This is a genomic window from Altererythrobacter sp. CAU 1644 (assembly GCF_029623755.1).
GTDB classification, from domain to species: Bacteria; Pseudomonadota; Alphaproteobacteria; order Sphingomonadales; family Sphingomonadaceae; genus Erythrobacter; species Erythrobacter arenosus.
In genome coordinates this window covers 2,049,870-2,107,540 of record NZ_CP121106.1, presented here as the reverse complement: position 1 = coordinate 2,107,540, position 57,671 = coordinate 2,049,870, and the positions used below count along the sequence as shown (strand labels likewise).

Annotated in this window: 45 protein-coding genes (2 of these 45 cut by a window edge); 16 read left to right on the top strand and 29 right to left on the bottom strand. The window is 63.4% G+C overall.

Going from position 1 to position 57,671, the window contains the following annotated elements; all coding sequences use genetic code 11:
* A protein-coding gene (locus P7228_RS10460; protein WP_278015186.1) for an HlyD family type I secretion periplasmic adaptor subunit crosses the window boundary here: on the top strand, window positions 1–1,172 show its 3' portion. It extends 136 nt beyond the left edge of the window; only the last 1,172 of its 1,308 coding nucleotides appear in the window; its start codon lies beyond the left edge, outside the window; its stop codon occupies window positions 1,170–1,172.
* 18 nt (window positions 1,173–1,190) lie between these two features.
* Here P7228_RS10460 and P7228_RS10455 read toward each other — a convergent pair whose 3' ends face one another.
* Window positions 1,191–3,071: a CapA family protein gene (locus P7228_RS10455; protein ID WP_278015185.1), complete on the bottom strand. Its 1,881-nt coding sequence runs from the start codon at window positions 3,069–3,071 to the stop codon at window positions 1,191–1,193.
* Window positions 3,072–3,230: 159 nt separating this feature from the next.
* Between P7228_RS10455 and P7228_RS10450 the strand changes: the two genes are divergently transcribed.
* On the top strand, window positions 3,231–4,448 hold the full coding sequence (locus tag P7228_RS10450) for an FAD-dependent oxidoreductase (protein ID WP_278015184.1): 1,218 nt from the start codon (window positions 3,231–3,233) through the stop codon (window positions 4,446–4,448).
* Window positions 4,449–4,551: 103 nt separating this feature from the next.
* Here the strand turns inward: P7228_RS10450 and P7228_RS10445 are convergent, their stop codons facing one another.
* From P7228_RS10445 to hutI, 9 genes are all read right to left on the bottom strand, one after another.
* Entirely contained in the window at window positions 4,552–6,150 is a 1,599-nt protein-coding gene (locus P7228_RS10445; RefSeq protein ID WP_278015183.1) for an N-acyl-D-amino-acid deacylase family protein, read from the bottom strand.
* A complete protein-coding gene (locus P7228_RS10440) occupies window positions 6,147–7,394 on the bottom strand; it encodes a M14 family metallopeptidase (RefSeq protein WP_278015182.1) in 1,248 nt (415 codons plus the stop codon). The genes P7228_RS10445 and P7228_RS10440 overlap by 4 nt, the downstream gene beginning before the upstream one ends.
* A gap of 216 nt (window positions 7,395–7,610) precedes the next feature.
* Window positions 7,611–8,525, bottom strand: coding sequence for a LysR family transcriptional regulator (locus P7228_RS10435; RefSeq protein WP_278015181.1), 915 nt, complete (start codon window positions 8,523–8,525; stop codon window positions 7,611–7,613).
* Between the two features lie 46 nt (window positions 8,526–8,571).
* Entirely contained in the window at window positions 8,572–9,816 is a 1,245-nt protein-coding gene (locus P7228_RS10430) for an Nramp family divalent metal transporter (RefSeq protein ID WP_278015180.1), read from the bottom strand.
* Complete coding sequence (locus tag P7228_RS10425) at window positions 9,809–13,462, bottom strand: hydantoinase B/oxoprolinase family protein (protein ID WP_278015179.1); 3,654 nt, start codon at window positions 13,460–13,462, stop codon at window positions 9,809–9,811. Before P7228_RS10425 ends, P7228_RS10430 begins: the two co-directional genes overlap by 8 nt.
* Window positions 13,463–13,542: 80 nt before the next feature.
* Window positions 13,543–15,216, bottom strand: a complete 1,674-nt coding sequence (gene hutU / locus P7228_RS10420) for a urocanate hydratase (RefSeq protein ID WP_278015178.1) — start codon at window positions 15,214–15,216, stop codon at window positions 13,543–13,545.
* The gene (gene hutG, locus P7228_RS10415; protein ID WP_278015177.1) at window positions 15,213–16,001 is read right to left on the bottom strand and encodes an N-formylglutamate deformylase; all 789 of its coding nucleotides are present in this window, start codon (window positions 15,999–16,001) and stop codon (window positions 15,213–15,215) included. Before hutG ends, hutU begins: the two co-directional genes overlap by 4 nt.
* Complete coding sequence (gene hutH, locus P7228_RS10410; RefSeq protein ID WP_278015176.1) at window positions 15,998–17,530, bottom strand: histidine ammonia-lyase; 1,533 nt, start codon at window positions 17,528–17,530, stop codon at window positions 15,998–16,000. The genes hutG and hutH overlap by 4 nt, the downstream gene beginning before the upstream one ends.
* Window positions 17,523–18,740: an imidazolonepropionase gene (gene hutI, locus P7228_RS10405; RefSeq protein WP_278015175.1), complete on the bottom strand. Its 1,218-nt coding sequence runs from the start codon at window positions 18,738–18,740 to the stop codon at window positions 17,523–17,525. The genes hutH and hutI overlap by 8 nt, the downstream gene beginning before the upstream one ends.
* Before the next feature lie 62 nt (window positions 18,741–18,802).
* Between hutI and P7228_RS10400 the strand changes: the two genes are divergently transcribed.
* Both P7228_RS10400 and hutC read left to right on the top strand, forming a co-directional pair.
* Window positions 18,803–20,173 carry a formimidoylglutamate deiminase gene (locus P7228_RS10400; protein ID WP_278015174.1) on the top strand — a complete coding sequence of 457 codons (1,371 nt, stop codon included), beginning with the start codon at window positions 18,803–18,805 and terminating at the stop codon, window positions 20,171–20,173.
* Window positions 20,170–20,862, top strand: coding sequence for a histidine utilization transcriptional repressor HutC (gene hutC, locus P7228_RS10395; RefSeq protein WP_278015173.1), 693 nt, complete (start codon window positions 20,170–20,172; stop codon window positions 20,860–20,862). The genes P7228_RS10400 and hutC overlap by 4 nt, the downstream gene beginning before the upstream one ends.
* Before the next feature lie 16 nt (window positions 20,863–20,878).
* Here hutC and P7228_RS10390 read toward each other — a convergent pair whose 3' ends face one another.
* From P7228_RS10390 to P7228_RS10365, 6 genes are all read right to left on the bottom strand, one after another.
* On the bottom strand, window positions 20,879–22,363 hold the full coding sequence (locus P7228_RS10390) for a tryptophan halogenase family protein (protein WP_278015172.1): 1,485 nt from the start codon (window positions 22,361–22,363) through the stop codon (window positions 20,879–20,881).
* 10 nt (window positions 22,364–22,373) lie between these two features.
* Complete coding sequence (locus P7228_RS10385; protein WP_278015171.1) at window positions 22,374–24,431, bottom strand: glycoside hydrolase family 97 protein; 2,058 nt, start codon at window positions 24,429–24,431, stop codon at window positions 22,374–22,376.
* A complete protein-coding gene (locus tag P7228_RS10380; RefSeq protein ID WP_278015170.1) occupies window positions 24,428–26,053 on the bottom strand; it encodes an alpha-amylase family glycosyl hydrolase in 1,626 nt (541 codons plus the stop codon). The genes P7228_RS10385 and P7228_RS10380 overlap by 4 nt, the downstream gene beginning before the upstream one ends.
* Window positions 26,050–27,894 (bottom strand): alpha-amylase family glycosyl hydrolase, encoded by a 1,845-nt coding sequence (locus tag P7228_RS10375; RefSeq protein ID WP_278015169.1) that lies wholly within the window; start codon window positions 27,892–27,894, stop codon window positions 26,050–26,052. Before P7228_RS10375 ends, P7228_RS10380 begins: the two co-directional genes overlap by 4 nt.
* Window positions 27,891–29,414, bottom strand: coding sequence for a tryptophan halogenase family protein (locus P7228_RS10370; RefSeq protein WP_278015168.1), 1,524 nt, complete (start codon window positions 29,412–29,414; stop codon window positions 27,891–27,893). Before P7228_RS10370 ends, P7228_RS10375 begins: the two co-directional genes overlap by 4 nt.
* A gap of 116 nt (window positions 29,415–29,530) precedes the next feature.
* Window positions 29,531–32,272: a TonB-dependent receptor gene (locus P7228_RS10365; RefSeq protein WP_278015167.1), complete on the bottom strand. Its 2,742-nt coding sequence runs from the start codon at window positions 32,270–32,272 to the stop codon at window positions 29,531–29,533.
* 296 nt (window positions 32,273–32,568) lie between these two features.
* Between P7228_RS10365 and P7228_RS10360 the strand changes: the two genes are divergently transcribed.
* The 3 genes from P7228_RS10360 to P7228_RS10350 all read left to right on the top strand — a co-directional run bounded on the left by P7228_RS10360 (window position 32,569) and on the right by P7228_RS10350 (window position 36,633).
* Window positions 32,569–33,603 (top strand): LacI family DNA-binding transcriptional regulator, encoded by a 1,035-nt coding sequence (locus P7228_RS10360; RefSeq protein WP_278015166.1) that lies wholly within the window; start codon window positions 32,569–32,571, stop codon window positions 33,601–33,603.
* A 106-nt stretch (window positions 33,604–33,709) separates the two neighbouring features.
* Window positions 33,710–35,233 (top strand): MFS transporter, encoded by a 1,524-nt coding sequence (locus tag P7228_RS10355; RefSeq protein ID WP_278015165.1) that lies wholly within the window; start codon window positions 33,710–33,712, stop codon window positions 35,231–35,233.
* A gap of 5 nt (window positions 35,234–35,238) precedes the next feature.
* Window positions 35,239–36,633, top strand: coding sequence for an alpha-amylase family glycosyl hydrolase (locus tag P7228_RS10350; protein WP_278015164.1), 1,395 nt, complete (start codon window positions 35,239–35,241; stop codon window positions 36,631–36,633).
* A gap of 70 nt (window positions 36,634–36,703) precedes the next feature.
* Here P7228_RS10350 and P7228_RS10345 read toward each other — a convergent pair whose 3' ends face one another.
* The 4 genes from P7228_RS10345 to P7228_RS10330 are packed head-to-tail and all read right to left on the bottom strand — an operon-like array spanning window position 36,704 to window position 40,866.
* On the bottom strand, window positions 36,704–39,226 hold the full coding sequence (locus tag P7228_RS10345) for a TonB-dependent receptor (RefSeq protein ID WP_278015163.1): 2,523 nt from the start codon (window positions 39,224–39,226) through the stop codon (window positions 36,704–36,706).
* Between the two features lie 43 nt (window positions 39,227–39,269).
* Window positions 39,270–39,680: a nuclear transport factor 2 family protein gene (locus P7228_RS10340; RefSeq protein WP_278015162.1), complete on the bottom strand. Its 411-nt coding sequence runs from the start codon at window positions 39,678–39,680 to the stop codon at window positions 39,270–39,272.
* Window positions 39,680–40,111 carry a nuclear transport factor 2 family protein gene (locus tag P7228_RS10335; RefSeq protein ID WP_278015161.1) on the bottom strand — a complete coding sequence of 144 codons (432 nt, stop codon included), beginning with the start codon at window positions 40,109–40,111 and terminating at the stop codon, window positions 39,680–39,682. The genes P7228_RS10340 and P7228_RS10335 overlap by 1 nt, the downstream gene beginning before the upstream one ends.
* Window positions 40,108–40,866: an aspartate/glutamate racemase family protein gene (locus P7228_RS10330; protein ID WP_278015160.1), complete on the bottom strand. Its 759-nt coding sequence runs from the start codon at window positions 40,864–40,866 to the stop codon at window positions 40,108–40,110. Before P7228_RS10330 ends, P7228_RS10335 begins: the two co-directional genes overlap by 4 nt.
* A gap of 101 nt (window positions 40,867–40,967) precedes the next feature.
* On the opposite strand from P7228_RS10330, the gene P7228_RS10325 reads away from it, so the two are divergent.
* The 9 genes from P7228_RS10325 to P7228_RS10285 all read left to right on the top strand — a co-directional run bounded on the left by P7228_RS10325 (window position 40,968) and on the right by P7228_RS10285 (window position 50,967).
* On the top strand, window positions 40,968–41,636 hold the full coding sequence (locus tag P7228_RS10325; protein ID WP_278015159.1) for a GntR family transcriptional regulator: 669 nt from the start codon (window positions 40,968–40,970) through the stop codon (window positions 41,634–41,636).
* Between the two features lie 6 nt (window positions 41,637–41,642).
* Complete coding sequence (locus P7228_RS10320) at window positions 41,643–42,560, top strand: hydroxymethylglutaryl-CoA lyase (protein WP_278015158.1); 918 nt, start codon at window positions 41,643–41,645, stop codon at window positions 42,558–42,560.
* Between the two features lie 23 nt (window positions 42,561–42,583).
* A complete protein-coding gene (locus P7228_RS10315; protein ID WP_278015157.1) occupies window positions 42,584–44,641 on the top strand; it encodes a hydantoinase/oxoprolinase family protein in 2,058 nt (685 codons plus the stop codon).
* A gap of 4 nt (window positions 44,642–44,645) precedes the next feature.
* On the top strand, window positions 44,646–46,544 hold the full coding sequence (locus P7228_RS10310) for a hydantoinase B/oxoprolinase family protein (RefSeq protein WP_278015156.1): 1,899 nt from the start codon (window positions 44,646–44,648) through the stop codon (window positions 46,542–46,544).
* Entirely contained in the window at window positions 46,541–47,740 is a 1,200-nt protein-coding gene (locus P7228_RS10305; RefSeq protein ID WP_278015155.1) for a CaiB/BaiF CoA transferase family protein, read from the top strand. The genes P7228_RS10310 and P7228_RS10305 overlap by 4 nt, the downstream gene beginning before the upstream one ends.
* Window positions 47,740–48,372: an isochorismatase family protein gene (locus P7228_RS10300; protein ID WP_278015154.1), complete on the top strand. Its 633-nt coding sequence runs from the start codon at window positions 47,740–47,742 to the stop codon at window positions 48,370–48,372. The genes P7228_RS10305 and P7228_RS10300 overlap by 1 nt, the downstream gene beginning before the upstream one ends.
* 110 nt (window positions 48,373–48,482) lie before the next feature.
* Window positions 48,483–49,121, top strand: coding sequence for a hypothetical protein (locus P7228_RS10295; protein ID WP_278015153.1), 639 nt, complete (start codon window positions 48,483–48,485; stop codon window positions 49,119–49,121).
* Window positions 49,122–49,125: 4 nt separating this feature from the next.
* Entirely contained in the window at window positions 49,126–50,103 is a 978-nt protein-coding gene (locus P7228_RS10290; protein WP_278015152.1) for a quinone oxidoreductase family protein, read from the top strand.
* 6 nt (window positions 50,104–50,109) lie between these two features.
* A complete protein-coding gene (locus P7228_RS10285) occupies window positions 50,110–50,967 on the top strand; it encodes a cupin domain-containing protein (protein WP_278015151.1) in 858 nt (285 codons plus the stop codon).
* Window positions 50,968–50,976: 9 nt separating this feature from the next.
* Here P7228_RS10285 and P7228_RS10280 read toward each other — a convergent pair whose 3' ends face one another.
* The 9 genes in view from P7228_RS10280 to P7228_RS10240 are tightly spaced (at most 3 nt apart) and all read right to left on the bottom strand, a layout consistent with a single transcriptional unit that may run on beyond the window.
* Window positions 50,977–51,288 carry a YciI family protein gene (locus tag P7228_RS10280; RefSeq protein ID WP_278015150.1) on the bottom strand — a complete coding sequence of 104 codons (312 nt, stop codon included), beginning with the start codon at window positions 51,286–51,288 and terminating at the stop codon, window positions 50,977–50,979.
* On the bottom strand, window positions 51,285–52,040 hold the full coding sequence (locus P7228_RS10275) for a hypothetical protein (protein ID WP_278015149.1): 756 nt from the start codon (window positions 52,038–52,040) through the stop codon (window positions 51,285–51,287). The genes P7228_RS10280 and P7228_RS10275 overlap by 4 nt, the downstream gene beginning before the upstream one ends.
* Window positions 52,040–52,939, bottom strand: coding sequence for a VOC family protein (locus P7228_RS10270; protein ID WP_278015148.1), 900 nt, complete (start codon window positions 52,937–52,939; stop codon window positions 52,040–52,042). The genes P7228_RS10275 and P7228_RS10270 overlap by 1 nt, the downstream gene beginning before the upstream one ends.
* The gene (locus tag P7228_RS10265) at window positions 52,936–53,694 is read right to left on the bottom strand and encodes an enoyl-CoA hydratase/isomerase family protein (RefSeq protein WP_278015147.1); all 759 of its coding nucleotides are present in this window, start codon (window positions 53,692–53,694) and stop codon (window positions 52,936–52,938) included. The genes P7228_RS10270 and P7228_RS10265 overlap by 4 nt, the downstream gene beginning before the upstream one ends.
* Entirely contained in the window at window positions 53,691–54,563 is an 873-nt protein-coding gene (locus P7228_RS10260) for a polysaccharide deacetylase family protein (protein ID WP_278015146.1), read from the bottom strand. The genes P7228_RS10265 and P7228_RS10260 overlap by 4 nt, the downstream gene beginning before the upstream one ends.
* Complete coding sequence (locus tag P7228_RS10255) at window positions 54,563–55,363, bottom strand: SDR family NAD(P)-dependent oxidoreductase (RefSeq protein ID WP_278015145.1); 801 nt, start codon at window positions 55,361–55,363, stop codon at window positions 54,563–54,565. Before P7228_RS10255 ends, P7228_RS10260 begins: the two co-directional genes overlap by 1 nt.
* 2 nt (window positions 55,364–55,365) lie before the next feature.
* Window positions 55,366–55,674, bottom strand: coding sequence for an REDY-like protein HapK (locus tag P7228_RS10250; RefSeq protein ID WP_278015144.1), 309 nt, complete (start codon window positions 55,672–55,674; stop codon window positions 55,366–55,368).
* 3 nt (window positions 55,675–55,677) lie between these two features.
* A complete protein-coding gene (locus P7228_RS10245) occupies window positions 55,678–56,823 on the bottom strand; it encodes an amidase (protein ID WP_278015143.1) in 1,146 nt (381 codons plus the stop codon).
* A protein-coding gene (locus P7228_RS10240) for a phenylacetate--CoA ligase family protein (protein ID WP_278015142.1) crosses the window boundary here: on the bottom strand, window positions 56,820–57,671 show its 3' portion. The gene runs 516 nt beyond the window's last position; only the last 852 of its 1,368 coding nucleotides appear in the window; the start codon falls outside the window, past its right edge; the stop codon is at window positions 56,820–56,822. The genes P7228_RS10245 and P7228_RS10240 overlap by 4 nt, the downstream gene beginning before the upstream one ends.

Here is a 57,671-nt window from a genome sequence, read left to right as displayed (position 1 = left end):
TGACGGAAATCGACCGCAGCGTTCGAGGATTGGGCAATGTCGTTCCCAGTTCGAAGCTTCAGATCGTGTCCAATCTCGAAGGCGGAGTCGTAGAAGAAATTCTCGTCAAGCCGGGCGCGACGGTCAAGAAAGGCGACATCATCGTTCGACTTTCGCCGACGCTTTCCAGCGCGGCCTTCGGCAGCTCGACCGCCGAAGTCAGCGCACTACAGGCCAAGATCGCCCGACTGGACGCCGAAGTTCGCGGCGTTACGCCGCAATACGGGGTCGCTCCTGAAAACCAGGTGGCGATCGAACAATCGCTTCACGCTGCCCGCCGGGCCGAGTTGCAGAGCGCGATGGCGGCTGGGTCGGCACGCGTCAATCAGGCCGAACGCGCTGTAATCGAAGCGCAATCGATGCTCGACGCGCGCAGATCGACACTTTCCGCGCTGGAACAGGAACTCGACATGATCCGGCCCTTGGTCGAAACCAAGGTCATCCCTCGGGTCGACCTCATCAAGACCGAGAACGATGTCCTGGTCGCCCGCAAGGAAGTCGATTCGGGCGTCGCCGCGCTCGCCCGTGCACGCGCGGGAGTCGCCGAAGCCAAGGCGCAAAGCGCGCAGATGCGCAGCGATTGGCTCAGCCGCACGGCGGGCGAATTGAGCATGGCCCAAGCCGAGCTGAGTTCGAAGCAGTTGCAGCTCCCGGCGCTGTCCGATCGGGTCGATCGCACCGTCATTCGCAGCCCGGTGACAGGCATCGTCAACCGGGTGCTGGTGACGACGGTCGGGGGAACGGTCGCGGCTGGCAGCCCGATCGCGGAGATCGTGCCGTCGAAGGATGCGCTCTACATCGAGGCGATGATCCGCCCGCAAGATATAGCGAACGTCAGCCTCGGTCAGACCGCTCGCCTCGAGATCACGGCCTACAACCAGGCGATCTATGGCACGCTGGAGGGAACAGTGACCTCGATTTCGCCCGACGCGGTGAAGGACGAGCGGACCGGAGAAACCTTTTACACCGTCGAAGTTCAGACGACCGAGCAGTTGCACGACCAAAGGGGAAAACCGCTCAAGATCGGCCCGGGCATGATGGCGAACGTCAATCTTCTCGGCGAAAAGCGTTCGATCCTGTCCTATGTCTTCACGCCGATCACACGGCTCAGCCAGACGGCATTTCGCGACTGATGCGACTTGGAGAAGCTGTCAGTCGCGCATCAGGATGCGCAGGTTGTCCAACGCCACTTGCGGCAGTAGCGAACCATCGGTCGCGGCGATGGTCAGCATCGGCCTCAGGGGCTTGCCGCGATCGCTGCTGTCGATCTGGAACGTGATCGAGAAATCGTGCCAGGCACCGCCGCTGACCTGCGTGTCCTTGCCGGCGGGGCTCACCGGATTGCCCTCCAGCGCATCGAACCGCCCTTGCCCATCCTGTCGCATCTGGTGACCAAGTGAGAGCCTGACGTCGGCAGGAGCGAAAACCGACCCGCAAACCTCGAACTGCGTGCCGCCCGTGTTGCGGAAGAACGTCGATGGTGAAACCGTCATCCTGGCCGAATTGCTCGCTGGTGTGAGTTGGAGGACGTGTCCGCCCGAACCAATCATCGGGAATGCGATTTTGCCGCCCTCGGCCTTCAGCGAGCGATCATTGGCATCTCCATAAGTGGCGTTCTCGAAGTCCCCGCTGCGCAGCAGGTCCTCTCCGGAACCGCATCCCCTCATGCGCGCCAGCGGCGCTTCGGCCCGACTTGCCCGTGGCACAATTACCCCATGCCCGCCGTTACGATCAATTCGCGTACCGCGCGCGGCCGAGAGTCGTTCGAGCCGATCGAGAATTGCTTCGCGCATCGACCCTACCGCCGGGACCGGTCGGTAATCGAGGATGCGGATCGGAATGACCTCCGCCCGCGCAACCTTTCCATCGTCGAGCCATGCCCGAAGCACGAAACTGCCATGCGTTTCCAGAAAGTACTGATCGAACAGGAAATTTCCGCTCGAATACGCGATCAGCCCATCGTTGTAGAGCTCAATCCCCTGCGGCACATGCGGGTGATGCGACGCGACCAACGCGGCTCCGCGATCGACCGCAAGTTTCATTCTGCGTTCGCTCTCTTCCGTGGGACCGTCGCTGTACTCGCGGCTGCCGTGGTATTGGGCGATGATGTTGCGACCGAGCGCGGCCTCCCGCGCCACGCTGGCAGCGATGTTCTTGTCGGAGCCGTGTGCCGCCCCGCCCTTGCCCGCTTCAGCCACCTGGTTGGGCTCGACCGAGCCCTTCCACCCGACATAGCCGAGCAGCGAAAGCGCTTGTCCTCCAACATCGAGGCGCGAGGCACGCAGCGCCTGCTCCTCGTTCAATCCTGCGCCCGACCAAGCGAGCCCCGCCCTCTCCACCGCATCGATCGTTGAGACCACGCCTTCCTCGAGAAGGTCGTAGCTGTGGTTGTTGCCCAGCGAAACATGATCGAAGCCCGCGTCCGCCAGCGCGTGCGCCAGCGCCGGAGAGGCGTAGAAGGTCACGCTCTTGGGCGGCGAATTGCCGAAATCGCGATCGGACAGGACGATCTCGAGGTTTACCGACGCAAGGTCCGCGGTTTCGACATAGGGCCGCATCGGTTCGAGGAGTGCCTTGATGTCGGGAAGAGGATCCGCGGGATCGATCAGTTGCCGTTCGCCCCAGATGGGCTCGACATAGCGTCGCCCCGCCATAGCATCGCCGGCGAACAACAGTTCGATCCGGCCTGCTTTTCGCGCAACAACTTCGATCGCAGGTATCTGCAGGCAGTCGCAGATCGCGCGGTAGATTTCGTTATGGCCGAATGTCTGCACCGTCGGGTGGATCAATCCGCCCTCGACAACGATCTGATAATAGGGCGCTATTGGCACTTGTACCGCATAGGCGCCCTCACCGTGGACGGTTGCTGCCTGGCCATTGATCTTTGCGGTCAATCCGTTCGCGGAAACGCGATCAAAGGCGGTATCGATCACACCGCTCGCCTGGAACTGCTGTGGCTCTTTGGCGAGCGCGAAAGTGGCGGGAACCGTCATCCCTGCAAGTGCCGCGAGCGCCATTTTCCCCAACGTCACTGCGCGCGCTCTCCCCTTGGCGACCTTCACTTCTGCGCACCTTCCTAGGATTAGCTCCCCGAGCCAAGCCTTTACTGCGAAATCGGTCATAGATTGAAGCTATGAGACCATCTCCGAATAGTCCTATTCGCTCCACGGTCGCACGCGCAATGTCAGCCGATGGGACAACCACGGACGGCCCTGATCATCGGGGGTGGAATCATCGGAGTGACAAGCGCTTACACGCTTGCCCGCGATGGCTGGCAGGTCCGGTTGGTGGAACGCGAAGCCGAAATTGCGCTCGGCGCCTCGTGGGGCAACGGTCGTCAACTCAGCTATAGCCATACCAATGCTCTCGCGAACCCCGGCATTCTCTCGCAATTACCCGGTCTGTTGCTTGGCTGCGACGACGCATTCCGATTGAGCCTGCGGCCCGAACCACACTACCTGCTCTGGCTGCTGCGCTTGCTGGGCAACTCGTCCGGATCCGCCTATCGCCAGAACACGCTGGAAACTCTTGCCCTGGCCGAGCAGTCGCGAAGCGCGATGAATGCCTTGCTCGCGCGTCATCCGATCGAGTTTGACCGCCGCAAGGTTGGCAAGCTGGTCTTGCTGCGCGGCGAGAAGGAAGTCCGCGCAGCACGAGAAATCATGGAGCTGAAACGCGCGGCCGGCCTGAGGCAATTTCTACTCAGCGCTGATGAAGCCCGCGCGATCGAGCCTGCCCTTGCCCAGTCGACCGATCCGATAACTGCGGCGCTCCACGCCCCTGATGACGAAACGGGTGACTGCAATGCTTTTGCGCGCGCTCTGTGGAAGCTGACGGCGCGCGAGTTTGGTGCCAAGCTAGCCTTGCGTCGCCAGGTGCTGGCCATAGGACGGGGCAAGACCGAATCCCGCGTGCACCTCGACAATGGTGATGTTCTGTCCGCGCAGCAGGTGGTGGTCGCAAACGGCCACTGCGCAGCTCGCCTTCTTCGGCCGCTGGGTTACAATCTCCCGATCGAGCCCATGAAGGGGTATTCCTTCACCGCGCCGATAGGAAATGCACCCCCCTGCGTTTCAATCACGGACAGCAAGCGAAGGATCGTGTTCACCAACATCGGCACCCGAATGCTGGTGGCTGGAATAGCCGAGCTGGGTCGCCACGATCGCGAGGTCGCCCCCGACCGTCTAGACACGATGATAGATGCGGCCAGGGCATCCCTGCCGGAAGCCGCAGTCTACTCCGAATGCGACCAGGGCTGGGCCGGATTCCGGCCCCTCACACCGAACTCGCAGCCTCTCATTCGCCAGTTGGAGCGGGGGATCGCGGTAAATGGCGGCCACGGCATGCTGGGCTGGACACTGGCAATGGGGTCGGCCGAGAGGCTCTCCAAGCTGGTTGCCGCTCGCTAGAGATCGTCGGCTGAGACATATTCCTCGATATCGCATGTCGTCGCGACGCCCAGAACAAGCGCATTGATGACGCGTTTCCAGAAGGCGGTGCCAAACAGTTTTCTCAGCATTGCGTTCGCTTCACCAGGGGCAAGCCAGGGAGCGCGCCGGTGTATTTACCGTCACTGATCAGAGGTTCCCCATTCACGATCAGAAAGCGCACCCCGGTCGATAGCTTGTCTGGCTCCTGGTAGCTGGCGCGCGGGGCAAACTCCCGCGCGTCGAAGATGACGATATCAGCCGCATAGCCGGGCTTCAGATAGCCGCGATCTACAAGCCCGACGATCTCCGCAGTCTGCGCGCTTGAGCGGCGTATGAAGCGTGCCAGAGGCATGTCGCCATCTGCAACGAGGTCGCGGAAGGCTTTGGGAAAGCTGGCATATTTGCGCGGATGGCCCGAAGATCCGTCGGATCCGGTAACTACCCATTCGCGATGAGCGAATTCCGCGATGTCCACCTCGCTCATGTTGAAGGAGGCGACGCGCGCGTCGCCCTGCTTCAGGATCGCAATGGCGGCCGCCACCGGATCGAGGCCCATGCTCCGGGCTACTTCGGCCAGAGTCTTGCCTGTCTCGACTTCGGCCCCTTCCAGCGATCCTGTGATGAGAAGCTTGTCCGCACCTCCCCTGCGCACGAGCCCATCGGCGATTCCCGATCGAATTGCAGCCTGTTGGTCTGGATCATCGAAGCGCATTCGCAGCGCATACAGTCCACCCTCTAGCGCCCATCGCGGCACCAGCGCGTTGCTGATCCGCGTTCCCGAAGCTGACCACGGATACTGGTCGGCGCTTACGCGTTGGCCGGATTCCTGCGCCGCCTCGATCAGCGCGATCATCTCCGCGCTCTTGCCCCAGACTTCAGGACCCAGCGCCTTGATGTGGGAGATATGGACGGGAAGCCCGGCACGCCGTCCGATTTCCAGTGTCTCGGCGACGGCACCTGTAACCGAGATGTTGTAGGTACTCTCGTCGCGCATATGCGTATCGTAATAGCCGCCGAGCGCGCCCGCTACCGAGGCCAGGGCAACCACTTCGTCAGTCGCTGCGTAATTCTGGGGCACGTAATAGAGACCTGCCGACAGACCCCATGCGCCCTCGCACATGGATTTGCGGACCGAGGCCTTCATTAGCTCAAGCTCCGCCTCTGTAGGAGCGCGATTGGCTAGTCCGACTGCGGCCTCGCGGATGGGACCGAATCCAGCAAGAAAGGCGACATTGGTGCCGACGCCCATCCCCCGCATTCGCTGCGCCTGCTCGGCAATGTCTGGGGCACCGAAGCCGTCATTGCCGATGACGACGCTCGAAACGCCTTGGAAAGCAAAGGCGAGATTGGCGCGCCTAGGCGCGTCGGGCGAGGACAGATCCTCATCGGCGTGTGTGTGGGGGTCAATGAAGCCTGGCGCCACGATCAGGCCCTCGGCAACTATCGTCTTTGCGGCATTGAACCTCGCACGAGCACCCTCGCCCACAAAGGATATCCGGCCATCGTCGACCACCACGTCGACGCGCCTGCCGTCGGCAAGCGAGCCGTCGAACACCGTCCCCCCGGTGATGAGAAGATCAGCCGCTTCCCGGTCGGGGCCCGCGACGACCGATTGGCACGCGGACAGCAGGATCAGACCGAGACATGCTGGGGCCAATGCGGCGAGGCGGCTGGCTCTCATTCCCTTGGCGTTTCCAGCAGTGCCTGCATCATCGCCTCCGAAGCTGCCACGCCGAGCCTGCGGACAAGCGCGCGATCGGTTTCGTCCCCCAGCTCGTAGGTCGCGGTCGGCACACCGAACCGTTCGTAGACCCAGGCCTTCGACACGGCGCTGTCGCGATTGTGACCGGGCACCTCCTTGACTTGATAACCCGGCAAGCGGGCCTGGTACGCCTCGAGCCAGGCCTCGGTGAAGCCGGCCGGATCAGTCGGGAGCTCCTTGTCGAGCGTGTAAACAAGGTCGTTCCGGGTCGAATGAAAGTCGATGAACAGCCGAAGCTTGTCCTGCGGATCTGCTGCAATCTGTTCGAACAGATCGCGCATGAGCTGCGTCTCTGGCTGCGTGAACGGACCCCAATCGCGGTTCAGATCGATTCCGCGCACATTGTGCCGCCAATGTCCGTGAACGACACCATCCGGGTTGAGCATCGGCACGACCACAGTGCGAAAGCGTGCACGATAGGCCCTTGCAAGGTCGCTATCGCCTAGGATCGTCTCGACGAAGGGTAGCAAGGCCAGTGCCCCGGTCACCTCTGGGGGATGCTGCCTGCCAAGCAGGACCACCGTCTCGCGCTGGCCCTCCCCTGATGCAGCGATGGTCAAGGCCGGGATCTCGCGCCCTTCGACCGACTTGCCGAGAACGAACCGGGATACGTCCTGATGTCGGACCATGTCATCGAGCCATGCATCATAAGTTGGGGGGACGAATATCTCCTGCGCGGCAATGAAGATCGGCTCTGGCCCCACCTGCATCGTCAATTTCGCCCCGGTGGTCGTATCGTACCCAAGGATATCCAGAATGGTCGCCTGCTTGAGTGAAAGGTCGCCACGCGGAACCGGCTCCCAGGTTTTCCCGTCGCGACTGATCTTGGGCCAGTAACGGTGGTCGCAATCGCTGTATTCCAGCTCGATCTCGACCTTTCGCCTCTGTTCGGAAGCAACCCGAAAGGCATACCACGGACTGCAGTTGATCGGCGGGTCGTCCTCCGGCTCGATCTTGAGCTTGATCGATCGATCTCGCTCGACCGAGCAGCCGGCCAAGGCGCCAGCCGGGAAGTCCGTATCGACGCGGAGGCCTGCGCCCAAGCACAATACCTCCGGAGAGCCGGCTGCGGCCGAGAATGAGTCGGAATCGGCTTCCGATACTGCGGTGCAGCCGCCAAGCAGCGTCGCGGCTGCAAGCATGATGGTGGAAAGACGCCTCACGCAGCCACTTCCCCGTTCGTTGGGTTTCCGCCCGGTTGCGCAGCAACGGACCGGCGAAATCGGAAACAGGCTCTCATGCGTCACTCCCCACGGACAGCCTTCTACGGTCTGCCCCCCTGTAGTTCGCATGCTGCCGCAACCCAGCCAATGCGGCAATCGTTCGATCATGAAGAATAAGGAGGTCCGGTATAGCGCCCGGTTATTCCGCCTGAGGATTTAAGCCGGGGTGACCAGCTCGGCGATGGCACGATCGAAATCGACCAGCACCTTGCGCAAGGTCGCCACCGTGTCCTCGATCAGCTGCACATAGGGATGGTCGGCGAGCGCCGTGGCAAAGATCTCGAACTCCGGCAGATCTTCCAGCATGTAGCGATGCAATCCGGTCCCAAGGTGGGAGAATGCTGTATACTGGTCGGCAATGGCAAACCCCACCCGCTTCCGCGCCAGTGATAATGCGACGTGATAGGTATGGGCGGTGACGATCTCGTTGGGCTCGATTTCGCGCGCGGAAAGCGCTCCGCCAATCAGCGTGCCTAGCGGACCGCTTTCGCGCATCCCGATGAAGTCGGTCCCGTGCAATATCGCCGGATCGATCGGCCCGTCACCGTGTTCGATGGCATCGCCCGAAACCAGGACCAGCTTACCCGCACCGATGCGATAGGATTTCAGCAAGGGATCTTCGAGCGGTTCGAACCCGATGCACAGGTCGCTGCGCTTCTCGTACAGAGCCTTGCCGATTTCCGCCGAGTGCAATGTGGTCAGCTCGAAGCTGAACAGAGGATCGTTATCGCGCATCCGTGAGATCAGTTCGGGCCCGACCGAAAGACTCAAAGACGGAAGTACGCCAAGGCGAAGATGCTCGCCGCGGCGGTTGCGGATATTCGCCGCCGATATCTTGAGCATCCGGATCTGGTCATAGATCCGATCGACGTCGGCATAGAGCTCGTGCGCCGCATCGGTGGCGATGAGGCGCCCCTTGTCGCGCGTGAACAGTTCGAAACCGAGCTGGTCTTCAAGGTGGCGCAGCACCTTGCTGACCGAAGGCTGCGATACGAACAGATTTCGCGCCGCCCCACTGATCGAGCCGGCCCGATAGACATGATAGAAGATCTCGATCTGGCGCAGCCTCATGCGGTCCAGTGTGCATGGCTTTCCCGCGGGCGCAAGCTTTGTGGGGCTAAAGAGGACTGGTGATCCCCAGCCACTCGGTGGATTCGGCGGCCCTGAGGACCAGCCGCAACCCCAAGATTGCTGCGACCAGCACCACCGCTGCCCCAGCGGTATTCGTCAGCACGCCATTCGCATAGCGGCCGAGCACAGCCTTCTGATTCATGGCGAACAGCAGGAAAACGGCAATGATGGGAAGCAACAGACCATTGGCGAACTGGGCCGTCAGGATGATCGTGATCGGCTTGATACCGGCGAGCGCTAGTGCGGCACCGATAGCGACCACGCTAAGCGCAACCGCCCTGTGCATGGCGCGCTTGGAACCGGTCGCAATCGGCAAGATCTCTGTCATCGCATAGGCCGTCGCCAGCGGGGCAGTGATCGCGCTGGAAAGCCCCGCGGCGAATAGCCCGGCCCCCAGCAGGTACTTTGAGTAGGAACCGAACAGCGGTTCAAGCTGGGTCGCCATGTCGCCGGCGCTCTCCACGCTTAGACCCGCCGCGAACATGCTCGCCGCCGCGGTCGAAACGATCAGGATCGTGATGAGCCCTCCCAGGCCGATGGCAATGGCTGTGTCGGCACGCGCGTCGGACAGGCTTTCGGGACTGGGCCACCGCCGCTTCGCTGCGGCAGCATGCAGAAACAGATTGTAGGGGACCACGGTGGTACCGATGAGCGCAACGACCGTGAGCAACCCGCCTTCCGGAATAGCGGGTACAAGGAGACCTCTGCCCAGCGCCCCGAGGTCGGGTCGCACGATTGCGAAAGTCGCGACGAACGCCAGGGCCATCACGACGACGAGGCCCACAAGCACGCGTTCGATGTGGCGATAGCTTCCCACCCACAACAGACCTGCCGCAAGCGCAGCAATTGCTCCGACCGAAAGCACGAATGAACCTTCGCTATCGCCAGTCAATGCCGCCAGGCCAAGTGCAGCGCCCGACAGGTTGCCGGCCTCATAAGCCGAATTGCCGAGATAGAGCGCCAGCCCGATCAAGACGATCATCGGCCAACGCCAAAAGGACGTACGCAAGACTTCGACCAGCGTCTCGCCCAGCCCTTTCTGCGTCACGACACCGAGCCTTGCCGACATCTCCTGAAGGACCATGGTCGCCACAGTCGCGAACAGGACCGCCCATAGCAGCGTATATCCGAAGCTCGCCCCGGCGAGCGTGCTGGTGGTTACCGTACCGGGTCCAATGAAAGCCGCCGTCACCAACGCGCCGGGGCCGATGTTCCTGATCCGGCTAAGCATCAAGCGGCCCCCTCTTCTGCTCTCTCATGTCCGGATGGCCGAACCCGCCCCCCGTCGGCGTTTCGATCACGATCCGATCTCCCCGGTCGACGCTGGCCTGTCCGCAGCCGCCCAGGTCGACCACTGTCCCATCGGAACGTTCAACCGTGTTTCGCCCAACCCGGCCATCCTTGCCTCCCTGCGTTCCCCGCGGCGCGACCACGCGGTGCTCGGACAGGATCGAGCATTCCATCGGCTCAAGAAAGCGAATCCTGCGCGTGATGCCGTCGCCCGCGTTCCATCGCCCGCGCCCACCCGAACCGCGATCGATACTGAACTCGTCGAGCACCACCGGATAGCGATGTTCGAGAATTTCGGGGTCGGTCATGCGGGTGTTGGTCATGTGCGTGTGAACCGCCGCAGCGCCATCGAATCCCGGACCAGCCGGTGCACCCGAGCAGATCGTCTCGTAATATTGGTAGCGGGCATTGCCGAAGGTCAGGTTGTTCATGGTCCCCTGGCTCGACCCTAGCCGTCCTAGCGCCCCGAACAGCGCATCGGTGATCGCCTGGCTGGTCTCGACATTGCCTGCGACCACGGCCGCAGGAAACCTGGGATTCAGCAATGATCCTTCGGGCACGATGATCTCGAGCGGCTCCATGCACCCGGCATTGAGCGGGATTTCGTCATCCACCAGGCAACGGAAGACATAGAGCACCGCCGCCCGGGTAATTGCAGGCGGCGCATTGAATGCACTTTCCTGTTGGGAAGTCGTCCCGCTGAAGTCGATTGTGGCGGTTCCAGCGGAGCGGTCGGGCCGGATCGCCACTCTGATCGTCGCACCATTGTCGAGATCAAGGCTGAACTCGCCCGGCTCCAACTGGCGGATGACCAGCCTGACAGCCTGCTCGGCGGTGGCCTGGATATGCCCCATATAGGCCTGCACGACCTCGTTACCGTATTCGGCAACCAGCCTTTGCAACTCCCCAGCGCCCGCCGCGTTGGCCGCAACCTGCGCCATCAGGTCGGCCACGTTCTGCGCGATATTGCGCGCCGGATAGGGTCCTTCGCCCAGCGCGCGTTCGATCCGCTCGGTCATGAACGACCCGCGCTCGACCAGCTTGAGATTGTCGAGCAGCACGCCTTCTTCATGGATCGTTCTGCCCAGCGGAGACATGGATCCCGGTGCGATGCCGCCGACGTCCTCGTGATGCGCCCGCGAAGCGACGAAGAACAGGATCTGTTCGTCGCGATCGTCGAAGACGGGCGAAACCACCGTAATATCAGGTAGATGGGAGCCGCCATTGTGCGGATTGTTCTGAACGAACGCATCGCCCGGCTCGATCGGCACTCCGCTCTCGATGATCACTTTCACGCTGGCATCCATCGAACCGAGATGGACCGGAACATGCGGCGCATTGGCGACGAGATTCCCCGCGCGATCGAAAATCGCGCAGGAGAAGTCGAGCCGCTCCTTCACATTGACCGACTGGGAAGTGTTGCGCAGCACGATCCCCATTTGCTCGGCGATCGACATGAACAGGCTGTTGAATATCTCGAGCGTCACCGGATCGCATGTATCAGGTGAAACTCCGGTGCGGTTGAGATCAGCCACGCGTTCCAGAACCAGATGGCCGAACCGATTGATGGTACCCGACCACCCGCGTTCGATCACGATGGTCCCGGTTGGCTCGATGATAATCGCTGGGCCGGCAATCGCATGACCGCGCCTCAGGCCAGCGATGTCGAAGACCTCGGCCGGATGCCATTGACCACCTGAAAAGATGCGGTGTGAGGCAATCGGGCTCGGCGCGTCGCTGCAGGCGAAGTCGGCTGCCTGCTCGGCAATCGATTCTCCACCACCGCCGGATTCTACCACCAACGTGTCGAGCATGATGGCCTTCCCCGGTGCGAGAAAGCCGAATTGCCGGCGATGTGCCGCTTCGAATGCTTCGACCATCGCACCAGGCGAGCCAAGTGGGACGCGAATGCTGGTTTCTGTGCCGCGATAACGCAGCAGCGCGGCTGGTCGGTGATCGATTGCCGCATGATCCAGCCCCTGGCCTCGCAACTCTTCCGCGTTAAGCTGCTGCAGCTGGCCCACCGCTTGCTCGATATCATCCACGATCCCCGGCTCAAGCGGACGGTCGATGACGCGCTGTCGCTCGGTGTGGATTGCGGCGAGGCCCATGCCATAGGCCGACAAGACACCTGCGAAGGGATGCAGCAGGATCCTCGTAATGCCGAGCCGCTCGGCGACGAGGCAGGCATGCTGCCCCCCTGCCCCGCCGAAGCAATTGAGCACATAGTTCTGCACATCGTAACCGCGCGCAATCGAGATCTTCTTGATCGCCTGCGCCATGTGTTCGACCGCGATCTCGAGGAAGCCCTCGGCCACGTCTTCCGCGGTCCGGCCGTCGTCGATCTCGCGTGCGATGGCTTCGAAACCTTCGCGGGAGGCGGCGGCGTCGAGCGGCAAGTCTTGCTGCGGCCCGAATATGTGCGGGAAATGCTCAGGTTGAAATTTGCCGAGGCACAGGTTGATGTCGGTTACGGCCAGCGGTCCGCCGCGGCGATAGCAGGCCGGTCCGGGATTGGCGCCCGCGGATTCCGGACCGACGCGCAGGCGCCCGTCTTCATATCGCAGGATCGAGCCACCCCCAGCCGCCACGGTGTGAATGTGCAGCATGGGCACGCGCATGCTGACGCCCGCGACCTGTGTTTCGTAGGCCTTCTCATATTCGCCCGCGTAGTGGGAGACGTCGGTCGAGGTCCCACCCATGTCGAAGCCGATCACCCGGTCGAACCCGGCCAGGCGCGCGGTGTGGACGCAACCTACGATCCCCCCGGCTGGCCCGGAGAGGATTGCGTCCCGACCGCGGAATTCCGCTGCATCGGTCAGTCCTCCAGACGACTTCATGAACAGCAATTGCCCCGGAGATTGCCGGTGCCGGAACGCCGCGGAAATTCTCTCGACATATTCGCGCAGGACCGGCGAGAGATAGGCGTCGACCACGGTTGTCTCTCCCCGCGCGACGATTTTCGTGAGCGGGCTGACCTCATGGCTGGCCGAAACCTGGGTGAAGCCGATTTCGCGCGCTACCTCGGCGAGCGCCCTTTCATGCGCCGGGTATTCATAGGAGTGCATCAGCACGATCGCGACCGAGCGATAACCTTCGCCGTATTTCGTACTCAAGGCTACGCGAGCCTTATCAATATCTAGCTCTTGCTCGATGTGTCCGTCGTCTCTGACCCGCTCATCAATCTCGACCACGTCGCTGTAAAGCAATGCGGGTTTCTCGATATTCAGCGCGAATGTCCTGGGTCGTGACTGATAACCGATCTCCAGCACATCGCGCAGGCCGCGGGTTACCGCGAGCAGGGTTCGCTCCCCCTTGCGCTCGAGCAGGGCATTGGTAGCGACGGTCGTTCCCATCTTGAGCGCTGCGACCCGCTCCAATGAAATATCCTTATCTGCATCAAGGCCCAGCAGCTCACGCACTCCGTGGAGCGCCGCATCCTCATAGGCGCCGGGATTCTCGGATAGGTATTTGCGCGTGAGCAACTCGCCGGCAGGTGTCTGGGCAACGACATCGGTGAAAGTTCCACCACGATCGATCCAGAACTCCCACTTGCCGTCCGACCGGTCTGCACCCGCAAAACCCATGAGAGATCAACATCCCGCCCGTTGTGAAGGCGCGATATTGGGCCAGCGGGTGCGCTTTCGCAATCGCCGAGTTCCGCCGATCAGTTGCCGAGAATGCCCGGCAGCCGCAACCCCTTCTCACGTGCGCAATCGAGTGCATCCTCGTAGCCCGCATCGGCATGGCGCATCACGCCAGTCGCCGGGTCGTTCCACAGCACGCGTTCGAGGCGGCGCGCCGCATCCTCGGTCCCGTCGGCGACGATCACCATGCCGGCGTGCTGGCTGAAGCCCATGCCGACCCCGCCACCGTGGTGCAGGCTGACCCAGGTCGCGCCGCTGGCGGTGTTGAGCAGCGCATTCAATAACGGCCAGTCGCTGACCGCGTCGCTGCCATCCTTCATCGCCTCGGTCTCACGATTGGGGCTGGCGACCGAACCGCTGTCGAGATGATCGCGGCCGATAACCACCGGCGCCTTCAACTCGCCGTTCGCGACCATTTCGTTGAACGCCATGCCGAGCCGGTGACGATCACCCAGCCCGACCCAGCAGATGCGCGCGGGCAGGCCCTGGAAGGCTATCCGTTCACGCGCCATGTCGAGCCAGTTGTGCAGGTGGTGGTTGTCGGGCAGCAGCTCCTTCACCTTGGCATCGGTCTTGTAGATGTCCTCCGGATCGCCCGAAAGCGCGGCCCAGCGGAACGGCCCGACGCCGCGGCAAAACAGTGGACGGATATAGGCGGGTACGAAGCCGGGGAAAGCGAAGGCGTTCTCCAGCCCCTCTTCCAGTGCGACCTGGCGAATGTTGTTGCCATAATCGAGCGTCGGTACGCCCGCATCCCAGAAAGCAAGCATGGCTTCGACCTGCTTGCGCATCGAGGCGCGCGCGGCCTTTTCGACCGCCTTGGGGTCGCTTTCGCGCTTCTCGCGCCATTCGCCCATCGTCCAGCCTTCGGGCAGGTAACCATTGACCGGGTCGTGCGCGCTGGTCTGGTCGGTGACGATATCGGGGCGAATGCCGCGCTTCACCAGTTCAGGGAACACCTCGGCGGCATTGCCCAGCAGGCCGACCGACTTCGCCTCGCCCGCCGCGGTCCAGCGCTCGATCATCGCGAGCGCCTCGTCCACGCTGTCAGTCTTTTCATCGAGGTAGCGCGTGCGCAGGCGGAAATCGATGCTCTCGGGATTGCACTCAACCGCGAGGCAGCACGCGCCCGCCATTACCGCCGCGAGCGGCTGCGCGCCGCCCATCCCGCCGAGCCCCCCGGTGAGGATCCATTTGCCCGTGAGGTCGCCGTCGTAATGCTTGCGGCCCGCCTCCACGAAGGTCTCGTAGGTGCCCTGCACGATCCCTTGCGTGCCAATGTAGATCCACGACCCGGCCGTCATCTGGCCGTACATCATCAGCCCCTTGCGATCGAGCTCGCTGAAATGGTCCCAATCCGCCCAGAGCGGCACGATGTTGGAATTGGCGATCAGCACGCGCGGGGCATCGCTATGGGTCCGGAAGACGCCGACCGGCTTGCCCGACTGCACCAGCAGCGTCTCGTCGTCGGACAAGGTCTTGAGACTGGCCAGGATCGCCTCGAAATCAGCCCAACTGCGCGCCGCGCGGCCAATGCCGCCATAGACGACCAACTCGTCCGGGTTCTCGGCCACTTCGCGGTCGAGATTGTTCTGGATCATCCGGAACGGCGCCTCAGTCTGCCAGCTGCGACAGTTAAGATCGGGGCCGGTGGGCGACTTGATTTCGCGGGCATTGCGGCGGTCGATAGTCATGCAAGATCTCCGAAGGTGCTTTCGATGGCAGCGAAAACCGCGGCGAGCGTATCGCGCAGGTCGGCGGCCTTGTCGGGGGCGTAGGCGAAGGGCGGTTCCTCCGCTTCGAGATAGGTCAGTTGCGCGATCTCCATCTGGATCGCGTGGATGCCGCGTGCCGGTTCGCCATAGTGGCGCGTGGTCCAGCCGCCCTTGAAGCGACCGTTGAGCGCGCTGCTGTAGGGGCTGGCGGCGCAGGCATCCTTCGCCACACGCTCGATTGCGGGAGCGCAGGTCGTGCCGCCATTGGTGCCGATATTGAGGTCGGGCAGCGTGCCGTCGAACAGGTAAGGCAAGCGCGACTGGATCGAGTGGCAATCGTAGAGCACGACGAAGCCATGCGCTGCGCGTGTGCGATCCAGCTCGGCGCTCAGGGCGGCATGGTAGGGCACGTGGAAGGCTTCGCGGCGTCGCGCAATCTCTGCCTCCTCCGGCTCCTCGCGCCAGAGCGGTCGGTTCTCGAAATCGACCATAGGCACGAGGCCGGTGGTGTTCTGCCCGGGATACAGGCTCGCCCCATCGGGCGGTCGGTTGGCGTCGATGACGTAGCGGTTGAACTCCGCACGCACCACCGTGGCTTGCGGAACGAGGCCCTCGTAAAGCTGCGGAATGTGCCAGTCGGTATCGGCCAGCATCGCGCCGCGTTCGGTCAGGTTCGCAGCGATGTCCTCCGGCAAAAAGGTCCCTGAATGCGGCTGGGCCAGCACGATCGGCGAATTGCCCGGGATGACTGTGACCGGGTTCACGCCTCGAAGCCTGCGATAGTGTCTGCCGCAATGCCGTCGGCCAGCAATTCCGAGCCAAGCAGATCCGCCATGGCCGCAATGTCGGGCTCCATCAGCCGGTCTCCGGTGAGGGCGGGCGAAGCCGCACGGATGCGCTCCATGGTTGCCTGTAGTGTGGCGCTGGTTTCAAGCGGCGCGCGGCATTCGACCCCTTGCGCCGCAGTCATCGCCTCGATGCCGAGGATGGCGGCAAGATTGGCGTTCATTTCGAACAGGCGCCGCGCCCCGTGGCAGGCCATCGAGACATGGTCTTCCTGGTTGGCCGAGGTCGGCGTCGAATCCACCACGCGAGGGTTTGCGAGCGCCTTGTTCTCGCTCATCAGGGCGGCGCTGGTCACCTCGGCGATCATCAGGCCCGACTGCAGGCCCGGCGACGGCGCGAGAAAGGCGGGCAGGCCGAAGCTTAGCGCCGGATCGACCAGCAGCGCGATGCGGCGCTGCGCGATGGCGCCGATTTCGGACACGGCGATGGCGATCCCGTCGGCCGCCATGCCGACCGGCTCGGCGTGGAAATTCCCGCCCGACACGATCGACCCATCGGACAGCACCAGCGGGTTATCGGTCGCGGCATTGGCCTCGATCCGCAGCACCTTGCCCGCATGGGCAAGCTGATCGAGACAAGCGCCGATCACCTGTGGCGCGCAGCGCAGGCAATAGGGGTCCTGAACGCGCAGATCGTCCTCCCGGTGGCTCTCGCGGATTTGCGATCCTTCGAGGAGGTCGCGGATGATCTCGGCAGCGACGATCTGCCCGCGGTGGCCGCGCAGCGTGTGGATCTCCTCGCGGAATGGCGCAGTGGAGCCCATCGCCGCATCGAGCGACAGAGCAGTCGTCACCAGCGAGTTCACCGCCAGCCGCCAGCTGTCGAACAGCGCAGCAAGAGCAAGCCCGGTCGAGACCTGCGTACCGTTCAAGAGCGCAAGGCCTTCCTTCGCCTCAAGCACCAACGGTTCGAGGGCGGCGCGCTGCAGCGCCTCGCCCGCCGCCATGCGCTCGCCCTTGTAGAAGGCAACCCCCTCCCCGATCAGCGTCGCGGCTACGTGGGCGAGCGGGGCGAGGTCGCCCGATGCGCCCACCGATCCCTTTTCCGGCACGACAGGGATAACATCGGCCTCGACCAGTTGCTGCAGTCGCTCGACGACGACGGGCCGTACGCCCGAGGCCCCGCGTCCGAGCGAGAGGCACTTCAGCGCAATGATAAAGCGAACGATTTCCGGCGCGAGCGGCTCGCCGAAACCGGCACTGTGCGAGAGCACGAGATTGCGCTGGAGCGTGCCCAGGTCCTCCGCGCCGATGCGCACGCTGGCAAGCTTGCCGAAGCCGGTGTTGACCCCGTAGATCGCTTCGCCTGTGCCCACAGCTGCCGCCAGCCGGTCGGCCGACCGTGCGACATCGATCATCGCGGCATCATCGATACGGAAGGGACCGGAGGAGCGGTAGAGCGTTTCGAGCTCGGCCAGCCCCAGCGATCCGGGCGACAAATCATGCATCGTGGTAAGTTCCTGCAGTGATCCGGCCGCGCAGCAGGCGCCCGCCGATCCAGTAGCTGAGATAGTCGGGGTGGGAGACGTCCCACACGGCGAGATCGGCGCGCTTGCCGGATTCGATCGTGCCGTATTCGGCCTCCAGCCCCAGCGCCTTCGCGCCGTTGCGGGTCGCGCCCGCGAGCGCTTCCTCCGCGGTCATGCGAAACAGGGTGCATCCCATGTTCATTGCCAGCCGTAGCGAGGAAAGCTGAGAGCTGCCGGGATTGCAGTCGGTCGCGAGCGCCATCGCCACGCCATGTTCGCGCAGCGCCTCCAGCGGCGGCAGGCGCGTCTCGCGCAGCGCGTAGAAGGCACCCGGAAGGAGCACCGCGACGACGGCCTTCTCCGCCAGTACCGCTGCATCCTCGGGCGCGAGCCATTCGAGGTGGTCGGCAGACAAGGCATCGTACTCTGCTGCCAAGACCGCGCCCTTGAGGTCGCTCAACTGCTCGGCGTGAAGCTTGACCCGCACGCCCAGTTCTTGCGCCTTTTCGAAGACGCGGCGGATCTGTGCTGGAGTGAAGCCAATTCCCTCGCAAAACCCGTCGACCGCGTCGACCAGCCCCTCGGCGGCCGCCATTTCGAGCCCGGGCAAGACAACCTCGTCCACATAGCGGTCGGGCTCGCCATCGAATTCGGGCGGCAGCGCATGGGCGGCGAGCCAGCTCGTGACAATATGGACCGGACGATGGGTTTCGATCGCTCGCGCAACCCGCAACATGCGCATTTCGTGCTCGATGGTCAGGCCGTAGCCCGATTTGATCTCGATGACCGCGACCCCATCGGCGATCAGGTCGTCGATCCGGCGCAACGCGTCGGCGAGCAATTCCTCGTCGCTCGCTTCGCGCGTCGCCGATACCGTCGAGCGGATACCGCCTCCTGCCTTGGCGATCTCCTCATAGCTTGCGCCTTCAAGCCGGAGCGCGAATTCTCGGCTGCGGTCGCCGCCGAATACGAGATGGGTGTGGCAATCGATCAGCGCCGGCGTGACGAGCGCGCCCCCAAGGTCGGTACGCGGGTAATCCGAATACTGCGGCGGTATCATCGGGGCCGAACCGACCCAGTCGATCCGCCCGTCGTCAACCACGATCGCCGCGTCTTCGACGAGGCCGTAGGCGTCGCCGCCCGCAACCATGGTCGTTGCGCGACAATTCGTGAAAACCCGCTTCCCCATCGCCTTGCCTTGTTGCCGATTCTGTGATTATGTATGCACATATTCCGCGAGTAGGGCAATATATGAGTGCGACAATTTCGGCCCGCCGGCTGCTCGGACCCGATGGCTGGATGACCAATGCCGCCGTACGCTTCGGTGATGATGGACGAATCGTATCGGTTGGCGCGGAGGGCTTTGACCCGGCGACTGCAGTCGGCACGCTGCTGCCTGGCATGGCCAATGTCCACACGCACAGCTTCCAGCGCGCAATGGCGGGCCTGGCCGAGCAACGCGGACCGTCCGGTTCCGACGATTTCTGGACCTGGCGGCAGGTCATGTACCGTTTTCTAGACCTGCTGACGCCCGAAGACATAGAGGCGATCGCCGCGCAGGTTCAAATGGACATGGCCGAGGCGGGCTACACCGCTTCGGCCGAGTTTCACTATCTGCACCATCGGCCGAACGGCGCGCATTATGACGATTTGGCAGAGACTTCTGCGCGGATCTTGGCGGCGAGCCAGGACAGCGGCATCGGGCTGACCCATCTGCCGGTGCTCTACACCTATGGCGGGCTCGACCAGCGCAAGCTCGGTGACGGTCAGCGCCGCTTCGGCTGCGACATCGCCACGTTCGAGCGCCTTTACGCAGCGCTTCAGACCAGGGCGACGGAACTGCCCGCCGACTTTCGCCTTGGCATCGCTCCGCATTCGCTTCGGGCTGTCGATCGAGCGGGTCTCGACGCATGTCTCGCGCTCTGCCCTGATGGACCGATCCACATCCACGCCGCGGAACAGATCAAGGAAGTGGAGGAGGTTGAGGCCCATCTCGGGGCGCGACCAGTCCGCTGGCTGCTCGACAACCTGCCGGTCGACGCCCGCTGGTGCCTGATCCACGCCACGCATCTGGACGACCCCGAGGTGCAAGGCCTGGCCGCATCGCGAGCTGTCGCCGGCCTCTGCCCCACCACCGAAGCCAACCTTGGCGACGGCATCTTCCCCGCGGTGGAATACCTCATCGTTGGAGGGCGTTTCGGGATCGGATCGGATTCGAACATCCGCCTGTCGGTAGCGGAGGAATTGCGCGCGCTCGAAACGTCACAGCGCCTCAAGCACCGCCAGCGCACACTGCTGACCGAGCCTGATGCTCCCTCGAATGGCCGTCATCTTTATCGGCGCGCGGCAAGTGGCGGCGCGCAAGCGATCGGAAGGGACGCAGGCGAGATTGCAATCGGCAAGCTCGCCGATTTCGTTGCCTTGCGTGATGACGTGCCATTTCTCGACTGGCCTGAACCGGACCAGTGCCTCGATGCGTGGATATTCGGCCTTGAGGAACCCGCCGTTTCCGACGTCTGGTCCGCCGGTAGGCACATTGTGCGCGCGGGATTGCACGTGCGCCGCGAGGCGATCCGCGCGCGCTTCGCCACTACCATGCGCAAGCTGCGCGACGCGCTGTGAACGCGAACACACACAGCTCGATCAGGGAAGATATCCGCCGGCGCATCGTGGCCGGCGAATGGGCGCTGGGCGAACAGATGCCCGGCGAAATCGACCTCGCCAGCGAATATGATTGCTCTCGCACGACCATGAACCGCGCGCTCAGGGCGCTCGCGGATGAGGGCATGATCGAACGCAAGCGCAAGGGCGGCACGAGGGTGCGGCCCCTCCCCGTTCACCAGGCGCAATTGCAGATCCCATTGGTGCGCGAGCAGGTCGAGAACCGACGGCAAACCTATTCCCATCGTGTCGTGAAGCGAACAATGCGCCAACCACCTGTTGCAATCCGGGCTCGGCTGGAACTCGGTGATAGCGACCGGGCTAGCTTCCTTGAAACACTGCACCTTGCCGACGGAGCGCCCTTCGCCTTCGAGAGCCGGTGGGTGAACCTGGCCGCTGTGCCGGACTTTCAGGAAGCCAGGCTCGACGAACTCAGCGCCAACGAATGGCTGGTGCGCGAAATTCCCTTCACCAATGGCGAGGTCGGTCTCTCGGCGACCAGGGCTAACGCGGCCTTGGCCGAGGCGCTCGGCGAAGACGAGGGTGCGGCGCTCTTTACGCTGGAGCGTACGACGTGGCTGGATGGAACGGCCGTCACCACCGTCACTTTCTACTACACGAGCGGTTTCCGGCTCGAATTCCCGATTTGATCGACCGGATCGAGCTTCAGATGGGCTGAAAGTTCAAGGAGCTTGCATCGATGAGCCGTCGCGCGGATTCCTGGTCCGCTGCGCGCAAGTTGCTTGGTAGGGCGACAACTTTCTCCTGGGGTGGAAAGGTCCCATAGCCGGCAAACAGGCAATGCCAGCTCATCGATGAGTAGGCCTGCACCTCGTTCACATCGGCGTTGGTCGCTGCAATGTCCTTGTGCGTGAACCACGCCGTCATCATCGCCTTGAGGCTGTCCGAAAGATCGTGGTTTGACGCGTTTTCGCGCCAGTAGTCCGTGTCGCTGCGTTGGCTCAATCGATAGTGCGCGACGATATAGTCGCGGATCGCATCATAGCGCGCGGCGACCCCGCGGTTGAAGGCGTCGCGATGCTGCGGCGTGAAATCGCCCGCCGCAAAAGCCTGCGCGAATTCCAGCGCGGTGGCGATCACGATATGGAGTGCGGTGGCCTCAAGCGGTTCGATGAAACCCTGGGCCAGCCCGGCAGCAAGGCAATTGCGGTGCCAGCTGTCCTCCACCCTGCCGACTTTCATCTGCAGGACTCGCGCCCGCTGGTCGCAGTCCGTCATGCCTATGGCGGCGCGCAATTCCGCCTCGGCTTCCTCGTCGGAGATATGGCGTGAGGAATAGACGTAGCCATTGCCGATCCGGTTGGTCAGCGGGATCGACCAGCGCCAACCGGCGCGCATTGCGATACTATCGGTCTGCGGCTTGAACCCTCCCTGCTGTTCGGTCGCGAGGACCACGGCGCGATCGTTGAACAGATTTTCGGAGAACGATCGGAACGGCACGCCGAGCTTTTCCTGCGCGATGAACGAGCGAAAGCCCGAACAGTCGACGAAGAACTCTCCTTCGATCCGTTCCCCACCTTCACACAGCAACGCCGCGACGTCGCCTGCATCGGTAAGCTCGACCTCCACGACCTTGAGTGGGCGATGCTCGACGCCCTGCCCCACTGCCCATTCGCGCAGGAATTCGCCCAGCCGGTGCGCATCGAAATGGTAGCCATAACTTGGCGCGAAGGGAAAACTTTCGGCTGGATGCGGTGCCTTACGCTCCTCAGCTAGGCTAGCAGCAAGGAACCATTGGTCGGGATGGGCTGGTACGTCGAAACCGCGCCGCGCCAAGGTGCAATTCTGGATGAAACCCGGCTCGGTGTGGAGATCGACCGGCCCCGGGAACGGGTGGAAGTAACTCTCGAACCCGGGGCGTTCGCTCCACCCGGTGAAGCGGATACCCAGCTTGTAGGTGGCGTTGCAGGCCGCCATCCACTCGGCTTCGGCAATACCGAGGTGATCGAACATCGCCTTCAGCTGCGGGGTAGAGCCTTCGCCCACTCCGATGATTCCGATCTGCGGGCTTTCGACGACGGTGACTCGTCCACCCTTCGCGCCCCACTCCTTGTGGAGCAGGCAGGCCGTGATCCACCCCGCGCTGCCGCCGCCGAGCACGACGATATGGGGTGGTTTGGCTTCGCTCATCGCCGCGACTTTATTGCGGAACGATCGCGATCGCAAAGCCTCCGCCCGGCGCCATGGTCAGTTCGAAAGCGTCCCCGCTGCGAACCGTGCGCTTTTCGATCACGATATCGAACCGACCCTCGCCTTCGAAGTGTGCATTGGGTCCATCGCGATAGATCGTCGCGGTGTAGCTCTTGCCCGGATCGAGGAAATCGAGCTCAAGCACGCTGGTCCGCGCCTGCTCGTCAGTAGCACCACCGACATACCAGGCATCGCTGTTCCGATCCTTGCGTGCAGTCACGACATATTCGCCGACCTCCGCAGCGAGGATCAGGCTCTCGGACCAGTCCGCCGGTACGTTCTTGATGAACTGGAAGGCATCCATGTGCTCGGCGTAGTGTTCGGGCAAGTCGGCGGCCATCTGGATCGGCGAGTAGATCACCACATATTCGGCCAATGCGCGGGCCTGCGTCATCTGCAGCGGCTGCCCTCGCCCTTCGAGGCTGAGTACGCCTGGCGTGTAATCCATCGGGCCCGACAGCATGCGGGTAAAGGCCATTGTCGGCACATGGCTCGGCCCATTGGGCGGCACGCCCCAGGCGTTGAATTCCATGCCCCTGGCACCTTCTCGGCTGACCCAGTTGGGATAGGTCCGGCGCAAGCCCGTGTCCTTGACCGGCTCGTGCGGATTGATCGCGATCTTCCGCTTGGCGGCCTCGGTCACGACCTTGAGGTGATGGCGCTGCATCACCTGGCTTTCGGTGCATTCGCGCGTCTCGCGCCCATCGGGGTGGACGTAACGCAGGTTGCAGGCGTCGGTCACGTAGCCGGACTTGATGGATTTGACGCCACGCGCCGCCATCAGGTCGAGGCCCGCCTCGAGCTGGCTTTCGTAATTGCCGATATCGCCCGAAGTCTCGTGGTGTCCGACGATCGGGACGCCTTTCTCGGCGGCGTAGCGTGCGAGTTCCTCGAAATCGTAATCGGGATAGGCCTCGGTGAAGCTGAATAGCCCGCCGTTGAAGAACCAGTTGCCGTCCCAGCCGATGTTCCAGCCCTCGACCAGCACGCCTTCGAACCCGTGTTCGGCAGCGAAATCGATGTAGCGCTTGACGTTCTCGGTCGTGGCGCCGTGCTTCTTGGCGGTGAAGCTGGCGTCGGAGCCCGAGCCAGTTTCACGGCCCCAGCTTTCCTCGTCGAGGTGCAGCGACCACCACACGCCGACATATTTGTGCGGTTTGAACCAGCTGACATCGTCGAGCTTGTTCGGCTCGTTGAGGTTGAGTTCGATATCGCTCATCGCAAGCCCGGCGGCATCGTCCGACACGCGAATGGTGCGCCAGGGCGTCGCGAAAGGAACGTCGCGAACTGCCCGCGCCGCCGTCGAACCAGTCGGCGCCAGCGTGGCGCGAAAATTCGTGCCGGTCGTCCGCTTGATCCACATTCCGGCGAAATCGACCAGGGCTGCCTCGTGGATGGCGAGGTGCGTGCCATTCTCCATCCGGAAAGTCAGTGGCGTATGCGCCACCGACACGCCGCTGATCGGCGTCTTCTCATAGAGGTATTCGTAGCGGTTCCATTCGCCACCCGGGATCCACCACGCGGTCCCGTCGGACGCGATGTTGAATTCGGTCAGTTCCTCGGCGATGCGGACCGTCTCGCCCATGCTGGCATCATCGAACAGATAACGAAAGCCGACCCCGTCATCGAACACGCGGAAGGTGACACCGAACTTGCGCTTCTCGTCGCTCGCTTCCTCGAACCGAACCGTCAGCTCATTATGGCGATCGCGAACGAAGCGGCGCTCACCCCACGGCTGCTCCCACGTCTCATCATGACTGGCGCGTGTCGCGCCCGTGATCGCGAGCCGCCGCTCGAGCTTGTCCTGATCGGTCAAAAGGAAGCCAAGCCGGCTATCGCTCAGAACGACCTCGCCATCCTTTTCAATCCGATAGAACGGGCGCCCCTCACCATTGACATCGACTGCCACAGTGAGCTGACCGTCGGGAGATGTCACCACCTCCTCAGCCAGAGCGGCGGGCGCCGAGAGGGCAATTGCGACGAAGGCAGAAAGCGAGAAAATTTTCATAATTTCAATACCAAGGCGCTGAATGCTGGAAGACGTTCGGAGCTTGCATCGTTGACAGCGGCGATCAGTTCGCCTTCCGCCTCGCCCGGCGGACAATCCTGCGCCTCGCTTCCGAAGTTGAAGACGTAACGAACCTTCTCGTCATTGCTGGTGCGCTCGAACAGCAGCAAATCGCCCCGCACCTCGCAGCGTGTAACGGCCCCATGTTGTATGGCCGGGTGCGCCTTGCGCAGCGCTAGCATGGCGCGGGTGTGGGAGAGCAAGGAACCTGCGTCGCCTTGCTGGAGCTCGACCGATTTCGTCGCGTTCTCGGCCCCGATCGGGAGCCATGGCTCGGCCTTGGAGAAGCCTGCCTGCGGCGCTTCGGCAAGCCACGGCATCGGCGTGCGGGCGCCATCGCGCGACAGCGTCAGCGGCCAGTTACGCAGCGCCTCCGGATCCTGGACCAGTTCATAGGGGATCTCGACCTGGTCGAGGCCAAGTTCTTCACCCTGATAGAGGATGATATTGCCGCGCAAGGCACAGAACACAGCCATCTTGAAGCGCAGGAACGCCTCGCGATCCGGGCCCGTGTGCCAGCGCGAAATGGCGCGCGGTGCATCGTGATTCTCGAAGGCCCAGGTAGGCCAGCCGGTACCCGGTGTATCGGGCCAGTCCTTCTGGGCCGAACAGACCAGTTCGGGGGTCAGCCTGGACGCATAGAGGAAGTCGAAGCCGTAGGCGGAGTTGAGCCGCTTGTCGCCCTCGGCGCAGGCACGCGTGAAGTCGCGCACTCCACTACCGCCGACCTCGGCAACGCTGAAGATCGCGCCGTATTCGTCGGTCATTCCGCGCAGCTTCTCGAGGAAATCGAAAATTGCCGGGTGGCCCTGGTTGTGGATGTTGTCCTGGAAGTCGTGACCGCGCGCCTTGATCTTGTTGGGGTCGCTCGACACCGGGTTATCGGTCAGCGCCGGATCGTGCATGAAGTGCAGCACCGCGTCGACGCGAATGCCGTCGACGCCGCGATCCAGCCAGAACCGACCGACGTCGAGCAATTCTTCTTGCACCGCGGGATTATGGAGGTTGAGATCGGGCTGCTGCGGCAGGAAGTTATGGAAATAGAATTGCTGACGCCGGGCGTCCCACGACCAGGCCGGGCCCGAAAAGATCGACTGCCAGTTGTTGGGAGGAGTTCCGTCAGGCTTGGGGTCGGCCCAGACGAACCAGTCGGCCTTGGGATTGTCGCGGCTTGAACGGCTCTCGGCGAACCAGCGATGCTGGTCCGAGCAATGCGAATAGACCTGGTCGATTATGACCTTGAGGTCGAGTTCGTGCGCACGTTTCACCAGCGCATCGAAATCGCTCAGCGTCCCGAAGATCGGATCGACATCGCGGAATGCCGCGACGTCGTAGCCGAAATCGAGCATCGGCGAGGTATAGAAGGGCGAGACCCAGATCGCATCGACGCCGAGGTCGGCCACATAGCCGAGCTTTTCGGTTATGCCCGGCAGGTCTCCGATGCCGTCATCATTAGAATCCATGAAGCTGCGCGGGTAGATCTGGTAGATCGACGCGCCGCGCCACCAGGGCTGTTCGCCGGTCAAAGTTGTTGCTTCGGTCAGTTTGCTTACCTCGTTCATTCTGCGCGCTCCGACACCCGGCACACCGCCCACCCGAACGGCGCGAGCGCGACGGAAGCACTGCCCGGTGCGCTGACCCGCGTCGGGCAGGCACCGGCGAGCGTTTCGAAAGCACGCGCGTCATAGCCGATTGCGATATTGGCGTTGCGTGGAGCGGCAGTGGTGTTGAAGGCCAAGAGATACTCGCCGCCTGTTGCGGGATCGAACCGGCTGACGGCAAAGATGCCGGGCTCCTGCTCGTAGTGGCGCGTGACTTGCCGGCCGCGCGACAGCGCTGGATGCGCGCGGCGGATCTCGGAGAACTCTGCGATGAGCTGGAACAGCGGGTGGCGCTCGTCGAAATTCGAGGCCGCGGTAGTCGCGTCGGTGCCGATCAGATCATTGTCGTTATAGACCGCGGTCTTGCTCGGGAACATGTCCTCGCGCGCCAGCTGGTCATGGCCATCGCCGACGAACCCCTGCTCGTCACCATAGTAGATCACGGGCGAACCCCGCAGCACCATCATCATCGCATGACCGAGCAATACGCGGTCCAGCAATTCCTGCTGCGAAATGTCCGGCTTGTCGGCTTTGATGAGGGTCGAAAAACGCCCCATGTCGTGATTGCCAAGGAAAGTCGGGAGGTTGAGCGCCGTCTCCTCACCGCCTTCGTAAAGCACGTCGCCATCGAACAGATGCGCGAGCACGACCGTGCCCTGATCGCGCCCGAGCAGTTCGCGCATCGAGGCCTGGAAAGCGAAATCGAGCACGGAAGGGAGTTTGTCGCGGCGGGTGTATTCCGCGATGTAGCCGTTTTGCGGCACGTCCTTGTAGACTTCGCCGAACATGTGGAAATTGGGAATGCCGCGCGCCTTGGCGCGTTCGAGCATGGCTGGCACAAAGACTTGCCAGAAACCGGGATCGACGTGGCGCGCGGTATCGATCCGAAATCCGTCGATGCCGAAATCGTCGATCCAGCTGCCGAAGATCTCGATCATTCCTTCGCGTACGCGCGGATGCTCGGTGAAGAGATCGTCGAGGCCGGAGAAATCGCCGAAGCGGCTGTCCTCGCCGGTGAAGCTGCTGTTGCCGCGGTTGTGGTAGTAGATCGGATCGTTGAGCCAGGCGGGGACCTTCACGTCCTTCTCGGCTGCCGGCACGTGCGGAATGTAGGCGTAGCCCGGATCGACCAGCTTGGCGAAATTCTCCGCGCTCGAGTCCTCATCGCCCATGAAGCCCGGATTGATCGGCTTGCCGTCCGGGCCGCCGCGGGTCGAATAGGGATAGTCGCCCTTACTGCGATACTCGTAATTGGTCGCCGGCCCGTCCTTGTATCCGATGACGTCGGCGGTGTGGTTGGTGATGATGTCCATGTAGACCTTCATTCCGCGCGCGTGCGCGGCCTCGACGAAGGCCTTGAATTCGTCTCGCGTTCCGAAATGCGCGTCGGGCCGGGTGAAATCGGTCACCCAATAGCCGTGATAGCCCGCGCTCTCTTGCCCCGGCGAGCCCTGCACCGGCTTGTTCTGGAAAATCGGCGCGAACCAGATCGCGGTGATCCCCATGCGCTCGAGATAATCAAGCCGTTGCGTCAGCCCTTTGAGGTCGCCGCCATGGAAGAATCCCTTGTGCTCAGGATCGAATCCGGTCTGGAGCGGGCCGCCCTTTAGCCCTCCTTTGTCATTCGATGGATCGCCATTCTCGAACCTGTCGGGGAGGACGAAATAGACCACTTCCTCCGCGGGCGCGCGGGAGCGGAAGCTGGCTTCTGCTACGTCGGATGATGGCGCAGCCGGCGAATTCTGAGCGGTCGCGCAGGCGGCCAGTCCAAGCGCAATCAGCGGGAGGGCAAAGCGGGTCATGCGGGCACTCCCTGCGGCATGTTCTGCATCATGTAGGATCTCAGGAAAGGAGCGTGATCGGGCATCTGCCGCACTTCTGCGGAGATCGCGGTTTCGGTGTCTGCGAGAAGGGCCTTGAGTTCGTCCTCGCTCAGGCTGTCGGCTGCGGGATTGTAGCTCCGCGCCTCGACCCCCTGCCCCGCCAGCACCTGGAACCAGCCCACCTCGGTGAACAGTTCCTCGTGTTCGCGGTGGATGAAGCCGGCCGATTGCCACTGTTCGATCTTTCGCTGGAGCGTGGCGGGCAATTCCATGTTGCGCACGCCGTCCCAGAAGGGGTCGCCTTCGCGTTCATTGGCCCAGTAGTGCAGCACGAGGAAATCGCGGATCCGTTCCCACTCGAAATCGGCCTGCGTATTGAAATGGTCGACGATCGCTGGGTCCCCTGCGCCTTTGGGGAGCACGGTCAGGAATCGGCTCATCGCGCTCTGGATCAGGTGGATCGAAGTGGATTCTAGCGGCTCGAGGAAGCCCGCCGCCAACCCAAGCGCAAGACAGTTGCGGTGCCAGTGCTTGCGCCGCTTGCCGGTCGTGAACTTGATCGGCTTCGGATCGCCCAGTGCCTTGCCGTCAAGGTTCGCCAGCAGCGTTTCCGCCGCCTCCTCGTCGGAGAGGTGGTCCGAACAGTAGACATAGCCATTGCCGATCCGATGCTGCAGCGGAATGCGCCATTGCCACCCGGCCTTGCGCGCGATCGAGCATGTGTAGGGCGTGAAGTCGCCGCCGGTCGCACAAGGCACGGCCATCGCACGGTTACAGGGCAGTACGTTGCTCCAATCGTCGAAGCCCGCTTCAAGTGCGCCATCGATCAGCAAGGCGCGAAAGCCCGTGCAGTCGATGAAGAACCGGCCTTCGATCCGGCGGTCGTCATCCAGTACGAGCGCAGCGATTTCGCCGCTTTCGCCGTCGCATTCGACCCGCGCAATCATGCCCTCGTGGCGTGTAACTCCGCGTAGTTCGGAATAGCGTCGCAGATAGCTCGCGTAGAGTCCGGCGTCGAAATGATAGGCGTAGGGCATCTCGAGCGACTGCGGCGTCCGCCGGCCGCGCTGCATCTTGAGCCCGCGCGCCGCCGTTTCGTTGAGCGAGTAGTGCTTCAGCGGCTTGGCCAGGCCGAGCTGTTGCGCGCGCAGCCAATATTGCTGGAAGGGAAGCAGCCCTGCCCCGCGGCCAACCTGTCCGAAGGCGTGCATATAGGCATGGCCTTCGCGCTGCCAGCCGTCGAACTCGATGCCGAGCTTGAAGGTCGCCTTGGTTTCGCGCAGGAAGTCGCGCTCGTCGAGGCCCAGCGCATTGTTCAGCAGGTGAATTTGCGGAATGGTCGCCTCGCCGACCCCCACCGTGCCGATCGCCTCGCTCTCGACCAGTTGGACACGCGTTCCAGGCGGAGAGAACCGGGCCAGCAGCGCCGCGGCGATCCATCCGGCGGTACCTCCGCCGGCAATCACGAAATCGAGGCTCTGCTGGTCTTTCAACGACACGGTTCCTCTTTGCCGCTCCCGTGCGGCCAGGCAAGTTCAGAGATTGTCGGCGCCAGGCGCCCCGCCCCGATCGGTGGACCGGGATCGCACCCGGCCCACCGACCTCTGGGAGGACTCTAGAACTTGTAGGTGAAACCAGCCAGGAAACGGCGCCCGTATTCCTGGTAGTCGATCACCGCCTCGGAGACCGGCACATTGAACTGCGACACGAAGGGCGCATTGGTCAGGTTCTGGCCCTGGACGTAGACCGAGAGGCCATCCAGCGCGCCGCCTTCGAAGTCATAGCCGACCTGCGCATCGACGATGGTTTCCGCACGTGCCAGGCGCCGTGTCGGCGAACCGCCGAAGCCGGTGAAATCGGCCAGGAACTTCGAACGATAGCGCACGCTGCCGCGGGCGTTGAAACCGCCGCGCTCGTAGTAGAGCGTGCCGTTCGCAACCCACTTCGAATAGCCCGGAATGACGTCGGTGTTGCCGTTGGCATCCTCGATCTTTGTCTTGGTGTAGCCAACGCCGCCGGTCGCCCCGAAACCTTCGAGCGCCCCGATGAAGAGGTCGAAAGGCAAGGTGGCCGAGAGTTCCGCACCGTAGAAGCTGCCGCCACCGGTGTTCACTTCGGAGTCGAGGAAGCCGATGGTCGTCGCTGGCGTCAGGCCGGCAGGCGTCGGCAGCCCGGCGTAGTCGAAGATCACACGCGAACCGTCAATGTAGTTGACCACGTCCTTGTAGAACAACTGAGCCGCGATCACGCCCGAGCCATTGCCAAAGTACTTCTCGACGTTGAAGTCGACGGCATTGGCGCGATAAGGGCGCAGCAGCGGGTTACCGCCACCGCCGCTAATGAACGGCGCTACACCGGTCGGGCTTTCCGCCAGGTTGTTGTTGATGCCATAGCTGATCGCCGAGCGCAGGTCGTCGAGTTGAGGACGCTGGATCTGGCGCGAGGCAGCCAGGCGGATAACCCAGTCACTGGCGAGGCGCAGCGACAGGTTGGCGCTCGGAAGCACGTCCCAGAAATCGTCACCCAGGGTCACGTCGACCTGCTGGCCTGCAGCAAAGGCGATACCCGAAGACTTCTGGTTGGTCGCGATCGCCTGCACACCGATATTGCCAGTAAGTTCAGCCGATCCGAGTTCCTTGAAGATGTCGGCCTGGACGTAGGCGGTCATCAGCTTTTCGGAGATGCTGTAGGCCTTGGCCGGAATATCGTTCGACGTGTTCCGGTCGAGCATCAGCGTGCCATTGGCGATCAGGTCGCGAGCGTCGTAGCTGACGATCGGTCCGAGGCCGAGATAGCCGAGGTCGGTCGAACGCAGGAGGAATTCGCTCGGGATCGACACTTCGGTCGCACCGCCGGCGGGCATGATGAAGAACTCGTCCGGGGTCAGGTTCTTGCTGCGATCGGTATAGGCGAGGCCGACATGGACCTTGGAGAAGAAGCTGTCGAACTCCTTCGCGACGCCGAGGCGGTACTGGAACAGTTCGTCCTCGATGATGCGATCGTTGAAGTAACCGGCCTGCACGCGGCTGCCGCCCCACCCCAGCGGGTCGGTCAGCACGATCAGGGTCGGGTCCGAATAGTCGAGCGTCGGCTGGAAGCTCGTGCCATTGCTGTCGGAGAAGAAGCGTATCGTATCGGTCGCGCCGACGCCGACATTGTAGCCGGTGCCCGAATAACTCTCGAGGCTCAGCTCGTTGCGGTCGGTGCGCGAATAGCCGAAGTCGAAGAATGCGCTCCAGCCGTCGTCACCTTCGTAATCGAGGTTGATGCCGCCCGAGTAGAGATCGGCCTTGCGTTGGAAGATGTCGTTGCGAACCACGCCTTCGACGTTGGTGAAGGTGCCTTCGGCAGCAAAACTACCGAATTGCGTGTCGCCCAGCGTTGCGGTCGAAGGATCGAACTGCGTGCCGAAGGCGAGGAAGCCGAGCGGCAGCTCGATACCGCGCTTGCTCGAATCGTCGTCGAAGTTCGAGTAGAACCCGTCGACGGTGATCATCAGGTTGGGCGACGCTTCGAACTGCAGCGTGCCGTTAATGCCGAAGCGCTGGAGCTGGGTCGAAGTGACGAAGCTCTTGCTGCCCCCGATGACGAACGGATTGGTGGTCGAGCCGTCGCCGGCATAACCCCAGGCATTGAATTCCTGCAGCTGATAGGGCTCGTCCGTATAGGCCGCTGCCAGGGCGATGCCGATGGTGTCGTCGGCGAACTGATCGACATAGGTCGCGTTGACGCGATAGCCGTACTTCTCCGAACCCGCGTTGAGCGCGCCGATATCGGCATAGGAACCCTTGGCACCGATCGCGAGGATCCGCTTGCCGGCTTCGAGCGGGCGAATGGTGCGCACGTCGATCGTTCCGACCAGGCCCTGACCGACGATGTTGGCCGAGGGGCTCTTGTAGACGACGACCTGGTTGACGACTTCCGACGGATACTGGTCGAATTCGACGGCGCGGTTGTCGCCGGTAGAGGTCTGTTCGCGGCCGTTGAGCAGCGTCTGCGAGAAATCCGGGCCCAGGCCGCGAATGGCGATGACGTTGGCGCGGCCATTGAGGCGCTGCGAGGTAACGCCGGGCAGGCGAGCGATCGATTCACCGATCGAGTCGTCGGGCAGCTTGCCGATGTCTTCTGCGGTAACCGATTCGAGGATCTGGTTGCTCAGCCGCTTTTCGGCGACGGCAGTTTCCAGCGATTGACGAAAACCGCTGACGATAATCACATTGCCTTCTTCCGCCTCCTCGGCGGCTTCGGCGTCAGCCGTATCGTCCTGCGCGAATGCGGCTTGCGGCAGTGCGGCTGCCATTGCGACCGAAAAGGCGGTGGCACTGATGCCGCCAGCCAGCTTGCTACGAATAGCCATCTTTCCTGTATCCTCCCCTGCATCCCACCATTTTGAGGATGCGGTTGTTTAGCCTTGTTGCAGCTCGGGAGGCTCCAGTCCCACCCGGCTTGGACACATGCATAAGGTCGGCAGAGGTTCGAGCGGAAGATAGCATACGTATACGTTTGAATGCGGTTGTGGCGGCCATGTGACGAAATTGTCATCTCATGTGACGCAGATTGCGCCCGCATCATCGCTTGTTTGCCAAGGGGGCACAGGCCGCCTAGAATCGAACGCGGTGCAGCGCAAAAAATGCGCGCTCCTCTGGAGAGGACATGGGGCGCAAACCGACCGGACGACCGACAAGCTTCGACATCGCTTACCTGGCTGGAGTATCCCAGCCGACCGTGAGTCGCGCACTGCGGGGCGACCGATCGGTCAGCGCCGAAACCCGCGCCAAGATCGAGCGGATCGCGCGCGAGCTCAACTACACGGTCGACAAGAATGCATCCTCGCTCCGCTCGCAGCGATCGAACACCATCGCCCTGCTGTTCTTCGAGGATCCGACCCCCGATGAAAGCATGATCAACCCGTTCTTCCTCGCCATGCTGGGGTCGATCACGCGGGCTTGCGCCGACAGAGGACTCGACCTGTTGATCTCGTTCCAGCGGATGGAAGACGACTGGCACGTCCAGTACCAGGACAGCCATCGCGCCGACGGAATCATCCTGCTCGGCTATGGCGACTATGAGGCCTATCTCGAACGGCTCGCCCAGCTCGAGGAACAGGGCACGCACTATGCGCGCTGGGGCTCGGTGACCAAGGATGCGAGCGGCGCCACGGTCGGCTCGAACAATTTCGGCGCCGGCGTCTTGGCAGGCCAGCACCTGATCGACGGCGGGCGGACCAGGATCGCTTTCCTCGGGGATGCGGATGACCGCTACCCGGAGTTTGCCGAGCGATATGGCGGCCTGTGCCAGGCCCTGACGGACGCCGGCCTCGAGGTCGATCAAGGGCGGCAGTTCGATGCCATTACGACCGAGGCCGCGGGCTATGCGGCGGCCAGGGAACTGTTGTCGAGCGAAAAGGAATTCGACGCGATCTTCGCCGCCAGCGACCTGATCGCCATCGGCGCCTTGCGCGCCCTTGCCGAAGCCGGGCTCAAGGTACCCGAGCATGTCGCCGTGATCGGCTTCGACGATATCCCCGCAGCGAGCCTCACCTCGCCGCCGCTGACCACGATCATGCAGGACATCAAGTCGGCCGGAGAGGTCCTGGTGGAAACGCTGATGGCCGAGATCGAGGGCCGCGAACCCGAAGTGCGCAAGCTCGACACCAAGCTGATCGTACGCGGCAGCACCACCGCCTGAATTCCTTCACATTCGTATGCGTGTTGAGACGCGCGCGCTTTCGTGCAAGCCAAGCGCATGCGCAGGGCGACGCCAGTTCGACCGCGCGGGAAGAGGGGTTGGAAGGATGACTGCGATCGAGAAGCCGCGCCAAGGCTTTTGGGGCCTGTGGAATATCAGTTTCGGGTTCTTTGGCATCCAGATCGGATTCGCCCTGCAGAATTCGAACATGAGCCGCGTCTTCCAGACGCTCGGCGCAAGCATGGACGACCTTCCGGCGCTGTGGGTTGCAGCGCCGCTGACCGGACTGATCGTCCAGCCGATCATCGGCTATCTCTCGGACCGGACCTGGAACCGGCTCGGACGTCGTCGGCCCTATTTCCTGACCGGTGCCATTTTCGCCGCGATTTCGCTTTTCGTCATGCCGCTTTCCCCGGCGATGGCGGCGCCGCTGTTCTTCGCGGCAGCCATGCTGTGGGTGCTCGACGCCTCGCTCAACGTTTCGATGGAGCCGTTCCGCGCATTCGTCGGCGATATGCTCAACACCGACCAGCATAGCGCGGGCTATGCCGTGCAAACTGCCTTCATCGGCGCTGGCGCGGTGGTTGGATCGATCTTCCCCTACTTCCTCGAACAGATCGGGGTCAGCAATGTCGCGGCGGACGGCGGAATCCCCGACACCGTGCGCTGGAGTTTCTGGTTCGGCGCCGCAGCGCTTTTCGTTGCCGTCATGTGGACCGTTGTGACGACGCGCGAATACAGCCCCGAAGAACAAGCCGCGTTCGGCAATGCAGAACTGCCCGAAACCGGACAGCCGCTGAGGGCGCTCGCCGCCAAGAGCTACCTCTCCTGCCTGCTCTGGGTGGTCGCTGGCACGGCGGTCTTCCTGCTCGTGCAAATCCTCGATCTCGAGAAGGAAATGCTGCTGCTGGGCGGCCTGCTCTGCCTCTACGGCGTGCTCAGCGCAGTCGCCATTTCCATGGCCAAGAAGGGGCAGGCGGCCAACATGCTCTCGAGCATCGTGGGCGACTTTTCCGGCATGCCCGAGGTGATGAAGCGGCTCGCGCTGGTGCAGTTCTTCAGCTGGTCGGCACTGTTCATCATGTGGATCAACACCACGCCTGTCGTGACCCAATATGTCTTCGGATCGTCCAATACGACCAGCGCCGCCTATAACGAGGGCGCCAACTGGGTGAATGTGCTCTTCACCGTGTACAATGGCGTCGCGGCCATCGCCGCGCTCGCGCTGTTGCCGTGGATGAGCCGCAAGTTCGGCCAGGTGATGACGCACTCGATCTGCCTCAGCCTCGGGGCAATCGGCTTCCTGATGTTCTTCCTCGTGCGCGATGCGCAGACCCTGCTGGTGGCGGAAATCGGCATCGGCATCGCCTGGGCCAGCATCCTTGCGATGCCCTATGCCATCCTTGCCAGCAATCTGCCGCAGGCGAAGCTGGGCATCTACATGGGGCTGTTCAACATCTTCATCGTGGTCCCGCAATTGCTGGTGGCGACGGTGATGGGGCAGATCATGCTCTGGTTGTTCCCGGGCGAGCCGGTGTGGACCATGCTGTTCGCCGCCGCATCCTGGATCATCGCCGCGATCGCCATGCTGCGCGTGTCCGCAGCGCTCGACCGACGGAAGGCGGGGTGAAGACCATGCGCAATACGATGCTGGCCCTCGCAGCAACCGCCGCCCTCACCTGCACGCCCGCCTGGGCCAGCGACGATCTCGCCGACTGGTCGCCCCGGCCCTATGTCGAGCTGGAGCATCCCGAATGGTCGCGCGATGCCGTGCTCTACCAGATCAACACCCGCCAGTTCACCGCCGAGGGGACTTTCCGCGCCGCCGAAAAGGAACTGCCGCGGCTCAAGGCGCTGGGCGTCGATATCCTGTGGTTGATGCCGATCCATCCGATCGGTGAGAAGAACCGCAAGGGTACGCTTGGTTCGCCCTATGCCGTGAAGGACTATTACGACGTCAATCCCGAGTTCGGGACCAAGGAAGACTTCCGCCACTTCGTCGAGGCCGCACACGCCCAGGGCTTCAAGGTCATCCTCGACTGGGTGGCGAACCACACGGCCTGGGATCATCCGCTCGCGCAGCAACATCCCGACTGGTACGAGAAGGACTGGAAGGGCGATTTCCGCCCCACCCCGTGGTGGGACTGGTCCGACATCATCGATCTCGACTGGTCGCAGCCCGGCGTGCGCAAGCATGTCGGCGAGGCGATGGAAATGTGGGTCAGGGACTATGGCGTCGATGGTTTCCGCGCCGATGTCGCAGGCTACGTCCCAATCGACTTCTGGGAAACGCTGCGCGCCCGGCTCGACGCGATCAGGCCCGTCTTCATGCTGGCCGAATGGAAGGAGCCGGAACTTCACCGCCGCGCTTTCGATGCGACCTATGCCTGGGAATGGCACCACACCACCAAGCGGATCGCCAAGGGCGAAGCCGATGCCACCGCGCTGTTCGGCTACTATGCCGAAAGCGAGAGCGCCTGGCCCGCAGAGGCGATGCGGCTGACCTATATCGCCAACCATGACAGCAATGCCTGGGAAGGCACCCAGTACGAGAATTACGGCGCCGCCCTGCCCGCGATGATCGCCTTCAGCTTCACCGGCGAAGGGCTGCCGATGATCTACAACGGGCAGGAAGCCTGCAGCGCCAAGCGGCTGGAATTCTTCGAGAAAGACCCGATCGACTGGAGCCAGCGCGAGGATTGCGAACTGGGCGAACTGTTCCGCGACATGATCGCGTTTCGCCGTGCCAATCCGGCGCTCGAGAACGGGCAATGGGGCGCCCGGATGCAGCAGGTCGTGACGGACCAGCCGCAGCGGCTCTTCGCCTGGGTCCGACAGGAAGAAGGCAATAAGGTGCTCGGCCTGTTCAACTTCTCGGGCGAAGCTGTCGAGGCGGTGCTTGGAGACGGGCTCGCCGCAGGTACCTACCGCGCCTTTCGCACAGGCGAGGAGCAGAGCTTCGCAGCTGGCGACACAGTCAACCTGCCTGCCTGGGGCTGGCAGCTGTATTCCGCGCAGACCGGCCGATAGGGCATCACGGGAAAGCGGCCACATCTCTTGCGAGACGCGGCCGCCGATCCCCCTGCCTGCGTGCAGTGCGTCAGAACTTGTAGCCGACCTCTACCCCGTAGAGCGCGCGTCCGCCCGGCGAGATGAATGATCCGCCGAACTCGATCGCGGGAATGACCTCGGCCACGTATTTCTTGTTCAGCACGTTCTCGCCGAACGCGAAGATGCTGAAGTTGCCGATCTCCACCCCGCCCCGGACATTGAGCACCCCAAAGGCATCCCGCTTGGCGACATCGTAACGCGCATTACCCCATTCGGCCGGAAGGAAGTTAACCGCCGAAATCGGGATCAATCCGGTGAACAGCGTCGGACGCTCCTGATCCTGCACGGTGTGGAACCAGGTCGGCCCGGTCACGCGATAGTCGGCGCGCACGATCAGGTCGGTGTTGTCGGTAAGCGGCGTATCGATTTCGGTGCCGAAGTTCAGCGTGTAATCGGCTGTATAGGGCGATTTGTTGCCGACCGTGTAGGGGCGCGAGACGTTCTTCTTGATCTCGCTGTCGGTCACGTTGACCGCGCCGTAGAACTTCCAGCCATCGATGATCCGGGCAGTGACGTTGAGCTCCGCGCCCATCACTTCGACTTCGTCGATGTTGGAAACGACGCGCAGCAGCCCAAAGGGTCCGACGAAGAATTCGAAGAACTGCATGTCGTCGATTTCGGTATAGTAACCCGCCAGGTCGTAGGTGATCCGGCCATCGGCGAAGCTACCCTTCACGCCGACTTCGAAGGCGCTCGAGACCTCCTTGTCGTACTGATCCTCAATCGTGACGCCGGCACCGATGAACTGGTTGAAGTTCTGGTCGATGATGGTGGCCGAGCCCTGGTTGTTGAAGCCGCCCGATTTGAAGCCGATGCCCCAGTTGGCATAGATGTTGGCGTTGGCACTCGGTTGCCAGCTAAGGCTGACCTTGGGCTGCAACTGTTTGAACGATTTGCTTGCCGGGTCGAGTGACCCGAAAGCCTGGCCGGGGTTGATCGGTCCGCCAGTTATGGGGTCGACAACATTGGGCACCAGCGAACTGGTCTTGCGATCCTCGATATCGTAGCGCAGCGCCAGCCCGGCGGTGAAATCGCCCATATCGTATTCGAAATTGCCGAACGCCGCATAGACATTGGTGTCGAAACTGTCGGCCAGCAGCAGCGATGTGGGGTTGGCCGTGGTCGGCGCGTTATAAAGTTCCTCGATCACTCCTGCCCCGGTATCCGCGCCCAGGCTAACGCCAACTTCGCGATCGATATTGAGGTAGTACAGGCCAAGTTGCCAGCTGAGCGGCCCATCGGTGTTGGACGCCAGCCGCACTTCGGCGCTGATGTCGGTCTGCTTGCGGATCTGGTACTGTGTGCCATCGCAAGTGGTCGGGCTATATGGCCCGAAGGTCGAGCCGGTCGCCGGATCGAACAGAAACGGCACCGGCGTCTGGCCGATGAACCCGGGTTGATTGACCGGGAAGCCGGTAAGCCCTGCAGTCGACACGAAGCAATCGGCAGCAACGTCTGCTGCGACCTGGGTCGGCGCGGGGAAGGGAATGTAGCGGGCGAAATCGGCCGACGTCCCGTCGGCGACCAAGCTCTGGTCGACATCCGAATAGAGCGCCCAGGCCGTCAGCGTCGTGTTGCCGAAATCGTGTTCGATCTTGGCCGATACGTCGAAGGAATCCTGATCGTTCGACGGGTCAATATTGTTGTAATAGCGGAACTGGTGTTTGTTCACGTCCTCGTAGAAGGCCGGGTTGAACGCGGCAAACTCGGGCAGGTGGAAGGCCGCGTTGAAGTTGATCGAGGCGCCGCGCAGCTGCGAATAGCGCGCTTTTACATCGACTTCCGTTGCATCCCCGAGATTGGCCACCAGTCGCCCGTCGACCGACCAGACTTCCTGATCGTCAACATTCTTGGTGTCGGTGAAGATGTTGCGGAAGAAGCCGTCGGTGGTGCGATAGTAACCCGAAAGGACGAAGCCGAGGTTTTCGCCGAGCGGTCCCGCAATATGGGCAGTCCCCTCGATCGTGTCCTCATTGGCGTAGGAGACTTTCGCCCCACCTTCGAAATAGTCGGACGGCTTGAGCGTGGAGAGCACGATCGCGCCCGCCGCGGCATTGCGACCATAGAGAGCGCCCTGCGGACCTTTCAGGATTTCGACCTGCCGCAGCGTTCCCTGCGTCTGGTTGAGCTGCGCGGTGTTGGTCTTGAGAATGCCGTCGACCACCAGCGCGATCGAGCTTTCCGCGTCGCGCGCGCCGTTGATACCGCGGATATTGACCTGCGTATCACCCGCCTCGGCAGTGCCGGTCACGATCGTGACACCCGGCGTCAGCTGGACGAAGTCCTCAGCATTGTCGGCCCCCGTCTTCTCCAGCGCATCGGCCGTGATGACCGCGACCGATGCCGGCACGTCCTGCAACTGCTCGTTCTGACGACGCGCCGTCACGATGATCGTGTTCTCATCATTCGCGACGCCTGTGCCGCTGTCGGCATCCTGTGCCTGTACCGGAGCAGCGACCAGCATCACGCCTAGGGCTGCACCGCAAGCGAGCTGTGTCTTGAACTTCGTCATTTATCAGTTCTCCCTGAACCGTATTGCGTCAGCATCGCCGCCCTCAGGTGAGGACGTTCGCGCCGCTCATGTAGACGTAGACTTCCTGGAACTTGGCGCCGCCTGGACCGGGCCGGAGACGCCAGAAATTGGTGTTGTTGAGCAATGTGACATTGCCATCGGCATCGTGGAGCTCAGCGACGAAACAGGCGGTGATCCGCCCGTTCTTCTCGTCCACGGTACAGGTGAAATCGCGGTGGATGATCGTTTCGTAGGCGCCGAAGAAATCCTCGAACATGCGGCGGATCTCTGCCTTCCCGGCATGGCGGGTGAAGGCGGTCTGGACGCAGAACAATGCCTCGTCATGGAAGCAGTCGAGCGTCGCCTCCATGTTCTTCGCATCGACGTTGCCGAAATAGGTCTGGGTGGCGAATTTGACCAGCTCGGCCCGCGACAGGGTGGGTTCGTACTGCATCAGGCCTCTCCTTCCTTCAGCAGGTTGTCGCCCGACATATAGACGTATACCCGGTGGAACTTGTCGCCCTTGAGATAGAAGCGGTTGCAATTCTCGTAGCGCAGCTCGTCCCCGCCATTGGGGGTGATCAGCACGGTGAATTGCGAGCAGACCGCATTGCTGTCTGGGTCCGCGGTATGGACGAAGTTTCCATGCCAGATGTCGGAGAAATCGGCGAAGAGCTTCTCGAACATGGCGCGGATCGCGGGTTTGCCGTCGTGCCGCGTGTCGCTTGTGACTTCGTGCAGCACAGCATCTTCGGTGAAGCAATCGAGCACCTGGTCCATGACCTTGTTGTCGACGCCGTCGAAATAGCGCTTGGTCACGATGTCGATGTAATAGGGGTAGGGCAGCGGGTCTTGCCCGGGCCCGCCCTCGCTCCATTCGCTCATGAGTACCATCCTTTGAGAATGCCCGCCTGGTTGGGGACTTCGGGCGCGGGAAACGCCTTCTTCGAATGCGCGAGGCCCAGTCCGATCTGCGTTTCGAGCATCTTGTAGGCGACCTGACCCGGGTTCAGGACCGGGATCGGCAGCTCGCGGTCGAGATAGGCGGCGGATTGGTGCATCGTGGTAGAACCGAGCACGATCACGTCAGCCCCGTCTTCCTCCATCGCACGCGTTGCTTCGGCCTTGAGCTTGGCGAAAACGACTTCCTCCTTGCCCTCAAGCAACTCGGTGACGTCGGGCCTGGTGTCGATCGAGCGGAGCGATGCCACCCGGTCCCACCAGCCATATTCGGTGAGCGTTTTCTGGTAGAGCGGAAACCACTCGGGCCACATGGTGAGAACGGAAAACTTCTTACCCAGCATCATCGCCATCGCGAAGGCCGCCTCTCCCGGCCCGACGACCGGGATCGACAGGGCGGAGCGCAAGGGACGCATGCCGCTGTCGCTGACCGTGTCGATCAGCACGCCGGAATAGCCTTCGACCTCTGCAGTGATGCCGGCCTGGAACACGGTCCAGTCCATCAGCAGCATGTCGTGATAGCTGTCGCCCAGCGCGGCGCCCCAGCGAACGGCCTCGAACTCGGGCTTGAAGCCGGGCCGGATGAAATCATCCGGCAACTGCTCTGCGCGATTGGCCACGCCTGCCGCATCCATCGGGATGGGCACGATGACTTTGATCCGGCGGTCCTTGTCTGCCACTCAAGCCGTCTCCCTGCAAAGCTCGGGCGTTCCTCGACGCTATTGCACTGTGGGACATGTATTGTATACAATTGTGACGAGTCAAGTCCGGAGAGCGAATTGTGGCCAAGGCATCAGACCGAGCGTACGACACCATTCGGGCCATGATCCTTTCGGGGGAGCTATCCTCTGGCGAACAGCTGAGCGAAGAGGCGCTGGCCGAGCGGTGCGGGGTTTCGCGCACCCCGGTTCGCGACGCCTTGCGTCGGCTCGAGGCTGAACTGCTGGTGCGCCGGAACGAATCGCAGCGGAGCTTCGTCGCCGACTGGTCGCTAGGCGACGTCGCCGACGCTTTCGAACTGCGCGCCATGATGGAAGGCTATGCCGCGCGCCGCGCTGCCGAGCGCATGGACGACCGCACGCTTGAACGGCTTCGCGCCTGTAATTCAGCCATTTACGCGGCGATCCGGGGAAGCAAGCCCGATGTCGCCACCTTCCTCGAGCACAATAAGGAATTCCACGCGATCATCCTCGAAGCGGCGGATTCCCGCCGTCTTTCGAGCCTGCTCGGCGCGCTGATCGAACAACCGGTGGTCTGGCGCACCGCGCAGCATTACGGGCGCGAGGCATTCAATCGCTCGCATAGCGAGCACGAAGACCTGCTCGCCGCCTTTGCCCGCCGCGACGGACCCTGGGCCGAAGCGGTCATGGCCGGCCACATCCGCCGCGCCTTCCACGCCTATGCTGACGCACACCGCGGCCTGACTGCGATCGACCGGGGGGCTGCGTGACGTAAAATGTATACAGAAAATGTAGCCCCGATAGAATTGGTCGAAGTTGGCCCCCGCGACGGCCTGCAAAACGAGCCTGAGATAGTCCAGACCGACGCAAAGATAGCGCTGATCGAGGCTATGATAGGATATGGTGCGCGTCGGCTGGAGGTCGCGAGTTTCGTCCACCCCGGGCGGGTGCCGCAAATGGCCGATGCCGAGGCGGTTATCGCCGGGCTGCCCGACCGCGCCGACACGACCTATATAGGCCTCACCCTCAACAAGCGCGGCGTGATGCGCGCGCTTGCCACCCGCGAAGGCAACCGGCGCGGCATCGACCAGGTCGGCTGCGTGCTCGTTGCCAGCGACACCTTTGGCCAGAAGAACCAGGGCCAGACCATTGCCGAGGGCATTGCCGAGAACCGCGACATGATCCGCTTCGCCAAGGCCGAGGGGATGCGCGCGCAACTGACCATCAGCGCGGCCTTCGGCTGCCCCTTCGAAGGCGAAGTGAAGCCCGAGACCGTGCTGCGCATCGCCGAGGAGATGGCGGCAGAAGAGCCCGAGGAGATTGCGCTCGCCGACACCATCGGCGTGGGCACACCAGCGCAGGTTTCCGATCTCTTCGGCAGGCTGGGCGAGCTGCTGGGCGATCGCATCCCCATGCGCTGCCACTTCCACAACACCCGCGGCACCGGCATCGCCAATGCCTGGGCTGCTTATCAGGGGGGAGTACGCATCTTCGATGCCTCGCTCGGCGGGCTTGGGGGCTGCCCTTTCGCCCCCAAGGCCACCGGCAATATCGCGACCGAGGACCTCGTCTACCTGATGGAGCAATCGGGTGTCTCAAGCGGTATCGATCTCGACGCGGCGATTGCCGCCAACCACGAATTTGCCCGGGTACTCGGGCGCGAATTGCCTTCGCTGGTCGCACGCGCGGCCTGACCGGATAGGGCCAGGGAGAGAACATGACTTACAGACTTGGCGTCGATGTGGGCGGGACCTTTACCGACCTCCTGCTGTTCGACGAGGACAGCGGGAAGTTCTGGCGACACAAGACGCCCTCGACCCCGCATGACAGCTCCGAAGGCATCCTCAATGGCGTCAAGGCGCTGACCGAGGAAGCAGGAGTCGCCGCCAAGGATATCGCCTATTTCCTGCATGGCACCACCGTGGCAACCAACGCCGTGCTCGAGGGCAAGGGTGCCAAGGTCGGGCTCGTCACGACCGAGGGTTACCGCGACATCATGCAGATCGCGCGCAGCTTCGTCCCCGGCGGGCTTGCGGCCTGGATCGTCTGGCCCAAGCCGCAGCCGCTCGCGCATCTGGAGGACACTGTCGAGGTTCCGGGGCGCATGGGTGCCGACGGCAACGAGGTCCGCGCGCTCGACGAGGATGCGGTGCGCGCCGCCTTGCAGAAGCTCAAGGCCAATGGCGTCGAGGCGCTGACGGTCAGCCTGATCAACGCCTACGTCAACGGCGCGCATGAGAAGCGCATCGGCGAGATCGCCGCCGAGGAACTGCCCGGCATTCCCGTCTCGCTCAGCCACGAAGTGCTGCCCGAGATGCAGGAATACGAGCGCACGCTCTCGACCGTTGCCAATGCCGCCGTGCGCCCGGTGGTGAGCAAATATGTCGCCAGCCTCAGGAACAAGCTCGAGGATGAAGGCATGCAGGGGCGCCTGTCGCTGCTGCGTTCGGATGGCGGCTTGATGAGCAGCCAGAAGGCCGAGGAACATCCGGTCAATATCCTGATGTCCGGCCCGGCAGGCGGCGTCACCGGCGCGCTGTGGGTGGCGAAGAACGCCGGCTTCGAGAACATATTGACGCTCGACGTCGGCGGGACTTCGACCGACGTTGCGCTGATCGAAGGGCTCGAGGCGCGGCGCGTGCGCACGACCGAGGTCGGTCACCTCTCGGTTCGGGCATCGGCGCTCGACGTGAAGACGGTGGGCGCCGGCGGCGGCTCGATCGCGCATGTGCCCGAACTGACCAAGGCGCTCCGCGTCGGCCCCGAAAGCGCAGGCGCGGTGCCCGGCCCCGTCGCATACGGCAAGGGCGGCGAGCAGCCGACCGTGACCGACGCCAATGTCGTGCTCGGCTACCTGCCCGAAAACCTCCTCGGCGGCAGTTTCAAGCTCGACCGCGAGGGCGCCAAGCAGGCGGTCCAGGGCGTCGCCGATGCGCTCGGCGTGTCGCTGATGGAGGCAGCTCGCGGGATCATCGACATCGTCAACGAGAACATGTTCGGCGCGCTGCGGATGATCAGCGTCCAACAGGGCTACGACCCGCGCGATTTCGCGCTGATGGGCTTTGGCGGAGCCGGGCCGCTTCACGTCAACGCGGTCGCCAAGCTGATGGGAAGCTGGCCGGCGATCAGCCCGGTCTCACCCGGCGTGCTGTGCGCATTGGGCGATGCGACGACGCGCATGCGGACCGAAACCGCGCGCAGCTTCTCGCGCCTGGCGAAGGATACGACGATCGCCGACCTGCAGGCGGTGCTCGATGAAATGGCGGCGCAAACCCGCAGCGAATTGCTCGCCGACGGGGTCGCCGAGGATCAGATCACCTCGCAATTCGAAGTCGACGTCCGCTATGCGGGCCAGGCGTTCGAGGTTCCGCTCACGATCGACAAGACGGTGCTCGACGCCGACGGGATCGACGGCATTCTCAAACGTTTCGACGAGGAGCATCGGCGGCTCTTCACCTTCAACATGGATACCCCGCACGAGATCGTGAACCTGCGCGCGGTGGCGCTGGGGCAGCCCCCGGCCTTGCCTGCGGCCGAACTGGAGAAGGGCGATGGCGATCCGTCAGCCGCCAAGATCCGCGACCACACGCTGTGGATGGATGGCCGCGAACAGGATGCGGCGATCTACGACCGATCCAAGCTGCGACAAGGCGATGTCATCCCCGGCCCCGCCATCATCACCGAGATGGATTCGACCACGCTGGTCGAAAGCGGCTGCACCGCCACCATCGACAAGGTGGGCAATATCCTCATCAATCCAAACCGGGAGGGCTGATCCGATGCCGGCACAAATCATCGAGACGAACGACAAGCCCTTCGACAAGGTCAAGATCGACCCGGTCACGCTCGACATCATCGAGAACGCGCTCAGGAACGCGCGCATCGAAATGGACGCGACGCTGGTGCGCACCGCCATGTCGCCGGGCATCCGCGAGCAGGGCGACGCCTTTCCCTTGATCGCCGATCCAGCGGGCAAGATGATCGTCGGCCAGTTCGGCAGCTTCATCGACGGCTTCCTCAAGGGCTACGACAACACGCTGGAAGATGGCGACATGATCTTCCTGTCCGACCCCTATTCCTGCGAGGGCGCGATCAGCCATTCGAACGACTGGCTGGTGCTGCTGCCGGTGTTCAAGGACGGGCGCCTGATCGCCTATACCGCCATGTTCGGCCATCAGTCCGATATCGGCGGCATGGTCCCCGGCTCGATGCCGATCGGCGCGAGTTCGATCTTCGAGGAAGGGGTGCGCATTCCCCCGGTAAAGATCTGGAAGAAGGGCGAATATAACGAGGACCTGATGCGCCTCGTCATGCACCAGACGCGCAAGCCCGACTGGTGCCAGGCCGATCTCAACGCGCTGATCGCCTCCTGCCGCGTCGCCGCTCGCCGGGTGATCGAGATGGCCGATCGCTTCGGCGACGACGTCTACTATTCCGCCACGCAGGAACTGCTCGACCGCAACTACCGCGCGATGAAAGCGCTGATCGGCATGGCCGTGGCGGAGGAGCCGGTCAGCTTCGAGGATTACATCTGCGACGATGGCAAGGGCTACGGCCCCTACAAGATCAAATGCACCATGTGGCGCGAAGGCGACAAGGTCGTGCTCGACTTCGACGGGACCGATCCGCAGTCGGCCGCTTCGATCAATTTCTACCTCAACGAGAACATGTTCAAGATGTTCTTCGGCATCTACATGATCATGGTCTTCGACCCGCAGATCCTGTTCAACGACGGGTTCTACGACCTGATCGAAGTGCGCATTCCCGAAGGCTCCTTGCTCAAACCCAGATTCCCGGCAGCCCTGTCGGGTCGCACCCACGCGCTCGGCCGCATCTTCGACATCCTCGGCGGCCTGCTGGGCCAGAAGACGCCCGAATTCCTCAACGCCGCGGGCTTCTCCTCCTCGCCCCACCTGTTCTATTCCGGCTGGGATACGCGCGGCGGGAAAGAGCGCGAGTGGTTCCAGCTGTTCCAGATCGGCTTTGGCGGCATCCCGGGGCGGCCATTGGGCGACGGGCCCGACGGGCATTCGCTGTGGCCGGGCTTCACCAACGTGCCCAACGAGTTCCTCGAGCGCTATTTCCCCTTGCGGATCGAGCGCTATTCGACCGAACCGGACAGCGGCGGAGCCGGCCTGCACCGCGGCGGCAACGGCATTCACATGACCTACCGCTTCCTCGCCGATGGGCAGATCGCGATCCATGACGACCGCTGGTTCGTGCCGCCCTGGGGCGTCAACGGCGGCCATCCGGGCATGCGCGCGAAGAAGGTCATCGAGCGGACCGACGGCACGACCGAGATCGCCGGCAACAAGGTCGAGGACGTGTCGGTGAAGGCCGGCGACCTCTTGCATTACATCACCTGGGGCGGCGGCGGCTGGGGCGACCCGCTCGAACGGGATCCCGAACTGGTCGGGCTCGAAATCCGCCAGGGGCTCGTCTCGGCCGAGGGCGCGCGCGCCTATGGCGTGGTGGCGAGCGATGATGGCGCGCTCGATGCCGCCGCCACGGCGGGTCTGCGCGATAAGATGAAGGCCGAGCGCGGCGACTTGCCGCTGTTCGACTACGGCCCGGGGATCGACGACCTGCGCGCCAATTGCGAGGCCGAGACCGGCCTCCCCGCCCCGATCCAGCCCGAATGGCACCCCTCGGACGACATCAGGGAAGCCGCCGAATGAACGGCGCGCCTCCCCAGGGCTCCTTGGCCGACATTCGCGTCATCGAGATGGGGCAATTGCTCGCCGGCCCCTTCTGCGGGCAATTGCTGGGCGACATGGGCGCAGATGTGATCAAGCTCGAACCGCCGGGAGCGGGCGATCCGATGCGGCTGTGGGGCCAGGGCGACGAGAAGGTCCAGTGGGAAGTGATCGCACGCAACAAGCGCTCGGTCACCTGCAATTTGCGCGTCCCGGAAGGGCAGGACCTCGCGCGCAAGCTGATCGCCACCGCCGACGTGCTGGTCGAGAATTTCAAGCCCGGCACGCTCGAGAAATGGGGCCTGTCGCCCGCCGAGCTGCACCGCGACAACCCCGGCCTGATCATCGCGCGCATGTCGGGCTATGGCCAGGACGGGCCATACTCGGACCGCGCCGGTTTCGGCGGTATCGGCGAAGCGATGGGTGGCTGGCGCTATATCGTGGGCGAGCCCGACCGACCGCCCGCCCGCATGGGCATCTCGATCGGCGACACGCTGTGCGCGACCTATGGCGCGATGGGGGTGCTCGCCGCGCTCCACCACCGCGAGCGCACGGGGGAGGGCCAGGTCGTTGACACAGCGCTCTACGAGGCGGTGCTGCAGGTGATGGAAGGGCTCGTCCCCGAATACGACCGCAACGGCTACATCCGCGAACGCTCGGGCTCGATCCTGCCGGGTATCGCGCCATCGAACGTCTATTCCTGCACGGACGGCCCGTTCATGATCGGGGCGAACAAGGACGAGATCTTCGCGCGGCTGGCGCAGGCGATGGGCCAGCCCGAACTGGCGAGCGACCCGCGCTATGCGACGCATCTCGCGCGCGGCAAGCACCAGACCGAGCTCGACGAGCTGATCAACGAGTGGACGGGAAGCCTCACGATCGACGAGGTCGAACAGGCGATGATCGATCACTCGATCCCCGCCGGCCGGGTCTATACCGCGAAGGACATGCTGGCCGACCCGCACTTCAGGGCGCGCGATGCGATCGTCGAGGTCGAGACCGAGCGCCACGGCAAGCTCAAGATGCAGAACGCCTTCCCCAAGCTGTCGCGCACGCCCTCGGGCATTCGCCGCGCTGCCCCCGCAGAGCCGGGCCAGCACAATGACGAGATCTACGCCGAGCTGCTCGGGCTGGACGCGCAGGCGCGGGCGGACCTCGCCGAGCGGTGTATCATCTGATGGCCGGCGAAGCGGGCCGCGACGAGAATTACGCCGGGACATTCGACGGGCACTTGCAGCCGGGCAAGCGCCCCGCGCTGCTGCTGGTCGACATGGTCGAGGCCTATCTCGTTTCCGACAGCCCGCTCTATTGCGAAACCGCCGCCGCAGCGGTCGCGGTCGCGAGCGAACTGGCCGACGCGTGCCGGGCTAATGGCATCCCGGTGATCCTGACCAATGTCGAATACGAACCCGGCGGCGGTGATGGGGGCGTGTTCTACCGCAAGACGCCGGTTCTGAAGGTGTTCGACCGCGGTTCGCCGCTTGGCGCCTTCCCGCCAGCGCTTGTACCGCGGGAAGCCGATAGGGTCGTCACGAAGCAATACCCTTCCGCCTTCTTCGGCACCGGTTTGGCAGAACAACTGCACGACCAAGGGGTCGACACGCTGCTGATCGGCGGTTTCTCGACTTCGGGCTGCGTGCGCGCCTCGGCGCTCGACGCGATGCAGTATGGCTTCGTTCCGTTCGTCGTGCGCGAGGCCTGCGCCGACCGCCACCCCGACCCGCACGAAGCAAACCTGTTCGATCTCCAGGCCAAATATGCCGAGGTCATCGGATCGGTCAAAGCGCTGGGGATTATCGGCACGGACTAGGGTTTGCGCGGCTGGATCGCATGGCCGCGATCACCCGGTCGATTCTGCCCTACATTAAATTTGTCCGGACAACTCTTCCCAAGCTAATTGTGAGGCGGTATGCAGGACGGATGCACAAGAGCCCCCTCGGAGCGCTGCTCGCCCTCACCCTGCTAGCAGATCCGCTCGCCGCCGAAGATCGCCTGTCACCCGGCATCTGGACCAACACCGAAGACGAATACTTCGCCGAAGAGGAAGGCCGCGATCGACCCGAATGGGTCGGCTTCGAACTCGCTGACGGTGGCAAGTGGCGGTCGATCGATGCCTTCCGCAAGCCGCTCGGCGATTGGCAGGAAGGGCCGATCCCTGGCCTTGCCCCGCGCGAAACCGGAGGCTGGCAGATCGCTGGCAGCGAACTGCGCCCGGCTCGCGAATTCTTCTGCTGGATCTCTGTCCTGCGGTTCGCGGGCAAGCCGGATGGAAGCGAGGATTGGAGCTTCATCCGCAACCTGCCCAATTTCGATCAGGGCGGGCGCATCTCCGTCCCAGGCGAGGGTTTGGCGCCGGACGTGACGATCCGGTTGCGCAACGTCACCTGGGCCAAGGGCAGCCGTAACAAGCCGGCGCTGGTACTCTATGTCCACAAGGATGACCCGGTTCGCGCCGTCAGCTACAGCTGGGCATCGCCGGATGCTGGCATGGTCGGGGTCAACCTGCGCTGGGTGCAGGCGAGTTGCAGCCGCTCGCCCAGCCAGACCGAGGGATCCTGAGACCATGCAGACGACACGCGCGATCTTCCGGCAACATGGCGGCCCCGAAGTCATCGAATGGATCGATGAGGAACTCCCCGCCCCGGGCCCGGGCGAAGTCACGATCGAGCATGCCGCGGTCGGCCTCAACTATATCGACACCTACCATCGCCGCGGGATCTACCCGGTCGAGCTCCCGAGCGGGATGGGCCTCGAGGCGGCTGGACGGATCGTTGCCGTGGGTGACGGCGTGGGTGACTTCGCGATCGGCGACCGCGTTGCGACTTTCGGTCCGCTGCTCGGCGCCTACGCGACCCGTCGAAACATTGCCGCGAGCCAGCTGTTCCGCCTGCCCGATCACATCGACGACAAGACGGCAGCCGCGGCGATCCTCAAGGCCTGCACCACCGAATTCCTGGTCGAGCGTTGCGGCAAGGTCGAAGCAGGCTGGCCGGTGCTGGTGCATGCCGCGGCAGGAGGTACCGGATTGCTCCTGGTACAATGGCTCAACCACATCGGGGCCGAAGTCATCGGCACAGTTTCTACGGAAGAGAAAGCCGAAGCCGCCCGAGCCGCCGGTGCGAACCACGTGATCTTCTACAAGGAAGAGAACACCGCCGAGCGTGTGCGCGCAATCACCGGGGGTGCTGGCGTGCGCGTGACCTTCGACGGGATCGGTCGTTCGACCTGGGAAACTTCGCTCGATGCAACCGGCAAGCGCGGGCTGATCATCAATTTCGGCAATGCCGACGCACCAGTGGGGGCAGTCGATGTCGGAGTCCTCGCGCTCAAAGGCTCGCTCTACAACACGCGCCCGATGCTGTTCCATTATTACGAGGAACCGGAAGAGCGAGCCGCCGGAGCCCAGCGTGTCTGGGACATGTTTTCCAGCGGCGCCCTGTCGGTCACGATCGGCCAGACCTACGCACTCAAGGACGCGGCCAAGGCGCATGAAGACTTGCAAGCCGGCCGCACGACGGGCTCGACCGTCCTGCTACCCTGATCCGCCATGCTCGAACGCGGTCACATCGAATTCCTGTTCGCACAGATGCTGCCGTGGCGGCGCATCGGCCCCGGGCTTGCCCGGCCCGATGCCGAATACAAGCTGCTCAGCCGCGATCCCGCCGACGGCGCGTGCTCGATCCTGCTGCGTTACCCGCCTGGATGGTCGCGCGAAGGCCCCGAGCACATCCTCGCCGACGAGGAGTTCTTCGTGCTCGACGGGGCGCTGGAGATGGACGGGCATTATTATCCGGTGGACAGCTACGCCTTCCTCCCGTCGGGGTGGACAAGGCACGAGATGCGCGCTCCGCAGGGCTGCGTCGTGCTCGCCTTCTACGACCGCGAGCCGACACTGGTGTTCGAGCCGGGTGACGGCGCGGCGGAAATGTCACCCCGCGCGGTGCAGCATCTCGATGCGGGCAAGATGAGCTGGGACATGACGCTCAACGACCCCAATCTCCGCCACCTCGGCATCGGGCGCAAGAACCTGCGGACCGATCCGAACACCGGCGAACGAACCTTCCTCTCTCTGATCCTGCCACAGGCCAAGCCGCCGGAGGACAAGGGACCGCAGGAGATGCATCCGGTTGTGGAGGAGGCCTTCCTGCTCGGCGGCTCGCTGACCGGACCGCAGGGCACCATGTATCCGGGCGCTTATTTCTGGCGTCCCCCAGGCATCGCGCATGGCCCCTTCGGAGCGCGCTGGGGCGCGACCTCGCTGATCCGTTTCGTCGGTGGCAAGCATGTGAACGTGTGGACCAAGGATGAGGCGCCGTTCGACTTCGACGCAACCTATCGCCCGATCCTGCCACCCGAACTCGCCCACCTCGCCGAAACACCTTTCGTGCCTCAGGCGAACTACTGAAGGCTGGGTCTAAGGGCGCTTCCAGGCGGCACCGCCGACCCAGTCACCCGCGACCGCGGAGAATTCGCTCACCCGGATCGATTGCCAGACACCCGCGGCGAAGTAGGGATCGGCCTGGAATTTGGCGCGCGCTTCGGCCTCGTCATCGGCCTTGATCACGAGCAGCGAGCCGACCGTGTTGCCATCGCGCTTGAGTGGACCGGCCACCGCGTAATCGCCAATGTGGACCTCTACATGCGCGAGATGCGCCGACAGGTGGCGCTCGCGCAAGGCCGCGCCGTTCTCGCCATCAAGGCAGTGAAAGGCGAACAGGCGGCTCATGGCTGCGGCGGCGCAAAGACCGCGGCATCAACGGGCTCACCCACCGCGACCTGCTTCCAGAAAACCGTATTGCTCTTCACTCCGTCGTAGAGCAGCGTCACTTCCCGTGCCTGCACCCAGCCGGTTTCGGGCAGCCGCACGAAATCGTCGTAGATCCGCTCGTGAAAGCCGCGCGGACTCGAGAAGCCGAGATAGCGGATGAAGCCGCTTTCACGGTCGAAACCGAACAGGGTTGGCTGTCCGCCAGGATCGATGACACGCACGAGATCGACTTCATGCCCAGCGACATTCCGTGTCGGCGCGCTTTCCAGCACGAACCCCTCGGCCAGCGCTGAGCGGATGATGCCGAAGCCGAAATTGTTAGCCCAATAGGCGTCGGCCTCGGCCTGGGGCAGGATGCCGCGCTCGGTCCAGGTCGTGGTTCCATCGAAACCGACTTCGAAGATCAGCCGCTCGCCATCGCGGGCGGTTATGCGGACCTTGCCTTCGGCGCTGTGCGCCTGCTGGCGGTCACGGTCGAACTCGCGCCACATGCGGTAATCGTTCGACCGGCTCCGCACCGCACCTGTTTTCGGGTCGTAGAATTCGGCCTCGCCTGCGAGGATCAGCGTGCCCGGTTCGAGCCAGCCCTCCCCGCCATGTGCCGCGATCGCCCTCTCGACGATGGCGCGGGGGCCATGCGGCGGAGTTTCCGCCTGCACCGCCGCTGCCCAGGACAGCGCCGCAAGGATCGAGACAAGCAGTCGCTTCATCATCCCACCTCCACGCATTCCACCAGCTCCCCGCTTGGCCCGACTGTGGTCGCTACCCGGCGGCCCTCATAAAGCGCCCCGCTCCGGTCGGACGGAGGCGAAATCCATTCGACCTGGCAGGTATCGAGGTCGCGCATCGCCAGCGTCACCAGCGCATTCCCCGGCGGCAGCATATCCGCATGGCGCGGACGCTCGGTTGCTGCGGCAGGATAATCGTCGATCTCAACGATAGGCATCCGCGCGTGCTGGATCATCGTCAGCGTCGTCAATGTGTCCGGCGCGAGCTCGAAGGCCTTGTTTATCATCGTGTAGGGGATGGTGTAATCCGCCCCCCGTTCAAGGCCAAGTGCCTCGCGGTACCAGGCGATGGCCTTCTCGCGATCGGTCGCCGCCAGTACGCAGATGAAGATGCGGTCGACGGGCGAGCGCGCGGGCGGCAACAACAGGTCGGATTCTGGCACCAGCACCTGGTTGAGGTAGATCATCTCGCGCCCCGGCCCCAGCGCCTGCATCGGGATGAAGGTCGGCTTCATGTTTTCGATGTTCTTGGGCGGCCCGACGATGGTGAAAAGATCCTCAGGTAGGGCGTCAGGCCAGCGCCAGACGTCCTCCACCGTGCATTCGAACGCGGCCCAGCCGAAACTTCGCGTCGGTCGGAAATCGGGATGGTCCGGCTGCTCGACGAGCCGAAACCAGCAGGGTTCGCCGCTCACCGGGCGCAGCACTGCATAGGGCGATCCGACATTCGCGGGGCAGCCCCAGCACGCCGCGAGCCCGGCATCGATCTTACTCTGTTCGACCAGCTCCAGGCCCAGAACGTCGCGATAGGCGCGCAAGGCCTGCTCGAGGTCAGGGACCGTCGAAAGCCCCCCGAGGATGGTGCCGTGCGCGATGCTCATCCGCGGAAACTCGGCTTACGCTTCTCGACGAAGGCCCTGGTACCCTCCTCGAAGTCCTCGCGGGTGAAGGCTGCACCGAACATGCGCAGGGTGTGATTGTCGTCATCGACCTGCCCATCGAGCACACGGCGAACAAAGTGCTTGTTCTCGATCGCCGAATAGGTCGAGGCGGCCAGGATATCCTCGATCAGTTCGTCGGTTTGGTCGGCAATGATCTCGATCAAGCCGATCCGCTGCGCCTCGGCGGCATCGAGCAACTGCCCGGTGAACAGGATACGCTTGGCCTGTCCCGGCCCGACGAGATCGACCAGCAGCTTCACATCGTGCAGCGGATAGACCAGCCCCAGCTTGCCGGGAGTGATGCCGAACCGCGCACGCTTGGTCGCCACGCGAATGTCGCAAGCCAGCGCAAGGCCGCAGCCGCCGCCTACGCAATCGCCATCGACGAAGGCGACGGTCGGGATCGCCGCGCGCGCCAGTTCGTGCTGGACCCGGTTGATCTCGGCCTGGTTGGCGTCGCGCCAATCCATGTCGTCCTTATTGGCAAGCAGTTCCTTGATGTCTGCGCCGGCACAAAAGGCACCCGACCCTTCCGCCGCGCGCAGTTCGAGCACGCGGATTGAGCGATCGGACACGGCGTTGGCAATGAGCCCCGGAAAGGCCCGCCACATGTCCATGTTGATCGCATTTCTCGCCTCGGGCCGGTCAAGCACCAGCCGGGCAATCGCTCCATTTTTCTCGAGCCGCACACTCATGCCGGATTTGCCTCCATGAAATGGTCCGCGATCGCCTTGCGCGTCGTCACCCACACGCCGTCGTGCGCCCGGACGTGGCAAAAAAACTCCTCCAGCGCCCAGATCCTACCCGGCCGTCCGATGATGCGCAGATGCAGGCCCAGGCTCATCATCTTGGGATTGCCTTCCTCACCCTCGCGGTAGAGCTGGTCGAAATTGGCCTTGGCATAGTCCAGCCACTGGTGCGGGGTTAGCGCCGGATCGGTCCACATCTTCATGTCGTTGCTGTCGAGCTGATAGGGCACGATGCACATGGGCTTGCCGGGGATGGTATCGCGATCCCAGAAGGGCACATCGCCGCTGTAATCGTCCATGTGGTAGGTGAAGCCCTCCTCGCTCAAGAGCCGGCGCGTATTGTCGGTGAGGAGATAGCGCGACAGCCAGCCATAGGGCCTGACGCCGCAGGTCTTCTCGATGCTGGTAACGGCCTTGCGGATGAATTCGCGCTCTTCCTCCTCGTCCATCTTGAACTGGTGGATCCAGCGCCAACCATGGCTGATCGGTTCATGGCCCAGATCGACAATGGCTCCGGCGATCTCGGGATGGTTCTCGAGGCTCATTGCCGCGACCGTCCAACTCGCCATGATGTCGTATTTTTTCAGCAGCTTGACGATGCGCGGCGCGCCCGCCTTGATGCCGTAGAGATAGTTGGATTCATTCGAGTAATTGCGCATTTTCGACTTCACGAAGACGCCCAGCTCATCGACCGGTTCCATCCCGCGATCGCCCCGCGCGATGGTCATCTCGCTGCCTTCCTCGACATTGACGACCACGCTGAGCGCCAGCTTGGCACCGCCCGGCCAGTCGATGCGTTCTTCGATGAGCGGCATCAGTGCATCTCCTCCCCGCCACTGACGTTGAGCGCTTCACCGGTGACATAAAAGGCCTCGTCGCTCGCTAGCCACAGGCACGCCGCCGCCGTGTCGGACGGGAGCCCCGGGCGGCCCATCGGGTTCTTCGCACTCATATTGGCAAGGTAGTCCTCCACCGTGTCGAAGCCCAGCAGCTTGGAGAAATACTCGTTCTGCTGCGCGCCAAGGCCGGTGGTCACATGGTTGGGACAGATCGCATTCACTGTGATCTCATGCGCGCCGAGTTCGACCGCACTCGCTCGCGTCAACCCGACCATGCCGTGCTTTGAAGAGACATAGGCGGGCAGATGGGGAAAGCCGGTCTTCGCCGCCTGGCTGGCGATATTGATGATCCGGCCGCCGCGTCCCTGCTCGACCATCTGCCGGGCCGCTGCCTGCGTGCAGTAGAACGCGCCGGAGAGGTTGACCGCGATCACCTGGTCCCACTCGTCCCTCGTATCGACATCGAGCAGCGGCTTCATCTTGAATCCGATCCCGGCGTTGTTGACGAGAATATCTACACTGCCGAAGTGATTGGCCGCTTCGGCGATGAGCGCAGCACACTGATCCGCCTTCGACACGTCGCAGGCAATCGCCGCAACTTCCGCGCCGCGCGAACGCAGTTCTTCCGCCACGCCCTCCGCCTCGGCGTCGATCGCGAGGTCGGAGACGATGCAATTCGCGCCCTCGTCTGCAAAGGCCTGCAGGACGCCCTGCCCTAGCCCCTTTTCCTTGCCAGAGCCGGTGACGACCACCGTCTTGCCCGCGAACCGGCCCATTGTCACAGATCCTCGGTCAGGATGAACTGCGGCGCATCGGCATAGCCCTGGAACGGAGCTGCGGCGGCCTGGAAGTCCTCGGTCGAAATGTCGCCCACGAAGGCGTCCATGCCCTTGATGTCGATCACCTCGATATACTCGAAATGCGGTTTGGCGCTGTCGTCGCCGAAGACGCCGGTCGCCTTGTGCACGGTGAAGCTCTCGACCGAGCCCAGCCCGTTGACGGTCGGAATGTCGCGGGTCTTGGCCCATTCCTCATATTCGGCGACGCTGACGCCCGGCTTCAGATTGAACAGGCAGATAATGCGCATGGTTCAGGCTCCTTCGAGTGGCGCGCGATAGGCACGCAGATTGTTGTCGAGATAGCGGGCCATGGCAAACAGGCCCTTCTCGAACCCGGCCCCGCAAACCAGCTGGACTCCGAGCGGAAGGCCATCTTCGGTCCAGCCCATCGGCAGGCTTAGCGCGGGCAGGCCAGCAATATTGGCGAGGCAGGTGAAATCGGCCTGCGCGGCGGGTTCGGGTTCGGAATGCGGGAATGGCGGGTTGGGGGCGGTCGGCAGGATCAGGAAGCCGTGGCGGGCGATGATCGCATGCATCGCTTCCGCCGTGCGGGTCAGCACGAGCTGGTCCTTCGCCCAATCCTCGATGCTCCGCCCGGGTCCATAGGAGAGCAGCTTCGCCAAGCGATCGGATACTGCGACATCCGCCAGGTCCTCCGCCAGGGTCTTGGAAACCTGGATGAAACCGGCGAAGCGGATACGGCCGTTCGGGTCTTCCAGCGTTTCGCATGCCGGCTCTGCCTTCAGCGCTGACAGCGCCCGGTCGAAAGCGCGCGCGACCTCTGGGTGCAGCTCGACTCCGTGATCGACCAGCGTTGCGCCGGTAAAGGGCTCGAGCCCATCGCCGAAATCGCTCATGACCCGTGCGACCTGTTCGAGCGTGTCGAGATCGCGCGCCAGCGGCCCGATCGCATCGAGCGAGGCATCGGCGGGGATCAGCCCGTCCTGGCTAACGTGGTCTGTCGCGGGCTTGAAACCGTAGACGCCGCAATGCGCCGCCGGGATGCGGACCGAGCCCATGGTATCGGTGCCGAGCGCCGCATCGACGAGGGCCGCCGCCACCGCCGCGCCGCTGCCGCCCGAGGATCCGCCCGGCGAATATCCGTCACGGTGGGGGTTGATGACCGAGCCGAAATGCGGGTTGTCGCTCTTCGAACCGAGCGCGGCCTCTTCCATGTGGAGGACGCCCGCGATGGCGGCGCCAGCTTGGCGCAAGCGGGTCACGACCTCGGCATCGCGCTCGGCGATGCGATCTTCCCAGGCGCCGATCCCGGCATGGTAAGGCATGCCCCGCACCGCGATGTTCGCTTTGACGCCGACGGTGAGGCCCGCCAGCGGACCCTCTCCGCCTACGGCGCTCCCGTCGCGAAAGGCAAAGGCGTTGTAGCGGTCGATCATCCGGCGCGCTCGTCGATCAGGCGCAGCGGCTTCTGCCGCGTGTCGATCTCGGTCACAGAGGCAGTGCCGCCCGGCTCGCAAAGGACCACGTCGACTTCGACGCCCAATCCCTGCTTCAGTACCTCGGCCAGCGCGCCCCGGTCGCTGCCGCCCCGGCTTTCGAGCGTAACGCGCATCGAATCGCGCCCGCTGTCGTCACGGGTGAGGTGGCAGACGTATTCGCCCGTCAGGTCCGCGCGGTTCTCGATGATCGCGCCGATGGCGTGCGGGAAGACGTTGATCCCGCGCAACTTGACCATGTTGTCGCTGCGCCCGCGGAAGCCCGCGATCCGCTTGAAGGCGATCTCGCCGCGCCCGTCGAGCTCATGCGTGATGTCGTGCGTGTTAAAGCGGATGCAGGGCGCGACGTCGTCCTTGTAGAGGCAGGTCACGACCATGTCGCCGGTTTCGCCATGCGCCACGGGCTTGCCGTCATCGACGCCCAGCAGTTCCAGATATTGCGCGTCTTCCCACACATACATGCCGTCGCGTTCGGGCCCCTCGCCCGCGATCGAACCCGTGTCGCCCACGCCGTACCAGTCATAGGCCTTGGCGCCGTGCCACGCCTGTTCGGTGGCGGAGCGATCCTCCGTGCCGAGATGCCCGATGATCATCTTGATCGAGATCTGGTCAAACAGACCCTCTGCCTCGGCCGTCTCGGCCAGCTTGCGGATATAGTCGACGAAGCCGACGAGGCAGGTGACGCCGAAATCGGCCATCAGCCGAACCTGGTTGACGCTGCGGGTCTCGATGCCCGTGCCCGCCGAGAGAAAGATTGAATTGGTGAACTTGGTCACCGCCTCGCGGAT

Excerpts from the sequence above, each read along its gene's own strand:
- P7228_RS10450 (WP_278015184.1), top strand. The coding sequence starts at position 3,231 with ATGGGACAACCACGGACGGCCCTGATCATCGGGGGTGGAATCATCGGA.
- P7228_RS10445 (WP_278015183.1), bottom strand. The coding sequence starts at position 6,150 with ATGAGAGCCAGCCGCCTCGCCGCATTGGCCCCAGCATGTCTCGGTCTG.
- P7228_RS10435 (WP_278015181.1), bottom strand. The coding sequence starts at position 8,525 with ATGAGGCTGCGCCAGATCGAGATCTTCTATCATGTCTATCGGGCCGGC.
- P7228_RS10430 (WP_278015180.1), bottom strand. The coding sequence starts at position 9,816 with ATGCTTAGCCGGATCAGGAACATCGGCCCCGGCGCGTTGGTGACGGCG.
- P7228_RS10425 (WP_278015179.1), bottom strand. The coding sequence starts at position 13,462 with ATGGGTTTTGCGGGTGCAGACCGGTCGGACGGCAAGTGGGAGTTCTGG.
- hutU (WP_278015178.1), bottom strand. The coding sequence starts at position 15,216 with ATGACTATCGACCGCCGCAATGCCCGCGAAATCAAGTCGCCCACCGGC.
- hutH (WP_278015176.1), bottom strand. The coding sequence starts at position 17,530 with ATGCATGATTTGTCGCCCGGATCGCTGGGGCTGGCCGAGCTCGAAACG.
- hutI (WP_278015175.1), bottom strand. The coding sequence starts at position 18,740 with ATGGGGAAGCGGGTTTTCACGAATTGTCGCGCAACGACCATGGTTGCG.
- P7228_RS10400 (WP_278015174.1), top strand. The coding sequence starts at position 18,803 with ATGAGTGCGACAATTTCGGCCCGCCGGCTGCTCGGACCCGATGGCTGG.
- P7228_RS10390 (WP_278015172.1), bottom strand. The coding sequence starts at position 22,363 with ATGAGCGAAGCCAAACCACCCCATATCGTCGTGCTCGGCGGCGGCAGC.
- P7228_RS10385 (WP_278015171.1), bottom strand. The coding sequence starts at position 24,431 with ATGAAAATTTTCTCGCTTTCTGCCTTCGTCGCAATTGCCCTCTCGGCG.
- P7228_RS10380 (WP_278015170.1), bottom strand. The coding sequence starts at position 26,053 with ATGAACGAGGTAAGCAAACTGACCGAAGCAACAACTTTGACCGGCGAA.
- P7228_RS10375 (WP_278015169.1), bottom strand. The coding sequence starts at position 27,894 with ATGACCCGCTTTGCCCTCCCGCTGATTGCGCTTGGACTGGCCGCCTGC.
- P7228_RS10365 (WP_278015167.1), bottom strand. The coding sequence starts at position 32,272 with ATGGCTATTCGTAGCAAGCTGGCTGGCGGCATCAGTGCCACCGCCTTT.
- P7228_RS10360 (WP_278015166.1), top strand. The coding sequence starts at position 32,569 with ATGGGGCGCAAACCGACCGGACGACCGACAAGCTTCGACATCGCTTAC.
- P7228_RS10355 (WP_278015165.1), top strand. The coding sequence starts at position 33,710 with ATGACTGCGATCGAGAAGCCGCGCCAAGGCTTTTGGGGCCTGTGGAAT.
- P7228_RS10350 (WP_278015164.1), top strand. The coding sequence starts at position 35,239 with ATGCGCAATACGATGCTGGCCCTCGCAGCAACCGCCGCCCTCACCTGC.
- P7228_RS10345 (WP_278015163.1), bottom strand. The coding sequence starts at position 39,226 with ATGACGAAGTTCAAGACACAGCTCGCTTGCGGTGCAGCCCTAGGCGTG.
- P7228_RS10340 (WP_278015162.1), bottom strand. The coding sequence starts at position 39,680 with ATGCAGTACGAACCCACCCTGTCGCGGGCCGAGCTGGTCAAATTCGCC.
- P7228_RS10335 (WP_278015161.1), bottom strand. The coding sequence starts at position 40,111 with ATGAGCGAATGGAGCGAGGGCGGGCCCGGGCAAGACCCGCTGCCCTAC.
- P7228_RS10320 (WP_278015158.1), top strand. The coding sequence starts at position 41,643 with ATGTATACAGAAAATGTAGCCCCGATAGAATTGGTCGAAGTTGGCCCC.
- P7228_RS10315 (WP_278015157.1), top strand. The coding sequence starts at position 42,584 with ATGACTTACAGACTTGGCGTCGATGTGGGCGGGACCTTTACCGACCTC.
- P7228_RS10310 (WP_278015156.1), top strand. The coding sequence starts at position 44,646 with ATGCCGGCACAAATCATCGAGACGAACGACAAGCCCTTCGACAAGGTC.
- P7228_RS10305 (WP_278015155.1), top strand. The coding sequence starts at position 46,541 with ATGAACGGCGCGCCTCCCCAGGGCTCCTTGGCCGACATTCGCGTCATC.
- P7228_RS10300 (WP_278015154.1), top strand. The coding sequence starts at position 47,740 with ATGGCCGGCGAAGCGGGCCGCGACGAGAATTACGCCGGGACATTCGAC.
- P7228_RS10295 (WP_278015153.1), top strand. The coding sequence starts at position 48,483 with ATGCACAAGAGCCCCCTCGGAGCGCTGCTCGCCCTCACCCTGCTAGCA.
- P7228_RS10290 (WP_278015152.1), top strand. The coding sequence starts at position 49,126 with ATGCAGACGACACGCGCGATCTTCCGGCAACATGGCGGCCCCGAAGTC.
- P7228_RS10285 (WP_278015151.1), top strand. The coding sequence starts at position 50,110 with ATGCTCGAACGCGGTCACATCGAATTCCTGTTCGCACAGATGCTGCCG.
- P7228_RS10280 (WP_278015150.1), bottom strand. The coding sequence starts at position 51,288 with ATGAGCCGCCTGTTCGCCTTTCACTGCCTTGATGGCGAGAACGGCGCG.
- P7228_RS10275 (WP_278015149.1), bottom strand. The coding sequence starts at position 52,040 with ATGAAGCGACTGCTTGTCTCGATCCTTGCGGCGCTGTCCTGGGCAGCG.
- P7228_RS10270 (WP_278015148.1), bottom strand. The coding sequence starts at position 52,939 with ATGAGCATCGCGCACGGCACCATCCTCGGGGGGCTTTCGACGGTCCCT.
- P7228_RS10265 (WP_278015147.1), bottom strand. The coding sequence starts at position 53,694 with ATGAGTGTGCGGCTCGAGAAAAATGGAGCGATTGCCCGGCTGGTGCTT.
- P7228_RS10260 (WP_278015146.1), bottom strand. The coding sequence starts at position 54,563 with ATGCCGCTCATCGAAGAACGCATCGACTGGCCGGGCGGTGCCAAGCTG.
- P7228_RS10255 (WP_278015145.1), bottom strand. The coding sequence starts at position 55,363 with ATGGGCCGGTTCGCGGGCAAGACGGTGGTCGTCACCGGCTCTGGCAAG.
- P7228_RS10250 (WP_278015144.1), bottom strand. The coding sequence starts at position 55,674 with ATGCGCATTATCTGCCTGTTCAATCTGAAGCCGGGCGTCAGCGTCGCC.
- P7228_RS10245 (WP_278015143.1), bottom strand. The coding sequence starts at position 56,823 with ATGATCGACCGCTACAACGCCTTTGCCTTTCGCGACGGGAGCGCCGTA.